This is a genomic window from Marinomonas phycocola (assembly GCF_047525455.1).
In the GTDB taxonomy this organism is placed as follows: Bacteria; Pseudomonadota; Gammaproteobacteria; order Pseudomonadales; family Marinomonadaceae; genus Marinomonas.
Genome location: NZ_JBLIXL010000027.1, coordinates 1 through 41,662, shown reverse-complemented (window position 1 = coordinate 41,662; position 41,662 = coordinate 1). Strand labels below are relative to the sequence as shown.

Sequence of the window (41,662 nt, the reverse complement as noted above, 5' to 3'; positions counted from 1 at the left end):
AAGTCGCCATTATTGCCTGTATAAGAAAGCTCGTAGTGATCATAAATTCGATGGTGAGAGATGGTGTCATGTGGAACCCTAAAATGGTTTAACATTAGGAATTGACACCATAGTCACTTGTTAAATGGCAAGAACCACAAAACCAATAAAAAGCACTACGCCATATGCTACGTGTATACGAACTGTTGTTTTTTTAAGGTCTTCGACACTACTAATTAGTGTTTCAATTTTTTGAGTTTTATCTACTACTATTTCTTCAACTACCAGTTTCTCTTCTTTTTTATACTGTTCTTCAGAGTGACTAGCAATGATACTTCCACCAGCTCCAGAACAAGCAAAAACAGCTAAATTTTTAAATATTTCCATGTTTTGTTCAAAGCTTTCGGGAATATATTGTTCAAATACTTTAGGTATTCCGATTCCCCAAAATATGCCATATAGAATTACAAACAAACCTTTCAAAACCCTCTCAGTTTTATATTCTAGAAGCATTAGGAAAGGAAAGAAAAAACCAATAAACAATGTTGGAAAAATAAAAAAATCGAATCTAAAAATGAGACTGGCAGGAAAACCAACAAGCCCAATTAATATAGAAAGAGATAAAGCTAATTTGATTTTTAGAGATTTATTCACGCATATCCTTGCAGTTGCCATTTAACGCCTCAATTTGCATCGAGCGTTAGCGAGTCCGACAACATTGACTTGTTAGCCGTGACTAGCTCGATGTCTGGTAAATTATCAGCGACATCTTGATAGGTTTTACTATTGATAAGAACCTCAGTAACAACTGGCAATGGCTCTGCCCAAATTTCAGGCAAGTCGGCTTCACCGTGCGTTACTATAGGAAAAGCCAATTTCTCTACTGGCGGACAGAATTCAGCCGAGACCCCTTGTTTGTTACCCCGTGCATCTATGCGATACCAGCCATAGCTTTTTAAATTTACGGCGTTTAGACCGTGAAGACAAAACGGCGGAACGTCCGTAATAGTTAAACGCTGGTAGCATAAACCTGCTGGAATTTCATTTGCGCGCAACAGTGCGGCCAACAAATGACTTTTGGCATAGCAATAACCCGTACGATGTTTGAGGACATCTGATGCCTTGCAAGTTACGGGGTTTTGTTCGTAATCCCAACTATGCCTTATCTCGTCACGCACAAACTCAAAACATCTACGAGTAATTTCTTCAGCCTCAGAAGCCCCACTTGCAAGATCTTTTGCCTGTGCGAATACCTCTGGTTTTTCCCAGTCTATGTATTCTGAAGATGCTAAATATTTGTTCATATCCTCAAACTCGAACGGCTAACGCCCAGCTCAATCGCAATTCACGCGATGGCTAAATTGACATACAATGTGAGCTTGCGAACATGGCAATTTTGACAGCGCGTGAATTGTCGATTTGCAGCTGCTTGTTATGAGTTTTTCGTCCATGCAAACTCCATCTGTTTAGCTGTTTTTTCTGCAAGTTCTTTATCTAGCAGCTTTTCCACAATATAGAGGCTCATATCAATGCCAGCTGATATTCCTCCCGACGTTAAGAGGTTACCCTCGTCTACCCACCTAACGCCCTCGACGACGTCTAGGCTTGGAAAAGACTTCCTGAGATCATTGACATCTTCCCAGTGAGTTGTAACTTTATTAGTCTTTATTACCCCAGCCTCAGCGAGTAGAAAAGCACCAGTACAAACAGAAGCAACAGTAGATGCGGTGTTGGCTTGCTTAGAAATCCATTCCATAACATTAGATTTTTTCATCTCGTAAATATGCACGCCCCCAACGATGATCAGCACATCTATAGGTGGGTGATTGGAAAATCCATAGTTTGGTAGAACCAAATAGCCGCCCCTCGCTTTGATGGCGGCATCCGATTCTCCCACGAGGAAAACATTCAATGGATCTCCTACCTCGCTTAGCCTAGATGCGGTAGCGAATACCTCATAAGGCCCAGAAAAATCGAGCACCTCTGCTTCTTCGTATATATAAATTCCAATATTCATCCGATACTCCTTTTACTCATAACATTTTAATAGTCCGCATGCGTGTTTACACATTTTCTAAAACCTTCAAATATCTCTATAAGAATTTGAAGGATAAGAAAATTATAAACTTTCCCACAAAGCCAAGAGCAGGAAAGACAAGCATGCGGGTTATATCCTTTATCCACAGCGTGTTATTTATGAAAAAGAACGGTCCATTAATGCTTATTCATTGATACTAAAACACTTTTCTGCTAATACAATTCGAGCACAGGCACGGTTATTTTATAGGCAAGACGTGCAGGGTATTGGCAACATCAAAAATAGACTGTGTTTTTATTCACAAGGCGTGTGTGTTTTAAAAGGGCTTCATTGTAGTTGTTTATCTGGCCTACGGCCTAGTGAGTTTTACCCCTCCCTAACCCTTGGAAGATATAAGGGAGGGAACATTACAGTAATTCAATTAAACAAAGAGGCTGATTTGTCGGCCTGAAGCCGCGGCCTACCCTACACAGCTCATAACCCACAACAAAAACTGTACATACAACCAGCATTTTTAAGTCGTCCGCCAAAATAGCATTAATATCTTTCGTTGGCTGGAAATTACGATCGATTCAATAAAAAGGCAAAAAAAACCCCAGATCAAGCCTAGGATTTTTAGTACTGCATTTCGCTGTCTATATTTACTCTTCTAGCAATATGCGTAACATTCTACGTAGTGGCTCTGCGGCACCCCATAGAAGCTGATCACCAACAGAGAACGCACTGATATATTGAGGACCCATATTCAATTTACGAATACGGCCAACAGGGATATCTAATGTGCCTGTAGCAGCGGCTGGAGTCAGTTGCTGCATAGTCAGTTCCTTATCATTAGGTACAACTTTCACCCAATCATTATGCTCAGCTAGCATGCCTTCGATATCTGTAACAGGAATGTCTTGATTTAACTTAATGGTAAACGCTTGACTGTGTGAGCGCATCGCGCCGATACGGACACATAGCCCATCAACAGGGATTGGCGCACCAAAGTTACCCAGAATTTTGTTTGTTTCAGCTTGCGCTTTCCACTCTTCACGGCTTTGACCATTATCAAGCTGGGAATCAATCCATGGAATTAAACTGCCTGCTAATGGAACACCAAATTGATCAACTGGCATGCTGCTCGAACGCATTGTTTCAGTAACTCGACGATCAATTTCCAGAATCGCACTTGCAGGATTATTCAAATCCGCCGCTACGGATTCTTTCAATACGCCCATTTGGTTAATTAGCTCACGCATGTGGCGAGCACCACCACCCGAAGCCGCTTGATAGGTCATGGATGTCATCCATTCAATGTGACCTTTTTCAAATAGACCACCCAGTGCCAACAACATTAAGCTTACTGTGCAATTACCACCAGCGAATGTTTTAATGCCGTCTTTAATACCTTGTTGAATCACATTCTGGTTCACTGGATCCAAAACAATAATGGCGTCTTTATCCATACGCAGAGAAGAAGCGGCATCAATCCAATAGCCTTTCCAACCTGCTGCACGTAAATCAGGATAAACAGATTTGGTGTAGTCACCACCTTGGCAGGTAATAATAATATCCATCTTCTTTAATGCATCAATGTCTGTTGCATCTTGTAAAAGAGGAATATCCTTGCCAATATTTGGTCCAGCTTGCCCCGTTTGTGATGTGGTGAAAAATACTGGATCAATATGATCAAAATCTTTCTCTTCCAACATACGTTGCATTAATACGGAACCAACCATTCCGCGCCAACCGACTAAACCCACATTCTGTTTTGACATCATTTCTACCTTTTAGTTTGGGCCCACTCATACCAAGAGCAGTTTCCCCAGTGAATGCGACCAAAGATTGTTTTGGTCGCGAATAAAGCATAACTCAATACATTATAAAGCGGCTAAAACAGCATCGCCCATTTCTTTTGTACCCACAATATGGCTTCCTTCAGATGCAATATCACCAGTACGTAACCCTTGATCCAACACATTACTAACAGCGGCTTCAATCGCATCCGCTGCTTCTTTTGCGTCTAATGAATAACGCAACATCATAGCAACAGATAAAATAGTTGCAAGCGGATTAGCAACACCTTGACCAGCAATATCTGGTGCAGAACCATGGCAAGGCTCGTACATGCCAAAACCATCCGCATTTAATGATGCAGAAGGTAGCATTCCGATAGAACCTGTTAGCATAGCCGCTGCATCGGACAAGATATCACCGAACATATTCCCCGTTACCATAACATCAAACTGTTTAGGTGCACGTACCAATTGCATTGCCGCATTATCGACCAACATATGGCTTAATTCGACGTCTGGATATTCTTTGGCCACTTCTTCCATGACTTCTTTCCAAAGTACCGTCACTTCTAGTACGTTGGACTTATCAATAGAACACACACGCTTGCCACGTTGGCGAGCCGCTAAAAATGCGGAATGAGCAATACGACGAATTTCCGACTCGTTGTATACGTACGTATTAAAACCTTCACGCTCACCATTTTCTAACGTTCGAATACCACGAGGTTGGCCAAAATAAATCCCACCCGTCAATTCGCGTACAATCAATATATCAAGGCCTGCAACGATTTCAGGCTTTAAGCTTGAGGCATCCGCTAATTGGGGATACAAGATAGCTGGACGTAAGTTAGAAAAAAGATCCAGATTAGAACGAAGTCCTAACAGGCCTTTTTCAGGGCGCACCGCCATATCCAGACCGTCCCATTTAGGGCCACCGACAGCGCCTAACAAAATAGCATCTGCAGCTTTGGCTTTACTCAATGTCGCTTCTGGCAAAGGTGAACCCATTTCATCATACGCCGATCCACCTACTAATGCGGATTCATGCTGAACCCCCAAATCAAATTTAGCACTTACTTTATCAAGTACTCTAACTGCTTGCTCGACGATTTCAGGGCCAATGCCATCACCCGGCAGAATCAATACATTTCTAGACGTCATTTTTACATTCCTTATTTTTTATCGGCAAATAACCAAGGTGATTTTTGTTTACGCGTGGCTTCATAGGCATGAATTGTATCAGCATGCTGAAGTGTTAGGCCAATGTCATCAAGACCATTCAGCAAACATTCTTTACGAAATGAATCAACATCGAACGTAAACTGAGCACCAGAAGGCGTTGTGACCGTTTGTGTTTCTAAATCAATGCTTAAAGAGTAACCCTCTGTTTCTTCGCCTTCATTAAATAACTGCTCAACTTGCTCTTCTGTCAAAGCAATTGGTAACAAACCGTTTTTGAAACAGTTATTAAAGAATATATCCGCAAAGCTTGGCGCGATAATCACTCTAAAACCATAATCGTCTAATGCCCAAGGTGCGTGCTCTCGGCTCGAGCCACAACCAAAGTTTTTACGAGCAATCAACACACTCGCGCCTTTATAACGCGCTTGATTCAATACAAAATCTTGCTTTAAAGGACGAGCCGAACAATCTTGATCAGGTTGACCTTCATCTTGGTAACGAAGTTCATCAAATAAGTTTTTACCAAAGCCAGTACGCTTAATGGATTTTAAAAACTGCTTTGGAATAATCATATCTGTATCAACATTGGCCAAATCTAAAGGCGCGACTAATCCAGTATGTAATGTAAACGGACGCATATCGTCTCCTAGTGTTTAACCAATTCATTAACATCAATAAAATGACCGGCTACGGCTGCGGCTGCGGCCATTGCTGGGCTTACCAAGTGAGTACGTCCACCAAAGCCTTGACGACCTTCAAAGTTACGGTTTGACGTAGAAGCACAGTGTTCACCATTCCCTAACTTATCCGCATTCATCGCCAAGCACATAGAACAGCCCGGTTCACGCCACTCTAAACCGGCATCTGTAAAGATTTTATCCAAACCTTCTGCTTCTGCCTGTGCTTTAACCAAACCCGATCCAGGAACGACAATGGCTTCTTTTAATGTCGAAGCCACCTTACGCCCTTTCACTACATCAGCGGCAACACGTAAATCTTCAATACGTGAGTTCGTACATGAACCAATGAAAACACGATCTAGGGTAATATCATTTAAGGTGTTTTTACCTTCTAACCCCATGTATTTCCAAGCTCTTGTATAGCTTTCTTGAAGACCTAAATCAGTTTGATCTTCTGGACGAGGAATCGGCTGATCAATGGCAATTACCATTTCAGGCGACGTTCCCCAAGTGACTTGAGGCTTAATGTCTTCTGCTTTTAATACCACAACATTGTCAAAATACGCATCATCGTCCGAGTGCAGTTCGTTCCAAGCGGTTACCGCCTGATCCCATTGCTCACCTTTGGGAGCGTAAGGACGTCCTTTTACATAATCGATCGTGGTCTGATCCACTGCGATCAAACCAACGCGCGCACCCGCTTCAATGGCCATATTACAGACCGTCATACGGCCTTCCATGGATAACGATTGTATTGCTTCACCACCAAATTCAATCGCATAGCCCGTACCACCAGCCGTACCAATTTCACCGATAATGGCCAATACTACGTCTTTTGCTGAAACCCATGGAGACAAAGTACCGTCTACACGAACCAACATATTTTTACTTTTCTTTTGTACCAAACATTGAGTCGCTAAAACATGTTCAACTTCAGATGTTCCAATACCATGAGCCAACGCCCCAAAAGCACCATGAGTGGAGGTATGTGAATCACCACATACAACCGTTGTTCCCGGTAAAGTCGCGCCTTGCTCAGGGCCAACTACATGCACAATACCTTGACGAACGTCTTGCATTTTAAATTCAGTAATCCCAAATTCATCACAGTTGTCATCCAACGTTACTACTTGAATTTTTGAAACAGGGTCTGAGATGCCTTCAATGCCGCTTTTACGCTCTACATTGGTTGTAGGTACGTTGTGATCTGGCGTCGCTAAATTAGCACTGATTCTCCAAGGCTTACGTCCCGCAATACGTAACCCTTCAAAAGCTTGTGGTGAAGTCACTTCATGCAATAGTTGCAAATCAATATAAATCAACGCACTACCATCATCTCGTTCTTGTACTAAGTGGTCATCCCACAATTTATCGTAAAGTGTTTTTGCCGACATTTGTTCTCTCCTAAGTCACTATTTGATTATCCTAATGCTTTGCTTTAAATTACTCAAATTCATATTTTTCATGTTTTGGATAATTTTTTGGAATGATGGATATATCTGAACTGCTTACCTTTATTAAAGTTGCTGAAACTGGCTCATTTTCTGATGCCGCAGAAAAGCTTTTTGTGACCCAACCAGCGGTCAGCAAACGCATCGCAAGTTTGGAGCAAGGCTTAAACACACGCTTATTTGATCGAATTGGTCGTAAAGTTCAATTAACGGAATCAGGCGTGCGTTTATTACCGAGAGCCAAAAACATTGCGCTTGAGTTGCAGGATATAAAACGCAGCATGTCTCTCAAAGAAGGAGAAATCAGTGGTGAACTACGCATTGCTACAAGCCATCACGTCGGATTAAGACGATTACCTACAACACTAAAACGTTTTCAGCGCGAGTTCTCGAACGTCATACTAAAGGCCGATTTTACCCAATCAGAAGACGCTTATCAGCAAGTAATGAAAGGGGACGTTGAATTAGCCGTCATTACACTCTCAAATCAATCCAATAGTGCCATTGAATCCATACCTATTTGGTCCGACCCTCTGGTCTGCGTCGCAAGTAAAGATCATGAATTAAGCCAGATGAGCTCGGTAGATTTAATTCAACTGGCGAGTCACTCTTGCGTACTACCAAAACAAAATACCTTCACAAGACAAATGGTAGACTCAGTCCTATCACAAAATGATTTAAAACCCAATGTGCGCATGAGCACTAATAATTTTGAAACACTAACCATGTTAACCAGCATCGGCTGGGGTTGGTCTTTGCTCCCCTCTACACTGATTAATGATGAACTTTGTATTTTGCATTTAGATGAATTAAACACTGCGAGAAAACTCGGCGTTATTTACCACAAACAACGCACTCTTAGTCGAGCTGCTCACATGTTTATTGAAATTATGAAAGAAGAAGCAAAGTAGCTAATCTCTTTGATTCACAAGAAGAGTCACCAACGCTAAGGCACTCACTATCGCAGCAAACGTGAAGACACCTTTGCCTCCGGACAATTCCCAAATATAACCGGAGAGAATCATGCCACTCCCGCCACCAAGACCAATAGCAAACGCACTGTACATCGTCTGACCTTGCGCCGCGTATTTTTCAGGGAAAAGTCGATGAACCTGTTCAATCGACACCATATGAAACAGAGCAAAGGTAATGCAATGCATTAACTGGGCTATTAAAACAACCACCAAACTGTCCGCATACCATCCAACAAAAAACCAACGACAGATGCCAAGAGTAAAACAAAGGGCTACGATATGAACAGCAGAGAAGCGTTTAACGATGTTTCCAAAAAACAAAAACAGCACAATCTCCATTATCACACCAGATGAAATCAGTAAGCCTATTTGTTCACCTGAATACCCTGCATTGGATAGATGTAGCGCAATAAAAACATTGTACGGCGCATGTGCCATATAAGATAAAAACGCGATCAACAGAAAAAAGCGGACTTCTTTTAATCGGAAAAGTGACCAAAAAGAGCCTACTTGCTTCCCTTTATCTAACGGAATAGGCTTTTCTTTTAATAAAAATGTTATGGAAAACGCGATGGCAATACCAACCATCATAAGCGGAATAATAACTCCCACACCAATCCTTGAAACCAGAAACCCACACAAGGTGACAGCGCAAATATAACCCAAAGAGCCGCCTGCTCTGACTCTTGTATAAGGCACACCTAACCCACTTATACTTCTTAACGCAAAAGAATCCGCCAACGGCATTAAAGCACTGTAAAAGAGCGCCAATATAAAAGTAAGAATCCAAAAAGAGCCATAATCTTGAGCAAAATAGAAAGGAATAACAGCAATAAACGTCCCTCCTGTCGCAATTTGGAGAGACAATTTAGGCAAACCTAGGCGAGCTGTCAGCCACCCCCAAAAATGAGGTACTAAAATAGTAGAAAGTGTCAATATAGACATAATCCGACCGATTTCAGAACCAGAAAGGTCAATAGATCGATAATACATCGAAATATATGGCACCATTACACCATTTAAGCTACAGAAAAAGAAAAAATAACCAAATAACGGCCAAGCAACCGAACTAGCACGAGCAGAAAACATGAGTAACCTAATAAATTTTAGAAATATGTAAAGGGAGCATCACAATAAAGCAGTATAGCTAAGGATAAGAGATATCTTTTTATTATTAGGCATATATGACTAGCTTAACGCCTATATTGTAGCCACAAATGCAAAACATTGGCACTATAATAGCTTATTTTTTCATTATGTTTTTAAGCACAATTTATAAAAAACCTCTAGGAGCACATCTTTAATGATAGTAGACAATCCAAACTGGTGGCGCGGTGGCGTTATTTATCAAATTTACCCTCGTAGTTTTTTTGATTCCAACAACGATGGAATTGGTGATTTACCAGGCATTACCAGTAAACTAGAGTACGTAGCGTCTTTAGGGGTAGACGCAATTTGGCTCTCTCCGTTTTTCACATCACCAATGAAAGACTTTGGCTATGATGTGTCAGACTATTGTGATGTCGATCCTATTTTTGGCGTGTTATCTGATTTTGATAATTTAATTAACAAAGCCCACTCTCTTGGCCTAAAGGTTATTATCGATCAAGTATTAAACCACACCTCAGACCAACATTTATGGTTTGATGAATCACGTAAAAGCCACGACAACCCAAAACACGATTGGTACGTCTGGGCCGACGCAAAACCAGACGGCACAGCACCAAACAACTGGATGTCTGTTTTTGGCGGGCCAGCTTGGCACTGGGACAGTCGTCGCTGCCAGTACTATTTACATAATTTCCTTGATAGCCAGCCTGACTTAAATTTTCATAACCCAGATGTCGTCAATGCACTAATGGATGTATTGGAATTTTGGTTGAAACGTGGCGTTGATGGCTTTCGTTTAGACACAGCCAATTTTTTCTATCACGATACCGAATTAAAAGACAATCCACCTAGAGAAGAAATTTTAGAAGGAGGCATTGGCGTTCGCCCAGACAACCCTTATGCATTCCAATTGCATTTATATGACAAATCTCAACCCGAAAACATTCCATTTTTAAAACGTATTCGAGCCTTAATGGATCGTTACCCAAATACCACCACAGTGGGTGAAGTCGGTTGTGATTTCTCTCTAAAAACCATGGCACAATACACCCAAGGGAACGATAAATTACACATGTGTTATTCCTTTGACCTTTTAACACAAGACTCATCAATGAATCATGTTAGAACAACCATGGAAACTATTGAAAATGCACTTGGAGATGGATGGCCTTGTTGGACAATAGGCAACCATGACGTTAATCGAGTAGCGTCTCGATGGTCAGAAAACAAACCCAATGACGAACAAGCCAAAGTTTATATGGCAATGCTGTTAACATTACGTGGTAGTGTGTGTTTGTATCAAGGAGAAGAACTGGGCCTTGCCGAAGCAGAGCTTGAATTTGAGGATTTGGTTGATCCATACGGCATTACATTCTGGCCTGAGTTCAAAGGGCGCGACGGTTGCCGTACACCATTACCATGGACCGACGAAACAAATGGTGGATTTAGCCAAGCCAAACCTTGGCTGCCTGTTGCTGAAAGCCATCTACCACAATCTATTCAAATACAGAAAAGCGATCCATCTTCAGTGATGAACGCTTATTCTGACTTCTTATCTCTGCGCAAAAACCACCCAGAGTTTATTGAAGGTGAGATCGAATTTCTTTATAACGACGATAAAGTCCTTGTCTATCTAAGAACTTTAGAGAAAGTGAAAACATTAGTGGGTGTCAATACCGGTGAGACACCTGTAAGTATCCAACTAAATGACTATTTGGACAAGCCAGCAAAAATTGAACTGCTTCCTTTACCGCTAAACCTACCATCAGGAACGCTTAATGGCAGTCAGTTATCATTAGGTAAATTCAGTATTGCATTAGCGTCTGTTCGCTAATCGTTTTTCATCCCCCCCCCTAAATAAGAGCATCAAAAAAGGAGCGATTACACAACATTGTGATCGCTTCTTAATGTAAAACCACATCCAAAAATAAGCCTAGCAATTCAACACCACTCGCCTTGCTTTCATTTAAATTAATGCAATTTCATCTTAGGTTTTACCGCTTTACTGATTCTCTTAACAGCCATAATCAGCAATGCTTTAATCCAACCATGAATCGCAATTTGATGCATCCGATAAAGAGAAAGATACACAAATCGAGCAATTCGACCTTCCACAAACATAGATTTACTTGAAAGGTTCCCCATTAAACTACCAACCGTACTGTAGCGGCTCAAATTCACAAGTGAGCCATGATCATGATAAACAAAATCTTTCAACGGTTTGTCTGTAAAAGTCGCCACAATATTATCACTGACTAATGAAGCCATTTGATGTGCTGATTGCGCTCTAGGCGGGACGAAACGCCCTTCTTCTAATTCACAAGCACAACAATCCCCAATCACATAAATAGAATCAAACTCATTTGTTTGCAGGTTTTGCTTAACAACAATTTGATTGGCTCGGTTGGTTTCTAACCCATCAATACTTTTTATAAAATCTGGTGCTTTTACACCAGCAGCCCACACCATCAAATCTGCATCAAGCGTATTTTCCGCTGCGGTTAAAAAACCTTCTTCAGTGGCTTTTACAATCCGAGTATTTTCACTCACTTTAACGCCTAAACGCGACAACTCTTTGCGAGCCTGCAATGCAATTCTCTCAGGCAACGCAGGTAAAATACGATCACCCGCCTCAATGAGCGTTATTTCCATTTTCTTCGAGGACATGTTGGTCATACCATACGCTTTAAGTAAATCCGCCACATGGTTCAATTCAGCCGCCAACTCTACGCCCGTTGCACCGCCACCAACAATGGCTAATTTAAGCATATCATCATTGTTTCCACCTTGATGCACCCGCAGAAACTGATTAAGTAGTGCTTGCTGAAAGCGCTCGGCTTGCTTATGAGAGTCTAAGAAGTAACAGTTTTCTTTAACACCAGGTGTTGAAAAATCATTGCTGACACTACCAACGGCAATAACAAGTGTGTCATAAGAAAGAGTACGAACAGGAAGAATTTCATGCCCTTCGTCATCGACTAAGGCATCGATCTCTATGGATTTTTCTTTAGCGTTTAGGCCAACCATTGTACCTAGTTGGTATTGGTAGTAATGTCTTGCAGAATGAGCACGGTAATTAATGCCATCTGTGTTGATGTCTAGTGACCCTGTTGCCACTTCGTGTAGTAAAGGTTTCCAGATATGGGTACGACTTCTATCAATAAGAATGACCTCAGCCTCCCCACGTTTGCCTAATTTGTGCCCGAGCTTGGTAACCAATTCAAGCCCACCTGCACCACCGCCAACGACGACTATTCTTTTCATGAGTTTTACCTTTTAATTTATAAATCATCTGAAAAAATGTCTTAAAAAAACACCTTTTCAGAGTACTTATAAAGTAAGACTCAACGCTTTTGAGGCACGCACTCAAAAGCACGAACAATTTAACTTTGACGCATCTTAATCAGAAGTTTGTCGAGCGAATTAGCAAATGCCGCTTTGTCTTGATTATTGAAAGTATCTGAGCCGCCGATATTTTCACCACTGCTGCGCATCTGTTCCATAAAATCGCGCATAGCCAATCTCTGTTTAATGTTTTCTCTTGTATAGATCTCACCACGAGGATTAATAGCCAACGCATTTTTATCAACCACCTCGGAAGCTAGCGGAATGTCAGCCGTGATGACTAAATCATTTACCTCAACGTGGTCCACAATGTAATTGTCCGCTTCATCAAATCCTTGAGACACTTGATGCCTATCAATCCAAGGAGAAGGAGGAATGGCAATCATTTGATTAGCAACCAAAGTACATTGTATTTCCACTCGCTCTGCCGCACGGAACAAAATGTTTTTGATGACATTTGGACACGCGTCAGCGTCAACCCATATTCTCATTAGAAAGCCCTTGTAAAATGAATGGTTTATATTATTCCCTTTCAAGCCGACTTTATCCAGTATCGAATCAATTAAGTATAAAATTTCATAATATCGAGACGTTTAAACAAAAAAAGCCAGCTTATTCTCATAAGCTGGCCATTTATTAAACGACAGTAATATAAAAAATCATACATTACATATTTGGATAATTAGGACCACCTGAACCTTCCGGAGTCACCCACGTAATATTTTGTGCAGGATCTTTAATATCACACGTTTTGCAATGTATGCAGTTTTGACTATTTACTTGAAATATTGATTCATTGTCTTTTTCAACGACTTCATAAACCCCAGCAGGGCAATACCGTTGGGCAGGTTCTGCGTACTTAGGTAAATTTTGCTGTATTGGCACATTGGCATCTTTCAACTGCAAATGGCTTGGCTGATCTTCCTCGTGATTGGTATTTGATAAGAAAACCGAAGACAATTTATCAAAACTTAAGAGACCATCTGGTTTTGGGTAATCAATTTTTTGATGCTTTTCTGCCGCCTCAAGAGTAGCGTAGTCTGGAATAACATCCGTAAAATTGAAGGGCAATGCACCCGAACATAAGTTTTGATCCACCCAATTATAAGCACCGCCAAAGAAAGTACCTAACTTATGCATGACAGGGACAAAGTTACGTGTTTTCTGTAGCTCTTCACCTACCCAAGACGCGTCAAACGCCTCTTTGAAGTCAGTCAGTTTCTTCTCTGCGTTCTCAGTTGATAAAGCAGAAACGATTGATTCTGCTGCAAGAATGCCTGTTTTCATTGCCGTGTGAGTGCCTTTAATTTTGCCAGGGTTCAACGTCCCCGCATCACAACCAATTAATACTCCTCCTTCAAACACCATCTCAGGAAGAGAACGTAATCCACCTTTCGCGATAGCTCTTGCACCATAAGAAACCCGCTTACCACCTTTTAAATGTGTGGAAATTAACGGATGGTGCTTATAACGCTGAAACTCGTCGTATGGGCTCAAAAAAGGGTTCTTATAGTTTAGGTCGGTAATCAGTCCAACCACTACTTGGTTATTTTCTAAATGATATAAAAAACCACCGCCGCCAGCTTCACTGCCTAGTGGCCAACCCGCGGTATGAATGACCGTACCCGGCTTACTTTGCTCTGCTGGCACGTCCCACAATTCTTTAATACCCAATCCATAATGTTGTGGATCAGAATGTTTATCTAATGAAAAATGCTGAATCAATTGCTTACCAAGATGCCCTCGGCACCCTTCAGCAAAGACGGTGTATTTTGCTTTCAGCAACATACCTTGCATGTAACCGTCTTTTTCAGCCCCATCCGCCGCAACACCCATGTCTCCTGTAATGATTCCTTCCACATGGCCATTCTCATCATACGCAACAGAAGCTGCACTAAACCCTGGAAAAATCTCCACGCCAAGTTCTTCAGCTCGCTCAGCTAACCAACGACACAAATTACCAAGGCTAATAACGTAATTGCCTTCATTATGCATTGTTTGAGGGATCATCCAATTAGAAAACTGACGACTGACTTGATCATCATGCAACCAATGCAATTCATCAACATTCACTTGCGTATTTAGTGGTGCCCCCATTTCTTTCCAATTGGGGAACAGTTCATTTAAGGCAATCGGATCAACTACGGCGCCGGATAAAATATGAGCGCCAACTTCCGAGCCTTTTTCAACCAAACACACACTGACCTCTTTTTCTTGCTCTTGAGCTAATTGCATTATACGGCAAGCAGAAGACAGGCCTGCTGGGCCACCGCCAACAATAACCACATCAAATTCCATCACTTCACGCTCTAACATATCCCCTCCAACACAGGCAAAGTCCACTAAATCATGGGATCAATTATTTTTATAAGGTACATAACACTGTACTTTCATATCGATTTCTATCGAAAAAAACTGGATGTCGATAAAGATGATATGGATTCGTTACCTGACATAATAGCCTGATAATAACCCGTTGTGCGAGGCAAAATATGCTGGCAATAAAAATCAACCGATTGATTCCAAGAGGCTTTTTGCACATCAGACAATACATCTGAAGTCAGAGCCTTTGCTTGAGCCTTCACTTGCAGCCATCCACCCAGCGCATACCCCATCAGCATCATGAGCGAATAAGCCGATCCAGTAGCAGTAACCGAGTCCTTATTCATTCGTTCAAGACAGACACCTTGTGCACGATCAACGTCCTGTAAAACACGTTTAACACAACTTATATTTACCAACAAACTGTCGACTTCAGAACTTTTTTCCAGCATAGAAAGTTCGCTTGTTATATCCTTTAACAAACTTCTAACACCCTCTCCCTGATCACCTTGAAGCTTTCTGCCAATAAGATCCAGAGCCTGAATGCCATTGGTACCTTCATAAATAGGCAATATTCGCGCATCGCGTGCATGCTGTGCCACACCAGTTTCTTCAATAAAGCCAACACCACCGTGAACCTGAATCGCCAGCGAGGTGACTTCTTGAGCTTGCTCAGTAATCCAACCTTTTACAATTGGAGTGAAAATACTACAGCGTTCTGCGTGCTTTGCCTGCTGCTCTTCTTCTGTCAAATTCGCTAAATCAATTTCAACCGCAGCGGTATAAACCAAAGAGCGCATGGCATCAATCTGGCTTTTCATCATCATAAGCATTCGCAGTACGTCTGGATGCTCTATTATTTCGACTTTACGACTGCGATCGGCACTTATTCCTTGTTTACGTTCTCTCGCATAATCAAGTGCCTGCTGGTAGGCCCTTTCAGAAATAGCTAACCCCTGTAACCCCACACCTTGACGGGCGTTATTCATCATGGTGAACATCGCCATTAACCCACGGTTTTCTTGTCCAACAAGATAACCAATTGCGCCATCATTATCCCCAAAACTCATTATGCAGGTTGGCGAGGCGTGAATCCCCAATTTTTTCTCAACGGAAACAGGGACAACATCGTTTCTGGTAGCGAGGTTCCCTTCTTGATCTAATAAAAACTTAGGCACAATAAACAGAGAAATACCTTTCACACCCTCAGGTGCATCCGGCAGCCGGGCTAACACCAAATGGACAATGTTCTCTGTCATTTGATGATCTCCCCATGTGATGAATATTTTTTGTCCAAATATGCGGTACTGATCACCATCAGGAATCGCTTTCGTTTGGATAGCTGCAAGGTCAGAACCCGCAGCTGGCTCGGTTAAATTCATCGAACCCACCCATTCACCACTGATCATTTTTGGTAAATACAGTGATTTTAAGGATTCATTTGCATGAGTTTCAATGGCTTCAATGGCTCCTTGATTAAGCAAAGGGCAAAGAGAAAAAGCCAAGTTCGCTGACTGAACACCTTCACTGACGGCCGCAGACAAACTAAAGGGCAAACCTTGACCACCGTATTCTTCAGATCCGGACAAGCCTCCCCAGCCACCCTCAACATAAGCATCAAATGCCTCTCTGAAGCCTTTTGCTTCATGCACCTCACCATCAACAATCACGGATCCTTCTTGATCGCCAGAATGATTAATCGGTGCAATAACTTGCTCACAAAGCTTACCTGCTTCATTTAAAATGGCGTCGATTAGATCCTCAGAAATGTCATCTTCTAATAATGTATTTAATCGAGAAAAGCCTGCAACGTGAAGTAAACTAAACGTAATATCATTAAGTGGGTAGCGGTAATCACTCATACCTTTTATTCTCCGACTCTATAGCGATAGAAAAATGTGTATTCCGTATAGTGACTTGCGCAACCCATTCACTCAATAACACTTTTCCTCTAAATTAATGACAAAATCATCCAAACCTGATTATTTTTTACAACACTCACCCTGTACTGACTTCTTTAAATCCTTTTTCAAATTTTAAATATTCTTCATTTTTTCTGTATTCACCTGGCGTTACTCCCGTCCACTTTTTAAAAGACCGAAAGAAGGCAGACGGCTCTTCAAACCCCATCAAGGAAGCTATATCACTGATACTCAACTGCGGCGCATTCATGTATGTGATTGCGGCCTCTTTCCGACACTCATCTTTGATTTGCTGATAGGAGGTATTTTCATCATTTAGTCTTCTACGCAGAGTCGATACACTCATGCTCAGAGCAGACGCAACTTCATCCGCACTCAAAACATCTCGTGAGAAATCTTTACCAAGCATAGACATTACTTGTGATTTCAAACTGTTGTCATTATCGACCATCACCAACAATTGATACGGTGCTGTTTTCAAAAAACCACGCAGGCTTTCTTCCGTTTGAACTACTGGCAAGTCAAGATAGCTAGCAGGAAAGACCAATGCATTAGCATGTTGGCCAAATTTAACTTCTGATTGGAAAAGCGTTTTGTAATATTCCAAATCATCAGGACGATCACAGGTAAAATACGCCGCCTTTAAAGATAAGCGACGCCCAATCAACCAACTGATAAAATGATGCCACATAGAAAGCGTTGTTCTGAAACGCTCTTTTGACTCGGTCTTCATTAAATTTTCTACATCTTCTACAGAAGCAGAGTCCAAAGGGGCAAATGTGACCATGGCATAACGGCCCTTTTTAATTAATACTGGCTTAATAATCGGGCCTCGACATATCTCGTAAAAATCACTACACCGATACAGAGAATGCGCAAGAGAACGCGCATGAATGATACACAAACACATCATTCTAAACGTCCCATTTGGCACCTTTCCACCACTTAACATACCAAATGATTCATCTTGCACAAGAAACATTATATGTTGGTACAGCAGACCATATTTATGCGCCGGAAATGAATTTCCAAATTCAACATCTTTCTTAGAAATATCCAACGAGGACAACAACTCTGCGCTATCCACACCTTGATCCTCGAGAGCCTTTAATAAAAAATGGACACTGGACATAGGAACAAAGGCTTTTACATTCATAATAACTCTCTTTGATAACAATTAAATTATTTAAAAAGCGCACAATAAAAAAGGCTGCGAAGGCAGCCTTTTTTGAAAACGAACGTATAATCGCATTTCTTAGATACCTTAAAAGGTTTCAGAAAACGCATTCATTAAATCATTCGTGGTTAACTCTTCGGTATTACTTTCTTCCTGAGACTCAATATTTTCAGATTCTTTTTCCATCACTGGCGGTACATAAGTAAATCGTCTGGGTCGTTGTGCTGGCGCCTTGTCCTCTACTTCAGGTAACAATCCCAGTCTAGCAAGCTTTTTTTGTGCCTGCTCTTTACGTAATTGCGATTTTTTAACATGAAAACGGCGAAGCTCTTTTGATTTCTGAGCTTTACGCTGCTCTTTCATCATCTCTTTAGTACCCGTTTTACCTAATTTTCCACGCATTGTGCGCGTTTTTTTTGATCGTGCCATGATTTCCTCACTCTTATACAGGTGAATTGTAGCAGCCTTAAACCGCTCCGTCACTGTACTTTGACCGCTCAAAAAAATCTCTTCAAATTAAGAGGACATTAGCACTCATATTGAAAAGTACGATGTCCCACTTTACGCAATTTACCCACTTTTTTAATTAAACTTTTTATTTTCGCTTGATCGCCATCCGTAATCGCCACTTTCAATTCTGCAAACACATCGGATGTTTTATCAATCGCATTTTGATAATCTGCCTTACGCTTTGTTAACTCATCATCTAATAGTTCTTTATGATTAAAAAGATAAGGCATTTCATCTCTAGAAAGCATCAAATAATTCTGGATTGAATCAATTCTAGTTAGAGCGTTTTCCGTATTGCCCGTACGGATTTCAAACGATAGAGACTTTAAGTCGGTTTTCATATCTTCCATGTAATCATGTAGTTTCGTCGCATCGCAATCAGTATGAGCAAACACAGGAACACTAAGGGAGGCAGTCAGTATAGACATTACTAGAACAGTTCTGCAATTCAACATTACGTATAGTCTCTTTGTAGGGTATCGGCAAAATGTAAGCCATTACTTTAAATAAGTTAACGGTCTTTACATCACTTTTTCAAGAATGAAAGTATTTTAATAATTTATTTTTCTCAGGTACAAAATATGGATGACAATAAGGCTTACAGCGTCTATCTTTGACTTATGAAATTACATTCAATACCAACAAAATGCACACTTCTTATTATCCTCTGTTGCTTAGCAAACCTCTCTTATGCTGAATGCCGAGACTTAGACAGTATAAAAGCGGCAAACGAAAAATCATTGACTCTCCTTCCCGGAGAAGTGTTCTTACCCGCTAGAGTACTTAAAAAACATCACCCTAGTGGAGTTAAAGAAGTCGCGAGCTACATCAAGTCGGAGGATTTATATTATACCGTCTTTTCAAACGTCGACGCACAGTGTAATGCTACTCTTATTAAACGCACCAATGGCAAATATTAAAAAACTCACAATATATTAAGGAAGGTGCATTAATTTATTATGAGCTTAATGTCTTACTTTACGTTTCTTCAATTCAAGAATAAAATCGATCACTTCTTAGATACAGAGTCTGACTTGTCTTTTTTGACTTCTTTCTCTTCTGAGTCGTCTTCTTCCTCTTCTTCACCTAATTTAGAAATTTCTTCAAGTTTTTGAATCACTCGGGCGTTGATACTGCCTTCAGGGTACTCTCCCTCCGCATCAATACTGCCTGCTTCAATTCCAGTTAATAAGTTAAGCGCTTCATCAGCTGTTGCAATAGCGTAAATAGAGAAATTACCTTTCGATACAGCGTCTAGAACTTCGTCAGACAGCATCAAATTATTCGCATTGGATTTCGGAATGATAACACCCTGGGTGCCAGTCAACCCTCTGGCGTTACATACATTGAAGAATCCCTCAATCTTCTCATTCACTCCACCAATTGCTTGCACTTCACCGTATTGGTTCAATGACCCCGTAATCGCCAAATCTTGACGCAAAGGCACCTGTATCAAAGCCGATAGTAAACAACACAACTCAGCCGTAGAAGCACTGTCTCCATCTACGTAACCGTAACTTTGCTCCATGGCAATAGAAGCCGAAATCTCTAGTGGGAATCGCTGCGCGTATTTACTTCCCAAATACCCCGACAATATTAACACCCCTTTAGAGTGAATATTTTGCCCAAGGTTAGACTCCCTTTCTATATCAATGATACCCTTACCGCCGGGGTAAACAGTGGTTGAAATTCTTGCTGGCGCACCAAAGCTACTATCGCCAATCTGCATTACAGTCAAACCATTTATTTTACCAACGGCCATACCATCGCTTTCAAGCAACACGGTACCATCGACAATCTCTTCGATGATCTTTTCACTCACACGCCCGGTGCGGTGCTTCTTAGCCTTCAGAGCTCGTTTAATATGAATATCCGTAGTCAGTTCATCTTTGGCTAATTGACGAATAAAATCGGCTTCACCTAACAATTCAAAAACGTCGCCAATACGAGCCGACATCTCTTTTTGATGTTCTGCAAGGCGACTGCTGTACTCAATTAATGTCGCAACACCAGCTTGAGTAACATCGGCATAATTTTCTTTCAGTACTCGGTCATTCAATAAGCGAGAAAATGCCATTTCTGACTCTTTATTGCGCTTAAGAGTGTCATCAAAATCAACCAATACACGAAACATGTCTTGAAAATCCGGATCGGCATCTTGTAACAAGTAATAGATTTCACGTGAGCCAATTAAAACAACTTTTACTTTTAATGGCACATCTTGAGGAGCCAAAGTTGTTGTATTCGTCAACCCTAAATCTGAATAAGGGTGCTCAATTTTAAGTGTTTTACTTTTCAAAGCTCGCTTTAATGCTTCCCATAAATAGTGGTCGGTTAGCAACTTCTCAGCATCTAAAATTAAGTAACCGCCATTAGCCGCATGCAGGCTTCCAGAGCGAATCAAGCGATGATTCGTAATTAACATCCCTTGGTCACTGCTGTACTCCACTTGCCCAAAAAGATTGCGATAAGTGGGATGTGCGTCATAGACAACCGGCATACCACTGTCCATTTCATGCTTTACTGCTACGTTAGGAAGATAAAGTTCTTCATAAATTTGACGTCTTCCAGTATCATCACGGTTCTCTGTCACCTTATCATCGACCATTTGATCAATAATATTCTTATCTAAATCGTCCCGCATTTCTTTTAAATACGCTGAAACCTGCTCATTATCCTGATAAAAATCAAACAAAGGCTGCATGAAGGGGTCAAGCGCCTCCTTCACTGTTTCTAAGTTCAGTAACTTATGCTCTTCATACGTAGCGCGCTTCCATTGCGGTAAAATCAATAACTCATTGTTTAAAAGTTGCTCCAATTGCGAAACACCGTTTTGGAAAGCATCGCGATCTTCGTCTGACAAAGCCGCAAATTCATTATCTTCCAACGCTTTTCCATCACGCATCGGTGCAAAACTAACAGACGATGCATCGCGGTACATAGCAACGCCGATTTTGACAGATTCTTTCTCTACTTTATTAATCGCAGATTCATACAGTTCATTAAAATCACGGTCAATCGCACTTTTCTGCTGTTGATACGTTGGATTCTCAAACGCCGCAGGAAAGATCACCATCAATCCATCAATAACGTCTTTGATGTGCTCTTCAAACACTTTTGCACAACCTGGAGCAAACTCAATTGCTTTAGGGCAACGACTGTCATCAAAATTATTAACATAAACCCACTCATTAGGTGCGTCTTGTCTTTTTGCTTCGCTTTTTAAATAACTCATTACATAAGAAGAACGCCCTGTGCCGGAGTCCCCCATCGCGTAAATGTTGTAACCAGGACGCTGCATTGCAACCCCAAACTGAATCGCCTCGACAGCACGCTCCTGACCCAGAATACCGTTTAATGGCTCCAGCTCGGACAACTTTGTAAATTCAAGGTGAGACTCAGGGACTTTTGCACAGAGTTTATCAAGAGATATTGGGCTTACCGTAAATGTCATTCATCATCTTCCTAAGTCATTTCGTCCACAAATTTAACAAAATTGAGTTGCGGTACGAATAAATATACAACGGATTATTAAATTCAATATAAACCGATTTACACATTAAAACACTGAAAACTGTTTCAATTTGAAAAGTTTCATTACCTTATAAGTGACACTAACCTATTGACGAGAGTAAATTTAATGGCGATGCGCGTTTAAAATGACCATAAAAATTGGCTGCCGTTATTTCTAATAATTCTTCATATCGCACACCTTTAACATCCGCCACAAATTGAGCCACATCAGCGACGTATTTTGGTTCATTCTTTTTCCCTCTATGAGGAATTGGCGCTAGATAGGGTGAATCCGTTTCCACCAACAAACGATCAAGAGGCAGCTTCCTAACAACGTCCCTTAATTCTTCTGCGTTTTTAAAAGTAACAATTCCTGCAATCGAAATTAAATAATTTTCTTCTAACGCCTGTTTTGCCATTTCATAAGTTTCTGTAAAACAATGCAATACACCGCCTGAATGCGTATTACCGTAATCTTTTATCAACTGTATGGTATCTTGCCTTGCTTCACGAGTATGAATAATGACAGGTAAATTCAGCTCGCCAGCACTCGTTAGATGCAAAGCAAAGCTATCCTGTTGTGCTTTATGCATTTTTTTATCGGATTCATAATGATAGTCCAACCCCGTTTCCCCAAGTGCAACAACCTTGGGATGTTTAGCAAGTTCAATCAATCGTTTTTCATCTTTTAACAAACCTTCGGCATGCAACGGATGCACACCCGCAGAGGCATAAACACCGTCTCTTTCGGTAAACTCTAATATTTTAGGCACCCCTTCCAGATCAACTGAAATACTGACAATTTGCTTAACTCCTAGCTCTGCAGCCGCATCCAAAGCACCCTCTAAACTGCCGTTATAGGGAGACAAATCCAATCCATCCAAGTGACAATGAGTATCTATTAACATAAGTCAGCTAAACCATTTATTAATTTCATATTTAAATTGCATCAGGGCATTTAAATTTGTACGCCCTACATTTTCTTTTAGTTGTTGTAACGATGTATAAAGTGTCAACATTTTATGCACACCAAAACGAGAAAGCATTTTTTCATATAAGCTTAAGTGTTCAATAACACCAGTATGAGAAACAGAGAAAAGCACACTTTGGTGACATAATGCTTGAGTGGCTTTGATATAATCCAATACGTTTTTACTATCAAGACCTTTTAAAAAAGAGGTTACATTGGATGATAAGTCAATGCACAATTCCAACCTGTCAGGAAACTCTAGATAAAACACATCTTTTCCAGAATCGGACAATTGCGCCAATTCATAAGGTTGTGTTGTCAACCAAAAAAGTGCATCTAAATTTTTATCCGAATAATTATCAGCAAGCCATTGACGAACGTCATTCTCATTAGGTGTTGGTACATTAATCAACAAACATCGACTTTTAATCGTTGGTAACAAACTAGCTGCTTGAAAAGCCGTCAGTAAAAAATATGTTCCTTGCGGTGGCTCCTCTAAAATCTTAAGTAATGCATTCGATGCATTCATATTCATACTTTGAACATGCATGAGATGCAATACCTTGGTTTTACCAACCTGCGCTTTTTTTGAAACCTGCTTACTCAATGTCCGAATTTGATCTACTTTGATACTGTCCTTACGACCATCAACTAGATAATAGTCAGGGTGTGTATTCGCCTTCATAAGCTCACAAGAGTGACACACACCGCAAGCAGAAGAAGATCGCTCACACATCAGATCCATTGAAAGTAGGTTCGATAATACTTCTTGACCCACCCCTTGAGGGCCAATAATTAGCAAAGCATGAGAAAGCGACTGGCTTTGCTTTAATGCAACAATCTGGCGATATTCGTCTTCCAACCATATAGGCAAAGACATTAATACTTATCCAAATGAAACGCAGCGTTTAGAGCAATATCAATATCCTTTAAAACGGCCTTTATGGATTGGCTTGCATCAACAATGGAAAACCGTCCTTTATCCTTATAAGCCCTCTCCAAAAAACCTTGCCTCACTTTTTCATGGAACTCAACAGACTCTTTATCTAATCGATCAGATTGCTGGCGAGATTGCACTCTCTGTAGACCAATTTCGACGGGGACATCTAATAAAATCGTCCTATCAGGCAGGCACTCTTTAACAACCCAATCCGATAAGGTTTGAATTTTATCCATATCACCACCACGGGCAACACCTTGATAAACAAAAGAGGAATCAATAAAACGATCCGAAACCACACACAGCCCCGAATCCAAGGCGGGTTTAATTTTCTCGTTAATATGTTGAGCTCGAGAAGCGAAAACCAATAACAGTTCGGTTAAATCATGGACTGACTCTTCTCTGTCATTAAGCACTAACTGACGTATGTCCTCTGCTAACGATGTACCACCAGGCTCTCGTGTCGTTAAATAAGGTATGCTTTTATTTTCAAGCCATGATTGAATGTAAGCCAAACAAGTAGACTTTCCACTCCCTTCACCACCTTCCAAAGAAATAAACCGGCCTTTCATACTATTCCTTAAGACTATTGTTGTTTTGGGGAAGAAGTGTAATCAGCACGTCGTTTAAAGCGCTGGTATTCTGCAACGGCGTTGTTATGTTCACGTAAAGTACGTGAAAAAGCATGCGTCCCATCACCTTTGGCAACAAAATAAAGTGCATCCGTTTGACCAGGGGAGACAGCGGCATCAATAGATTCTTGACCGACATTAGCAATCGGGGTGGGCGGCAAACCAAAAATTCGATATGTGTTGTATGGTGTTTTAGCACGGAGGTGTGCTCTCGTTAAGTTGCCATCAAATTGACGACCCAATCCATAGATCACTGTTGGATCGGTTTGCAACCGAATATTTTTCCTCAATCGGTTTACAAAGACTTTAGAGATAAGTGGTCTCTCAAAAGCCGCCCCCGTTTCTTTTTCTATGATAGATGCCAATACTAATGCTTCATAAGAATTCTTAAGCGGTGTCTGTTTGTTTCTTTTTCCCCACGCTTCTTCAAGCTCTTCTAATAATTTTTTATGCGACCTTAGTAAAATGGTAGCATCTGTATCACCTTTATAATACAAGTAGGTATCAGCAAAAAACATGCCTTCCGAATTAGGATAAGGTAAATCTAATTTTTTTGAAATCTCAATACTTGATAACCCAGACAAGGTCATTTCGATATTTTTTTGTCCTGATAATGCCTCAAGATATTCTTGAGTCGTTTTACCCTCCAAGAGAGTCACACGATAATGAACCGCATCACCAGAATCCAGCTTATTTAGAACATCAATTATGTTCATTTGAGGGGTTAACTCATATTCCCCTACTTTCAATACCAATTGAGGATTTAACCTTGAAGCCACTTTCATTAATAAAGAATGGTGAATCCAACCTCTTGCGGCCATTTGTGAGCCGATTCTAGTGGTTGTATAACCTGGTTTTACTTCGTAGATAATAGGCTCATCTATCATGATAGGTTGGGTCACCCCATAATATAAAGTCCCAGCGGACAAACCAATCAACATAATCGCCAACAACAATAAACGCCACAACCAAGTCACTATAAACATCTACAGCCCAAATTCAGTAATTCATTATGTTTTTAATTTTACGGGTATTAATACCGATTGGAAGAGATTGACCGATAAAATTCGTTATCGGTACCACCCCTATCAAACTATTTGTGATAAATATTTCGTCAGCCGACATTAAACTCCCAACAAGATAACTCCCAATCTCAATTGGAAAGTGAGTATTTTCTCTTAATACTCGGCTTCGCATCGTTCCTTGAACACCACTTTGATTAAGTATAGGAGTATGCAATACCTCATTTTTAAACCAAAAAAGATTACTTTGTATGCACTCAGCTAAAAAACCATTACCATCCAACATAACATCTTCAAAACAGCCTTTTGTCAAACGCCCCTTCGCCATCACATTTTCCAATCTGTTTAGATGTTTCATACCTGCTAAGTATCGATTCATACCAGAAGGAATAGATGAAATACCTAGACTCACCCCAAGCAAACTCTGTTGACTGTAGTTAGGAGCAATAGAAGTGGAAATGATGACCGTAGGAGAAGCATCCGAATTTGGCAAATACCCTCTACCACCCGCACCTCTGCTAACAATAACCTTAATAACATGAGGGTCATGAAAAGACGCGGCTAAATTCGTAATAAAGTCAAACAATTCGACTTGCTGCGCAGAGTTAAAAGGGATATTTAGTTTCAAGCAACTTCTAGATAACCTTTGGAGGTGATCAGGAAAATTGTGGACTTGGTTATTTTCAACAAAAAGTGTTTCAAATAATCCATCACCATACGAAATACTGCGATCGTTTAGAGGAAGAGAATCATTGAGAGTGTAATTTAGGTAGGTTGTCATAAGTTTATTATTTCATTTAACTGCAATGCCAAGCATACTAACGCAAATAAATGGCGTCCCATAGGGGGTTCGAACCCCTGTTACCGCCGTGAAAGGGCGGTGTCCTAGACCTCTAGACGAATGGGACGCAACAACCTATTTCTAGGTTTTAATAGTGAAAAACTAATACCCCTCACTATCTTTTAAACTTGGAGCGGGAAACGAGGCTCGAACTCGCGACCCCAACCTTGGCAAGGTTGTGCTCTACCACTGAGCTATTCCCGCATTTTCTTATTAATTACTGATTTATCAGCAATCTTTTAATAATGGCGTCCCATAGGGGGTTCGAACCCCTGTTACCGCCGTGAAAGGGCGGTGTCCTAGACCTCTAGACGAATGGGACGCAACAACCTATTTCTAGGTTTTAACAGTGAAAAACCAATACCCCTCACTATCTTTTAAACTTGGAGCGGGAAACGAGGCTCGAACTCGCGACCCCAACCTTGGCAAGGTTGTGCTCTACCACTGAGCTATTCCCGCATTTTCTTATTAATTGCTGACTTATCAATAATCTTTTAATAATGGCGTCCCATAGGGGGTTCGAACCCCTGTTACCGCCGTGAAAGGGCGGTGTCCTAGACCTCTAGACGAATGGGACATAACAACCTATTTCTAGGCTTTAATAGTGAAAAACTAACACCCTTCACTATCTTTTAAACTTGAAGCGAGGCTCAAACTCGCAACCCCAATCTTGTCAAGGTTGTGTTCTACCACTGAGCTATTCTCGCATTTTATACTTCGATTATTACCTTAAAGCAACAAACGATTTAACTAATGGCGTCCCATAGGGGGTTCGAACCCCTGTTACCGCCGTGAAAGGGCGGTGTCCTAGGCCTCTAGACGAATGGGACATAAAAACCTATTTCTAGGTTGTTATACTGAAAGACCAATGCCCTTCCTTCACTATTCTTTATTTGGAGCGGGAAACGAGGCTCGAACTCGCGACCCCAACCTTGGCAAGGTTGTGCTCTACCACTGAGCTATTCCCGCATATCGCATCACATTTCTTTTGACATTACACTTTTAAAAATACTAACTTAATGGCGTCCCATAGGGGGTTCGAACCCCTGTTACCGCCGTGAAAGGGCGGTGTCCTAGACCTCTAGACGAATGGGACGTAAATGCATATTGCTGTGTGAGCGGGTGCGTATATTACTGTTACTAGCCTGAAAATCAACAGTTTTTTTCAATTTTCTGTTAAAGTAATTAAGTTTTTCTCATTTAACCCAATGAATTAGCTTTATGGAGCCAAAACATGCTTAAAAAAGCCCTTCTCGGTACTGCATTCTCAATAACCCTTCTCTCTTCTATTGGCTGCGCGAACACAACACACCATATAAACCTAGACCCATCAGTGGAATTAAAATCGGCACAACTAAGCAATAGCCATCAAATCAAAGTGAAAGTAACTAATTACTTAGACAAGAATATCGGCTCAATTGATACAGCAATTCATGAACATGCAGATTTACTAATCAGCAATGAAATTGAAGAAAGCATCAAATCCAAAATAAGTGAAGGACTCACTAAACTAGGCTATCAACTGGATAAAGGAGAGCTACCTGCAAACCTTTTGACGGTTGATGTAACTCAGCTAAGCTATACAACCACCACAGAAGCATTAAAAACCATTGCAAAATTACAATTTAACTTAAAAGCGACTTTAAAAAGCGGCAATCAAACTTATTCTGCAAATTACGGCTCCGAAGTAACAGATGAATACGGATCGTTACCCGATCAAAAGAAAGTAGAAAAGTCATTAAACCAATTAGCAGGACAAACCGTTAACCGATTACTCAATGATTCCAACATTCGTATTTTATTAAAATAACACGAAAGAATCACGTATCTTTTAATGAACTTTTTAGCCAACACCTAGGGAAGGTGCGAATAAGTCCTCTTGTCTCTTCATGTGGATAAAAGCCGGCTATTCGAGGCGAGTATCGAATGTGAATAGCTGGCCTATTTTCGAGATACTCAACAAAGAATACTGGCTTTTAGACCATGCCCTGCGAGTCTTAGTAGACTTATTCGCACCTTCCCTAGATAAGTAGGGACACATTCACCACCCACCCTGCTTATCTATTAATTCCCCCATCAACTCGCCACCGATTCAATCACTTTCAAACCGTTACCTATTACAGTAGGGGCCTCACAAGCCAATAACATATTGAATAAAGCAACCATAATCCGACATTGAATCAATCCCATATATTCCCGTCCTTATTCATCTGGCCGCAGATTTATTTTCCTCACCTACCTTGCAATACCTAATCCCTTCAATCAAATCACTCACCCCAAACAAAAGAACCCATATATACAAACTTGAACCACTTTCCTGCCCTATCTATCAAAGACAGTACCTGTTCGAGATAAGATCAAACCATACACCACCTCTTTTATTCAGGACAAAAAAAAACAGTGACACTAAATTAATAACCTCACCGTCTTTATATTTTTACACAATGTATTTACACACAACTTAGTTAAAGGATTTGGCCGCTCACTTATAAATTGTATTTTTGTTTTTCAAGAATGTATGCTGTTAAGATAATAGCCACTTCTTTAGTCATATTTGTAAATCGAACACCATAAACAAAAAAGTACTCTGCTCCCATTTTTGTCAGGAAATCATTATCCACTATACTCGCCTGCACTTGTTCAAGCATTTGAATTTCTTGAGAACGAATTTCACACTCCAATTTAAGAAGGTGAGGATAACCAGCCACTTTGATGTTAACCGCCATTTTCATCTTAGCATTAACCGAACCAATGTCTTCTTTTGATATCAGCTTCATTCCCCCAGCACTTAAATCGATCATAATACCGTTTGATGCAGCCAAAATACTGTGTTCATTTTTAACCGTATCCAACGCACAAATAAGCTTTGTTTCGATACGCATAGCCTGACGAACAACGGAAGTTTCAACAAACTTAGGGTATGCGATATGCAGATGGGGAGTGGGGTCTAAGTAGCTTTTCGCAACTTGACTAGAAAAAGCAGAAACCGATGTATTTAACATCAAACGAACATTTACAACCTGACTATCACGAACAATAATGCTTTTTCCATTTACTTTTGGGCAAGTAAGAATCAGTGAACGACTCGGAATATAGCCGACAATTTTCACCATATGACGGGAAGATGGCGAAATAAACTCTATTTGAGCACTCTCCCCCAAAGCGATATCTAGATCATTCAATTGAGATTCAATTAACTCTGCCATGCAACCTTCTTTAAACAATACGGCCAGAAAAACCTAATTCCGTAAAAAAATTTTTATTATTAACACGACATGTATTAAACTCATCGCGCTCAACATAATTCTTTCTTAAAACATCAAATGATTTTGCATCCTGCTTACGCCCCTTATAAACAGACCGCATATAGCTGTCATCATGCATAACATCATAAATTGAATTAACAACTTTAGAAACAACATCGAGATTTCGCTCGTCTTCGATGCATACTATAGATGAAATAAACCCTTTTGAAATACAATCTTTGAAATTATTCGACACGCTCAAATTAAAATATTTTACAAATGCCTCAAAGATCATTAACGTTCCAATCTCTCTACCTTGCTTACTGTAGCCAGCAATATGAGGCGTCGCAACATCCACTATCGATAATGTCTCACGTGAAATATCAGGTTCCCCCTCCCAAACATCAAAAATCAAATTAAGCTGGGAATCTAATTCATCGTACCGTTTTAACAGGGCCTTTTCATCTATTACACCACCGCGCCCTGCTGAAATAATACTCGCGCCAGACGACAATTGAGACAACATAACATCATTAACCATATGATAAGTAGGATACTCCCCACTCAATGTAAGAGGAGCGTGCAAACAAATAATATCGCACTGCATCACTCTATCTAAAGAAACAAAAGAAACATCACCTTCTTCCCTTTTATATGGATCATAGACAACTAAGTCACATCCAACTCTCTTTAGTCGACTGTGGACGACCTGACCTACATTACCAAAACCAATAACGCCAATTTCACTAGAGAGCCAATCAACCCCCTTGTTAGAATGCAAATAACACAAGGAGCTAATAACATAATCGGCAACAGCATTCGCATTACAACCTGGAGCACTCGCAAAATCAATACCATGATCAATCAAGTAAGACTGGTCAATATGATCCACTCCAATGGTTGCCGTGCCAACAAACTTCACCATTGAGTCCTGCAACAACGCCCTATTAACTTTGGTCACAGACCGAACCAACAACACATCCGCATCCTGCACCTGCTTGTTCGTCAGACTACGTCCATCCACTAAAGTAACATCACCAAAAGTCGAAAAAAGCTCCGCCACTTTGGGCATATTTTCATCCGCAATGATGCGTAATTTTTTCTTTAAGAAGGTCATATAACGCCTTATGAATACCTTGAGTTTCCAATAAATACATACAGAAAGCCTCTACTCTTTGAGGAAAGCCATTATTTACATAACTCAAAAACTGATCATCAACCAAGCCCTCAAAAGGCTCTGTACTATAATCTTGAAGACTTAAATTGTCAGCACTCACCCTAAAAGGAATACCTAACACCAAATGAAACGCTTTTTCGATGGCCTGAGGCTTTACTTCAACTGCTTCAAATTTTTTTTGCAACTCCAAAGTACGATTATCAGGTTCGTACCAATAACCATAATCTTCGAGTTGCAAACGCGCATCACCAGCCACACACCAGTGGCTAATTTCATGCAAAGCACTAGAAACATAATCCAAACGAAAATGAATTTTTGCAGGGACATCACCGCCTGCACCTGGGCTGTACAATGGCTCACTTGCCCCACCAACAAGCCTTACATGATGACTCCGCTCAAAGCATCCATTAAAGCATAAGATTAATTCATCAGCTGAAAACACAACACCTCTCTATCAAAAACACAAGTACAGTTATATCCGACAAACACAAAAAAAACCACACAATAAAGTGTAGAAATTTCAGCGTCATTTTTATGACTAAATGAAAGGATGAATTATATAAAATAGAAGAATAAAAACATTTACCCTCTAAAGTAATTACTCGAAACAAATGGCATTGCCGTTTTAATTAGAGGGATATTTTTACCGCGAACAACAGCACAAAGTGTTGAATCTAACATTTCGGTTTGAATATAAGCCATTACAATCGGTACAGATAGAGAAGGGGAAAAACCACCACTTGTAACCAAACCAACCACTTGACCGTCTTCATTAACAACTTCACAGCCTTCCCTAACAGGCACTTTACCATCAACAATAAAACCAGCACGTTTTTTCATTGGCTTAGTGTCAAACTCTGGCAAAATTTTATTTGCACCTAAGAAACCACCCTCACGCTCACCACCCAAACGACGGACTTTTTGAATAGCCCAATTTAAAGAAGCGCTAACCGGAGTTGTCGTTACATCAATATCGTGACCGTATAAACACAAACCCGCTTCTAAACGCAGAGAATCACGCGCACCCAAACCAATCCATTCAACCTCTGAATAAGAAAGCAATGCATTTGATAAATTTGCCGCATCTTCTGCAGGAACAGAAATTTCATAACCATCTTCGCCCGTATAACCAGAACAACTTACCCAAAGCTCAACGCCATTCCAAACAAACTTCTTACTGTGCATGAACACCATATCAGCCACTTCAGGAACAAGCTCAGACATAACAGAACGAGCAGATGGACCCTGCAACGCCAGCAAAGCTCTATTTTCAACAGGAACAACATTGCATCCTACGAGCGATGCCTTCATATGCTCAATGTCTTGCTCTTTGCAAGAAGCATTCACAACAACAAATACCTCATCTCCCCAGTTCGCAAACATCAAATCGTCTGAAATACCGCCATCCGCAGTGGTAAACAAACCGTACCTTTGCTTGCCTTCCTCCAATCCTAATACATCAACAGGTAAAACTTCCTCTAACTTAATTTTAATATTCTCTCCTGACAACATGACTTGCCCCATATGAGACACATCAAATAAACCGGCATGTTCACGCACCCATAAATGTTCTTTTTTCACACCCAAAGGGTACTGAACGGGCATTTCATATCCCGCAAACTCAACCATTCTAGCGCCAGCTTCTAGGTGTAAATCAAATAACGGTGTTTTTTTCATGACATTGCCCCATAGACATTATTTAGTTTCCAATAAGAAACAGGGTAACTATTTTTAATCTCCAATTACAAGAGAAAAATCTTTATTTTAAGCTCATAAGAGCATCCGCTTACCTGACTAATAAAGCGCTAGCAACCAAGGAAAAAAAGCTAGAAAGCAGAATCAACTCACTCAAAAAAGCAAAAATTTCTTACAGAGAAAAATATTTCAAGAAAAGCTTGTTTCCAATAGGAAACTTTTATTCTATGATTTAGACATTAAGACAGCATCAATAATGACCAGAAGTACTAAAAAGTTGATATTTTTTCATTATTAAAAGTAAAGCTAGTGATATTATATACGCGACAACTTTGCACACCTGTGCGTACTTGTATTAAATATAGAGGAAATTTTACGAATGGCTAATACCGACACATTTTTCAGCCAAGAATTGGCTCAAAGCGATGCAGAACTTTTTTCAACTTTGGCTAAAGAAGGAGAACGTCAAGAAACTGGCATCGAATTAATTGCTTCAGAGAACATCGTTTCCAAAGCAGTTTTACAAGCTCAAGGCTCGGTTTTAACGAACAAGTATGCTGAAGGCTATCCTGAAAAGCGCTACTACGGTGGTTGTGAAGAAGTAGACATTACTGAACAACTAGCTATCGATCGTGCAAAAGCATTGTTTAATTGCGAATTTGTCAACGTTCAACCACACTCTGGCGCACAAGCAAACGGCGCCGTATTTTTAGCACTTTTGCAGCCAGGTGATACCATTCTTGGCATGTCACTTTCGGCAGGCGGTCACTTAACTCACGGTGCGCCACCAGCTCAATCAGGAAAATGGTTTAATGCTGCTCAATATGGCGTATCTGAAGAAACATTAAATATTGATTACGATGCGGTTGAAGCTAAAGCAATTGAATGCAAACCAAAACTGATCATTGCTGGCGGTTCTGCAATCCCACGAACTATTGATTTCAAACGTTTCCGTGAAATCGCAGACAAAGTTGGCGCTTATTTATTAGTTGACATGGCTCATATTGCAGGACTAGTTGCAACGGGTGTTCACCCTTCTCCTCTTGAACATGCTCATGTTGTCACAACAACCACTCATAAAACACTTCGCGGCCCTCGTGGTGGTATGATACTTACTAATGATTTAGCTCTTGGTAAGAAAATCAACTCAGCTGTTTTTCCCGGATACCAAGGTGGTCCATTAATGCACGTTATCGCCGCTAAAGCCGTTGCATTTGGAGAAGCGTTGCGTCCTGAATTTACTGATTACATAAAACAAGTCGTAAAAAATGCTCAAACACTTGCAGCTGTTATGATTGAACGTGGTTGTGATGTTGTAACGGGTGGTACAGATACTCACCTAATGCTAGTTGACCTTCGTCCAAAAGGTTTGAAAGGTAATGTAGCGGACCAAGCGCTAGAGCGTGCTGGCATTACCTGTAATAAAAATGGCATTCCATTTGACACAGAGAAACCAATGGTGACATCTGGTATCCGTTTAGGTACACCAGCAGCAACAAGCCGTGGCTTTGGTGAAGTAGAATTCAGCCAAATTGGTCACCTAATCAGCGATGTTTTAGATGGTCTAGTTGCAATGCCTGAAGGAAACCCAGAAGTAGAAGCTCGTGTACGTAAAGAGGTGTTTGAGCTTTGTAAACGCTTCCCACTTTATCGTTAAGTCACTTTATCCGCGCAGAAATACACAGCCTGAAATTCATTTTTATGATTTCAGGCTCATTTATAGAGGCTAAATTATGAACAACATCCCAGAAAACTTAAAATACGCTGAATCCCATGAGTGGGTTCTAGATAATGGAGATGGAACGGTTACAGTAGGCATTACTGACCATGCTCAAGAATTATTGGGTGACGTTGTGTATGTTGAACTTCCAGAAGTCGGCGCAGAAGTGACGGCAACAAAGCAATTCTCTCTTATTGAATCAGTTAAAGCGGCTTCCGATATCTACGCACCGGTGTCTGGTGAAGTTACAGAAGTAAACGAAGCTCTTTCTGACGAACCAGAAATGATCAATGACGCGCCATTTGAAGGTGCGTGGATCGCTAAAATCAAACTTAGCAACGCCTCTGATTTAGACGACCTTTTAGACGCTGCTGGCTACCAGACTGTTATTGAATAAACCGTTATTGATCACACATTGTTGAATGGCAATTCAAACATTGCTACTTCCCAACAGTGTGGCACAGGTCTTGCTTTTCACTTATTGAGAAGCAAGATGCTTTACCCTCCTCCACAAATTTATAAAGGTGTTAAGTTACCATGACTTCGTGCATTCGTGATTTTCTTGGAAACGATGAGTTTATTGCCCGCCACATAGGGCCTGATACTGCTGAAAAACAGTCCATGCTTGAAACCATTGGCTTAAAGAGTGTAGATGCGCTGATTGAGAAAACCATTCCTCAATCCATTCGTCAAAACGATCTAGACATGAGCCAGCAACCTATCACAGAAAATGACGCTCTTTCTCTTTTAAAAGCCATCGCCTCCAAAAACAAAATCGCGAAGTCTTTCATCGGTCTTGGCTATCATGATACATTAGTGCCTTCTCCTATTTTACGAAACCTATTAGAAAATCCTGGTTGGTATACGGCTTACACACCTTACCAACCTGAAATTTCTCAAGGTCGCTTAGAAGCGCTATTAAACTTCCAGCAGGTCATCATTGACCTAACGGGAATGGAAATTTCTAATGCATCATTACTAGATGAAGCAACCGCAGCGGCGGAAGCCATGACACTCATGGCACGCTCAAACAAAAAGAAGTCCAATCTTTTATTCGTTGCACGTAATTGCCTACCTCAAACCATCGATGTCGTAAAAACTCGCGCAGAGATGCTAGACATTGACATTATTATTGATGACATTGAAAACCTATCATCGCATGATATTTTCGGTGCCATTATTCAATACCCAGGCACAGACGGCTCAGTACGAGACTTAGCACCTATTATTACTAAGTGTCACGAACAAAAAGCCCTTGCCAGTGTTGCAGTAGACCTGCTGTCTCTTGTTTTATTAAAGTCACCGGGCGAAATGGGCGCAGACATTGTATTTGGCTCAAGCCAGCGCTTTGGGGTTCCGATGGGCTTTGGTGGTCCACATGCTGCATTCCTTGCCACTAAAGACGCTTACAAACGCTCAATGCCAGGTCGTATTATCGGCGTTTCCGTTGATCGTCACGGTAACAAAGCTCTGCGCATGGCAATGCAAACCCGTGAACAACACATACGTCGCGAGAAAGCCACATCCAACATCTGTACCGCGCAGGCATTATTAGCAATGATGTCAGGCTTTTATGCTGTCTACCATGGGCCACAAGGCCTAAAACGCATCGCCAATCGCGTCGCAAACCTAACACACTGCTTTTCAGAATCTCTTAATAGCAACGGCTTCACATTAAACAATAGTCATTTTGATACACTGGTCATCCAAACAGGCGATCGCACTGATCAAATAATGCAAGCTGGCGCAGATAAGTTAATGAACTTCTACCGCGCATCCGATTCGACGATATCTATTTCATTCAGTGAAACCACTAAAACAGCGGATTTAGTGGATTTGGCTGAATGCTTTGGCTTCAAATTAACTCAAGATTATGTAGAAAGCTTTAGCGGTGGCGTTGGTTTTGATGACGCACAATTAAGAACTGACGACATACTGTCTCATCCTGTGTTCAATACCCATCACAGCGAAACTGAGCTAATGCGTTACATGCGACAATTAGAAGTGAAAGACATAGCTCTAAATCAAAGTATGATTGCCCTAGGCTCTTGCACGATGAAGCTAAATGCCGTATCAGAAATGCTGCCCGTAACATGGCCTGAATTTGGCAGCATCCACCCATTCGCACCAAACAATCAAGTCACTGGTTATCAAGCTCTATTGGATGATCTTGTTGAAATGCTCTCAAAAGCCACAGGCTATGACACCATGTCCTTACAGCCTAACTCAGGCGCTCAAGGTGAGTACGCAGGTCTAATTGCAATAGACCGTTACCATAAGTCTCGCGGTGATAATGACCGTAATATTTGCCTAATCCCAAGCTCTGCACATGGAACCAATCCAGCATCCGCTGCACTAGCAGGCATGAAGGTTGTGATTGTTAAATGCGATGCTGACGGCAACATTGATGTGGTTGATTTGGCTGAGAAAGCAGAGAAACACTCAGACAAACTCAGCTGTATCATGGCAACTTATCCATCGACACACGGTGTATTCGAAGAAGCCATTCGAGAAGTTTGTGACATCGTGCATAAGTTTGGCGGTCAAGTTTACATTGATGGTGCCAACTTAAACGCGGTCGTCGGTATCGCACCGCCGGGCTTATTTGGTGGTGACGTTTCTCATCTTAATCTTCATAAGACATTCTGCATCCCTCATGGAGGCGGTGGCCCTGGTATGGGCCCGATTGGTGTTAAGTCTCATTTAGCGCCGTTCTTACCGGGACACGCAGTGAAACCAGTTACCGTATTGAACTTGGTAAACAAAGTGCAAAATGGCGCCGTTTCCGCTGCACCTTACGGCAGTGCGAGCATTCTTGTTATCACTTGGATGTACATGAAAATGATGGGAGATGAAGGTCTAAAATCCGCTACATTGCATGCCATTTTGAATGCAAACTACGTAGCTAAGCGCTTAGAACAGCATTACCCCATTCTGTTTACAGGCACCAATGATACTGTTGCACACGAATGCATTGTTGATATCCGCTCTCTGAAAGCCGAATCAGGCATTACAGAAGAAGACATTGCAAAACGCTTAATCGACTTTGGTTTCCACTCACCAACCATGTCATTCCCCGTTGCTGGCACCTTGATGATTGAGCCAACTGAATCGGAAAACCAAGAAGAGATCGATCGCTTCTGTGACGCTATGATTCAAATACGCAAAGAAATCAGCAAGATTCAAAATGACGAGTGGACGTTAGAAGATAACCCAATTGTCCATGCACCTCATACTGCTGATAGCTTACTGTCTGATGAATGGCCACACAGCTACACACGTAAAGAAGCCGCTTACCCTCTTAGCTGGATAAAAAACCGTAAATACTGGCCGCCTGTTGCCCGTGTAGACAATGTTTATGGTGATCGTAATTTAATGTGTGCATGCCCACCCATTGAAAGCTATGAAGATTAAGTAATATGCGTGTTTAACCAACACCCCAAAAGACAAACTTCGGTTTGTCTTTTTTTTGCAATAAATTTCACTTCAATAACAAAAAGCAACATGATATTTGATGATTAAACTCAGCAAAAGCCTTACTTTTTAAGCTAATACACTGTGTATCTCGCTTTAACACAAAAGTTTGCAATTCTTTTTTAGCAGAATGATTTTATCTACAGCACAAATAAGGATGATTAAACGATGCGTCTTTCATCAAAATGTCATTTAGTAAACCTATCTTTATTTTTCACTGTTTTCTTAGGAGTATTACAAGCAGAAGAGATTAAAATATATAACTGGGAGGCTTTTTTATCACCTACCGTTATTACACAATTTACCAAAGAAACAGGCCATACCGTCTCCCAAACTTTTTTTGATAATGACCATCAAATAGGCAGCTTATTCGCCAATGGCAAATCAAAGCTCTTTGATTTACTTATGATTCAAAGCTCTCGATCTGATTCATTCGGTGCACGCGGTTATTTAAAACCCATAGCCCCATTAAAACTCAAAAACTTAGAACTAATAGACAGTATATGGCTAGAAAGTTGCGGGACATTCAGTTTACCTTACAGCTGGGGAACAGCAGGTCTTGCATATCGATCCAGCTTAGTCGACAAACCCATTCAATCATGGAATGATTTTTTCTATCCAAACGATGTATTCAAAAATCGCATTATTGCTCAAACCGATGCCACCACACTCACCGAAACTGCACTCATTCATTTAAGAAAAGATCCGAATAGCGAAAATGTGACTGAGCTTAAAAAAGCATATAATGTATTGCTCGATCAAAAGCCTTATATACTCGAATATAAGTACGGCATCACCTATGCGAACGAACACAAAACAAACAGCCAAATGGCAATGACCTTGGCTTTTTCAGGTGATATCGAAGAGATAATAACTAAGACTCAACAAAATGACTGGGTTTATACTATACCTAAAGAAGGAACAATGCTGTGGGTTGACTGCCTCAGTCTACCTGCCGACAAAGAAATCAAACAGGCCACCATTGATTTTCTTAATTTTATCAATCAACCTGAAATAGCCGCGCTAAATTCTGTGGAGGCTCACATAACAACCGTGAATAAAGACGCGTTAAAACACCTCCCCAGAGACATTTTAGACAACATTGAACTCTACCCCACTCAGGCGATTATTGATATAAGTCACCCATATAGAACATTAAAACCAGCAAGCTACAAAATCAGACAAAAAATGATGAACGCGTTAACGTTAGATCAATAGTGAGGATTGCCTTATAAAACTTGTCACTCGAATGAATTGGGTTCTGCTCCCAATTCTTACATTGGTTTTTTTTGCAGTGTCCTCATTTGCAATATTTTCTCTTGTTGATGAGAAAAAGAATGAACTGACTCTTCAATCCGAGGAGACTTTGGTATTGCTGCATCACAACACAATGTTTAAAAAGAAAATTCTGGAAGGAATCATCAGGCAAATATTGAACAGCCCAGAGATGATTGATGGCGCAACGCAAAGCGACAATTTCCTCAAAAATGTGGTTATTGAAGACATTTTATTTTTGCATTTTAAGCAATCCAAAACCGTATTACCTGATATTAGAGCCATTCAATTTATAGACTACCAAGGCAATTTGCTTTTCAGCTTGGACAATACCTCTCCATTTGATGAAAGTCGCCTTGAACCCATTCCAAAAGACAGCATGCTTTGGCTCAGTATGAATGATGAAAAACGCCATATCCCTACACATTTTTTTAATAAAGACACCGATGGACAACCTATTATCGGTTTTATACAGCCTTTTTCAGCCAGATTATTTACCGACTTAAACTTACTTATTTCAAATGCTAAAGGCATTTCTTACGCCATTATTACCAGCAATATCGCCATTGATCCTAATTTAGAAAACTCATTAGGTTTACATTACCAAACCTTATTAACTAGAAACACAACGAAAAAGCTATCCGAGGATATGTTCGAAACAAATATCCAATTAGAAAAATCCACCCTAACCAACTCACTTTATACCGCCACATTAATATCAGATGGGCCACAATTTGAAAAATCCATTAAGCAAATCTTTTACTCAATTTATCTATTAGCATTCATCATTGCTTTAATTACTTATTATATTCTACGATCTCTTTTCTTTAAAAACTTGATAAAGCCTTTGTTACGTTTATCAAAGAAAATCAAAGCATCCGAGCACGATAAAAACATCCACCTCTCTTACATTGATAACAATGATGAGATTTCTGAACTCAATAACGCCTACCTAAATCTTTTACGCAATGATTCATTGACAGGACTATTAAATAGAAACAGCTTCCTATACTCCTTACAAAATTCAATCGAAATAGCAAAAAAGAACGATTGGGAATTTTCAATTATTTACATCGATTTAGATAACTTCAAAAAAGTAAATGATCAATATGGTCACGCAACAGGAGATGATTTATTAGTAGAATTCAGTAAAAAACTTACTGAAATTACCAATAATGAACGCTCCAATTCAAGCCCTAACACCCATTATAAAAACGCGCTTGCTAGGCTCTCTGGTGACGAATTTATTGCAAGCATTTCAAACAACAACAATTTGCTAGATATAGTAGATGATATAAACTCACTGTTTAACAATGGATTTTTAGTCGAAAAAACCAGACACAATGTCTATGCAAGCATCGGTATCGCACACTTCCCAGCGGATGCTACAGAAGCGAAAGAGCTCATTAGTTGCGCAGATGCAGCCATGTACGCGGCAAAAGAAAACGGTAAAAATCAATACTGCATTTTTTCCACCAACATTGATCAGAAGACAAAACGCAGACAGTTTATTGAACAAACACTCTCAAACGCGCTCAACCAAAATGCATTGAAATTGGTTTTCATGCCAATATACAACACTGCAACTTGCAAAATAGAAGCCTTCGAAGTGCTTCTACGCTGCCCTGAATTAGCAAAAACGTCCATCGGCCCAGATGAGTTTATTCCTATTGCAGAATCTTCTGGCTTGATTCGCAGCATTGACTTATGGGTATTGGAAAATGCCTTCCAAAATTTTGAAACGCTAAAGAAACAACACAATTTTAAAGGTTACCTATCCATTAACATCTCTGGAATGGAATTAGGTAACGACGCGTTCCCTTCTGAATTAAAAAAGCGTATTATTCAATATAAAATTGACCCTCAGAAAATCGAGCTGGAAATCACAGAAACCAGCCTCGTGTCTATCGATGACAAAAGCCTATCCCTGTTTCACAAGATTAAAGCTCTCAATGTTAAAATTTCACTCGACGATTTTGGCACTGGCTATAGCTCATTTAACCAGTTGTCGTCATTTCCAGTAGACACGCTAAAAATTGATAAAACCTTCATTGACACACTAGAAAATATAAACAAGGATGAGCACTCTCTACTGAACATCATACTCTCACTTGCTGAACTCTATAATTTAAAAGTTATTGCCGAAGGCGTTGAAACCAAAAAACAAATGGATCATTTAATGTGGTACGGGTGCCACCTCATGCAAGGATACTATTTAAGCAAACCCATTCCATTCGACGATCTTGTGCTCATATTGCATGAAAAATTTCAAGAACCGCAACACCCTACTAACTTATAATATTCAACGACAATGAAATATCTTTATCGCCTCCAAATAGCCAATTGAATAAAATAAGGCTAAAAATGAACATCGAAGTCGCGCTGGTCAGCTCATTTACAGTAAATGGAACAGATGCCCCCCGCAGGTGTCGTACTTAATGCAGATTAACTGTCAGACGCGTAGAAATTATGCATTGCACAGGCAATAGCTCATTCAGAAACGGGGTTTGTTGTCAGCAATGACGAGGCCGATTATGAAGTATCTTTTTTACCACAACAGGAGAAGTGTAAGCGTACGGCAAACCACACCTTGTTTCTATCTTAGAGCTTAATATTCCAAGGCAGCAGGTCTTCTAGGCTGTCCTCTGTATTGCGCTTCGGAAGTTCTTCAAATAATTTCACTAGATATT

Annotated in this window: 33 protein-coding genes and 9 tRNA genes; 8 read left to right on the top strand and 34 right to left on the bottom strand. The window is 40.5% G+C overall.

From position 1 onward, the window contains the following. Positions 1–120: 120 nt before the first annotated feature. From ACMUMJ_RS15140 to leuC, 7 genes are all read right to left on the bottom strand, one after another. Entirely contained in the window at positions 121–633 is a 513-nt protein-coding gene (locus ACMUMJ_RS15140) for a hypothetical protein (protein ID WP_414679687.1), read from the bottom strand. A 29-nt stretch (positions 634–662) separates the two neighbouring features. After that, the gene (locus tag ACMUMJ_RS15135; protein ID WP_414679686.1) at positions 663–1,283 is read right to left on the bottom strand and encodes a transglutaminase-like domain-containing protein; all 621 of its coding nucleotides are present in this window, start codon (positions 1,281–1,283) and stop codon (positions 663–665) included. A 128-nt stretch (positions 1,284–1,411) separates the two neighbouring features. Next, positions 1,412–1,996 carry a DJ-1/PfpI family protein gene (locus ACMUMJ_RS15130; RefSeq protein WP_414679685.1) on the bottom strand — a complete coding sequence of 195 codons (585 nt, stop codon included), beginning with the start codon at positions 1,994–1,996 and terminating at the stop codon, positions 1,412–1,414. A 662-nt stretch (positions 1,997–2,658) separates the two neighbouring features. Beyond that, on the bottom strand, positions 2,659–3,777 hold the full coding sequence (gene asd / locus ACMUMJ_RS15125) for an aspartate-semialdehyde dehydrogenase (RefSeq protein ID WP_414679684.1): 1,119 nt from the start codon (positions 3,775–3,777) through the stop codon (positions 2,659–2,661). A gap of 102 nt (positions 3,778–3,879) precedes the next feature. Further along, positions 3,880–4,956: a 3-isopropylmalate dehydrogenase gene (gene leuB, locus ACMUMJ_RS15120; RefSeq protein ID WP_414679683.1), complete on the bottom strand. Its 1,077-nt coding sequence runs from the start codon at positions 4,954–4,956 to the stop codon at positions 3,880–3,882. Positions 4,957–4,967: 11 nt separating this feature from the next. After that, complete coding sequence (leuD, locus tag ACMUMJ_RS15115; protein WP_414679682.1) at positions 4,968–5,615, bottom strand: 3-isopropylmalate dehydratase small subunit; 648 nt, start codon at positions 5,613–5,615, stop codon at positions 4,968–4,970. A gap of 8 nt (positions 5,616–5,623) precedes the next feature. After that, positions 5,624–7,051 carry a 3-isopropylmalate dehydratase large subunit gene (leuC, locus tag ACMUMJ_RS15110; protein WP_414679681.1) on the bottom strand — a complete coding sequence of 476 codons (1,428 nt, stop codon included), beginning with the start codon at positions 7,049–7,051 and terminating at the stop codon, positions 5,624–5,626. Positions 7,052–7,143: 92 nt separating this feature from the next. Here leuC and ACMUMJ_RS15105 point away from each other — a divergent pair, with 92 nt between their 5' ends. Further along, on the top strand, positions 7,144–8,019 hold the full coding sequence (locus tag ACMUMJ_RS15105) for a LysR family transcriptional regulator (protein ID WP_414679680.1): 876 nt from the start codon (positions 7,144–7,146) through the stop codon (positions 8,017–8,019). Here ACMUMJ_RS15105 and ACMUMJ_RS15100 read toward each other — a convergent pair whose 3' ends face one another. Beyond that, entirely contained in the window at positions 8,020–9,171 is a 1,152-nt protein-coding gene (locus tag ACMUMJ_RS15100) for an MFS transporter (RefSeq protein WP_414679679.1), read from the bottom strand. 214 nt (positions 9,172–9,385) lie between these two features. On the opposite strand from ACMUMJ_RS15100, the gene ACMUMJ_RS15095 reads away from it, so the two are divergent. Continuing rightward, the gene (locus ACMUMJ_RS15095; RefSeq protein WP_414679678.1) at positions 9,386–11,026 is read left to right on the top strand and encodes an alpha-glucosidase; all 1,641 of its coding nucleotides are present in this window, start codon (positions 9,386–9,388) and stop codon (positions 11,024–11,026) included. A 137-nt stretch (positions 11,027–11,163) separates the two neighbouring features. On the opposite strand, the gene ACMUMJ_RS15090 is transcribed toward ACMUMJ_RS15095, so the two are convergent. The 22 genes from ACMUMJ_RS15090 to ACMUMJ_RS14985 all read right to left on the bottom strand — a co-directional run bounded on the left by ACMUMJ_RS15090 (position 11,164) and on the right by ACMUMJ_RS14985 (position 27,482). Beyond that, complete coding sequence (locus ACMUMJ_RS15090; RefSeq protein WP_414679677.1) at positions 11,164–12,456, bottom strand: NAD(P)/FAD-dependent oxidoreductase; 1,293 nt, start codon at positions 12,454–12,456, stop codon at positions 11,164–11,166. Positions 12,457–12,575: 119 nt separating this feature from the next. Then, positions 12,576–13,028, bottom strand: a complete 453-nt coding sequence (locus ACMUMJ_RS15085) for a YaiI/YqxD family protein (RefSeq protein WP_414679676.1) — start codon at positions 13,026–13,028, stop codon at positions 12,576–12,578. Positions 13,029–13,203: 175 nt separating this feature from the next. Further along, positions 13,204–14,853 carry an electron transfer flavoprotein-ubiquinone oxidoreductase gene (locus tag ACMUMJ_RS15080; protein ID WP_414679675.1) on the bottom strand — a complete coding sequence of 550 codons (1,650 nt, stop codon included), beginning with the start codon at positions 14,851–14,853 and terminating at the stop codon, positions 13,204–13,206. Positions 14,854–14,939: 86 nt separating this feature from the next. Next, positions 14,940–16,721 carry an acyl-CoA dehydrogenase family protein gene (locus ACMUMJ_RS15075; RefSeq protein WP_414679674.1) on the bottom strand — a complete coding sequence of 594 codons (1,782 nt, stop codon included), beginning with the start codon at positions 16,719–16,721 and terminating at the stop codon, positions 14,940–14,942. Between the two features lie 136 nt (positions 16,722–16,857). After that, positions 16,858–17,937, bottom strand: coding sequence for an AraC family transcriptional regulator (locus ACMUMJ_RS15070; RefSeq protein WP_414679673.1), 1,080 nt, complete (start codon positions 17,935–17,937; stop codon positions 16,858–16,860). A gap of 108 nt (positions 17,938–18,045) precedes the next feature. Then, on the bottom strand, positions 18,046–18,387 hold the full coding sequence (locus ACMUMJ_RS15065; protein ID WP_414679672.1) for a hypothetical protein: 342 nt from the start codon (positions 18,385–18,387) through the stop codon (positions 18,046–18,048). A gap of 98 nt (positions 18,388–18,485) precedes the next feature. Beyond that, on the bottom strand, positions 18,486–18,896 hold the full coding sequence (locus ACMUMJ_RS15060) for a cytochrome b562 (protein WP_414679671.1): 411 nt from the start codon (positions 18,894–18,896) through the stop codon (positions 18,486–18,488). A 581-nt stretch (positions 18,897–19,477) separates the two neighbouring features. After that, positions 19,478–21,922, bottom strand: a complete 2,445-nt coding sequence (locus ACMUMJ_RS15055) for a Lon protease family protein (protein WP_414679670.1) — start codon at positions 21,920–21,922, stop codon at positions 19,478–19,480. A gap of 160 nt (positions 21,923–22,082) precedes the next feature. Beyond that, positions 22,083–22,889: a TatD family hydrolase gene (locus tag ACMUMJ_RS15050; RefSeq protein ID WP_414679669.1), complete on the bottom strand. Its 807-nt coding sequence runs from the start codon at positions 22,887–22,889 to the stop codon at positions 22,083–22,085. A gap of 3 nt (positions 22,890–22,892) precedes the next feature. After that, a complete protein-coding gene (holB, locus tag ACMUMJ_RS15045) occupies positions 22,893–23,831 on the bottom strand; it encodes a DNA polymerase III subunit delta' (RefSeq protein WP_414679668.1) in 939 nt (312 codons plus the stop codon). Beyond that, positions 23,831–24,463 (bottom strand): dTMP kinase, encoded by a 633-nt coding sequence (gene tmk / locus ACMUMJ_RS15040; protein ID WP_414679667.1) that lies wholly within the window; start codon positions 24,461–24,463, stop codon positions 23,831–23,833. Before tmk ends, holB begins: the two co-directional genes overlap by 1 nt. 14 nt (positions 24,464–24,477) lie before the next feature. Further along, the gene (gene mltG / locus ACMUMJ_RS15035) at positions 24,478–25,509 is read right to left on the bottom strand and encodes an endolytic transglycosylase MltG (RefSeq protein ID WP_414679666.1); all 1,032 of its coding nucleotides are present in this window, start codon (positions 25,507–25,509) and stop codon (positions 24,478–24,480) included. Positions 25,510–25,522: 13 nt separating this feature from the next. Then, positions 25,523–26,326, bottom strand: a complete 804-nt coding sequence (pabC, locus tag ACMUMJ_RS15030; protein WP_414679665.1) for an aminodeoxychorismate lyase — start codon at positions 26,324–26,326, stop codon at positions 25,523–25,525. A 51-nt stretch (positions 26,327–26,377) separates the two neighbouring features. After that, positions 26,378–26,453 (bottom strand) — tRNA-Glu (locus tag ACMUMJ_RS15025). 62 nt (positions 26,454–26,515) lie between these two features. Further along, positions 26,516–26,590 (bottom strand) — tRNA-Gly (locus ACMUMJ_RS15020). Positions 26,591–26,632: 42 nt separating this feature from the next. Beyond that, positions 26,633–26,708, bottom strand: a tRNA-Glu gene (locus ACMUMJ_RS15015). A 62-nt stretch (positions 26,709–26,770) separates the two neighbouring features. Then, positions 26,771–26,845, bottom strand: a tRNA-Gly gene (locus tag ACMUMJ_RS15010). Between the two features lie 42 nt (positions 26,846–26,887). Beyond that, positions 26,888–26,963: transfer RNA gene (locus ACMUMJ_RS15005), tRNA-Glu, on the bottom strand. Positions 26,964–27,024: 61 nt separating this feature from the next. Further along, positions 27,025–27,089, bottom strand: a tRNA-Val gene (locus ACMUMJ_RS15000). 51 nt (positions 27,090–27,140) lie between these two features. Then, positions 27,141–27,216, bottom strand: a tRNA-Glu gene (locus ACMUMJ_RS14995). Between the two features lie 64 nt (positions 27,217–27,280). Beyond that, positions 27,281–27,355 (bottom strand) — tRNA-Gly (locus ACMUMJ_RS14990). A 51-nt stretch (positions 27,356–27,406) separates the two neighbouring features. Continuing rightward, positions 27,407–27,482: transfer RNA gene (locus tag ACMUMJ_RS14985), tRNA-Glu, on the bottom strand. A 138-nt stretch (positions 27,483–27,620) separates the two neighbouring features. On the opposite strand from ACMUMJ_RS14985, the gene ACMUMJ_RS14980 reads away from it, so the two are divergent. Next, complete coding sequence (locus tag ACMUMJ_RS14980) at positions 27,621–28,196, top strand: YajG family lipoprotein (protein WP_414679664.1); 576 nt, start codon at positions 27,621–27,623, stop codon at positions 28,194–28,196. Between the two features lie 676 nt (positions 28,197–28,872). On the opposite strand, the gene ACMUMJ_RS14975 is transcribed toward ACMUMJ_RS14980, so the two are convergent. From ACMUMJ_RS14975 to gcvT, 4 genes are all read right to left on the bottom strand, one after another. Continuing rightward, positions 28,873–29,592, bottom strand: a complete 720-nt coding sequence (locus tag ACMUMJ_RS14975) for a flagellar brake protein (RefSeq protein WP_414679663.1) — start codon at positions 29,590–29,592, stop codon at positions 28,873–28,875. A gap of 10 nt (positions 29,593–29,602) precedes the next feature. Further along, a complete protein-coding gene (locus ACMUMJ_RS14970) occupies positions 29,603–30,748 on the bottom strand; it encodes a 4-phosphoerythronate dehydrogenase (protein WP_414679662.1) in 1,146 nt (381 codons plus the stop codon). Then, entirely contained in the window at positions 30,708–31,250 is a 543-nt protein-coding gene (locus tag ACMUMJ_RS14965) for an elongation factor P hydroxylase (RefSeq protein WP_414679661.1), read from the bottom strand. The genes ACMUMJ_RS14970 and ACMUMJ_RS14965 overlap by 41 nt, the downstream gene beginning before the upstream one ends. Before the next feature lie 140 nt (positions 31,251–31,390). After that, on the bottom strand, positions 31,391–32,485 hold the full coding sequence (gene gcvT, locus ACMUMJ_RS14960) for a glycine cleavage system aminomethyltransferase GcvT (protein WP_414679660.1): 1,095 nt from the start codon (positions 32,483–32,485) through the stop codon (positions 31,391–31,393). Positions 32,486–32,882: 397 nt separating this feature from the next. On the opposite strand from gcvT, the gene glyA reads away from it, so the two are divergent. The 5 genes from glyA (at position 32,883) to ACMUMJ_RS14935 (ending at position 41,271) form a co-directional block, all read left to right on the top strand. After that, positions 32,883–34,160, top strand: coding sequence for a serine hydroxymethyltransferase (gene glyA / locus ACMUMJ_RS14955; protein ID WP_414679659.1), 1,278 nt, complete (start codon positions 32,883–32,885; stop codon positions 34,158–34,160). A gap of 76 nt (positions 34,161–34,236) precedes the next feature. Next, positions 34,237–34,620 carry a glycine cleavage system protein GcvH gene (gcvH, locus tag ACMUMJ_RS14950; protein WP_414679658.1) on the top strand — a complete coding sequence of 128 codons (384 nt, stop codon included), beginning with the start codon at positions 34,237–34,239 and terminating at the stop codon, positions 34,618–34,620. A 140-nt stretch (positions 34,621–34,760) separates the two neighbouring features. Beyond that, the gene (gcvP, locus tag ACMUMJ_RS14945) at positions 34,761–37,637 is read left to right on the top strand and encodes an aminomethyl-transferring glycine dehydrogenase (protein ID WP_414679657.1); all 2,877 of its coding nucleotides are present in this window, start codon (positions 34,761–34,763) and stop codon (positions 37,635–37,637) included. 228 nt (positions 37,638–37,865) lie between these two features. Continuing rightward, positions 37,866–38,915 carry an ABC transporter substrate-binding protein gene (locus ACMUMJ_RS14940; RefSeq protein ID WP_414679656.1) on the top strand — a complete coding sequence of 350 codons (1,050 nt, stop codon included), beginning with the start codon at positions 37,866–37,868 and terminating at the stop codon, positions 38,913–38,915. Positions 38,916–38,991: 76 nt separating this feature from the next. Next, positions 38,992–41,271, top strand: coding sequence for a putative bifunctional diguanylate cyclase/phosphodiesterase (locus tag ACMUMJ_RS14935; RefSeq protein WP_414679655.1), 2,280 nt, complete (start codon positions 38,992–38,994; stop codon positions 41,269–41,271). Positions 41,272–41,662: the final 391 nt, after the last annotated feature.

Excerpts from the sequence above, each read along its gene's own strand:
- ACMUMJ_RS15135 (WP_414679686.1), bottom strand. The coding sequence starts at position 1,283 with ATGAACAAATATTTAGCATCTTCAGAATACATAGACTGGGAAAAACCA.
- ACMUMJ_RS15130 (WP_414679685.1), bottom strand. The coding sequence starts at position 1,996 with ATGAATATTGGAATTTATATATACGAAGAAGCAGAGGTGCTCGATTTT.
- asd (WP_414679684.1), bottom strand. The coding sequence starts at position 3,777 with ATGTCAAAACAGAATGTGGGTTTAGTCGGTTGGCGCGGAATGGTTGGT.
- leuB (WP_414679683.1), bottom strand. The coding sequence starts at position 4,956 with ATGACGTCTAGAAATGTATTGATTCTGCCGGGTGATGGCATTGGCCCT.
- leuD (WP_414679682.1), bottom strand. The coding sequence starts at position 5,615 with ATGCGTCCGTTTACATTACATACTGGATTAGTCGCGCCTTTAGATTTG.
- leuC (WP_414679681.1), bottom strand. The coding sequence starts at position 7,051 with ATGTCGGCAAAAACACTTTACGATAAATTGTGGGATGACCACTTAGTA.
- ACMUMJ_RS15105 (WP_414679680.1), top strand. The coding sequence starts at position 7,144 with ATGATGGATATATCTGAACTGCTTACCTTTATTAAAGTTGCTGAAACT.
- ACMUMJ_RS15100 (WP_414679679.1), bottom strand. The coding sequence starts at position 9,171 with ATGTTTTCTGCTCGTGCTAGTTCGGTTGCTTGGCCGTTATTTGGTTAT.
- ACMUMJ_RS15095 (WP_414679678.1), top strand. The coding sequence starts at position 9,386 with ATGATAGTAGACAATCCAAACTGGTGGCGCGGTGGCGTTATTTATCAA.
- ACMUMJ_RS15090 (WP_414679677.1), bottom strand. The coding sequence starts at position 12,456 with ATGAAAAGAATAGTCGTCGTTGGCGGTGGTGCAGGTGGGCTTGAATTG.
- ACMUMJ_RS15085 (WP_414679676.1), bottom strand. The coding sequence starts at position 13,028 with ATGAGAATATGGGTTGACGCTGACGCGTGTCCAAATGTCATCAAAAAC.
- ACMUMJ_RS15080 (WP_414679675.1), bottom strand. The coding sequence starts at position 14,853 with ATGTTAGAGCGTGAAGTGATGGAATTTGATGTGGTTATTGTTGGCGGT.
- ACMUMJ_RS15075 (WP_414679674.1), bottom strand. The coding sequence starts at position 16,721 with ATGAGTGATTACCGCTACCCACTTAATGATATTACGTTTAGTTTACTT.
- ACMUMJ_RS15070 (WP_414679673.1), bottom strand. The coding sequence starts at position 17,937 with ATGAATGTAAAAGCCTTTGTTCCTATGTCCAGTGTCCATTTTTTATTA.
- ACMUMJ_RS15065 (WP_414679672.1), bottom strand. The coding sequence starts at position 18,387 with ATGGCACGATCAAAAAAAACGCGCACAATGCGTGGAAAATTAGGTAAA.
- ACMUMJ_RS15060 (WP_414679671.1), bottom strand. The coding sequence starts at position 18,896 with ATGTCTATACTGACTGCCTCCCTTAGTGTTCCTGTGTTTGCTCATACT.
- ACMUMJ_RS15055 (WP_414679670.1), bottom strand. The coding sequence starts at position 21,922 with ATGACATTTACGGTAAGCCCAATATCTCTTGATAAACTCTGTGCAAAA.
- ACMUMJ_RS15050 (WP_414679669.1), bottom strand. The coding sequence starts at position 22,889 with ATGTTAATAGATACTCATTGTCACTTGGATGGATTGGATTTGTCTCCC.
- holB (WP_414679668.1), bottom strand. The coding sequence starts at position 23,831 with ATGTCTTTGCCTATATGGTTGGAAGACGAATATCGCCAGATTGTTGCA.
- tmk (WP_414679667.1), bottom strand. The coding sequence starts at position 24,463 with ATGAAAGGCCGGTTTATTTCTTTGGAAGGTGGTGAAGGGAGTGGAAAG.
- mltG (WP_414679666.1), bottom strand. The coding sequence starts at position 25,509 with ATGTTTATAGTGACTTGGTTGTGGCGTTTATTGTTGTTGGCGATTATG.
- pabC (WP_414679665.1), bottom strand. The coding sequence starts at position 26,326 with ATGACAACCTACCTAAATTACACTCTCAATGATTCTCTTCCTCTAAAC.
- ACMUMJ_RS14980 (WP_414679664.1), top strand. The coding sequence starts at position 27,621 with ATGCTTAAAAAAGCCCTTCTCGGTACTGCATTCTCAATAACCCTTCTC.
- ACMUMJ_RS14975 (WP_414679663.1), bottom strand. The coding sequence starts at position 29,592 with ATGGCAGAGTTAATTGAATCTCAATTGAATGATCTAGATATCGCTTTG.
- ACMUMJ_RS14970 (WP_414679662.1), bottom strand. The coding sequence starts at position 30,748 with ATGACCTTCTTAAAGAAAAAATTACGCATCATTGCGGATGAAAATATG.
- gcvT (WP_414679660.1), bottom strand. The coding sequence starts at position 32,485 with ATGAAAAAAACACCGTTATTTGATTTACACCTAGAAGCTGGCGCTAGA.
- glyA (WP_414679659.1), top strand. The coding sequence starts at position 32,883 with ATGGCTAATACCGACACATTTTTCAGCCAAGAATTGGCTCAAAGCGAT.
- gcvH (WP_414679658.1), top strand. The coding sequence starts at position 34,237 with ATGAACAACATCCCAGAAAACTTAAAATACGCTGAATCCCATGAGTGG.
- gcvP (WP_414679657.1), top strand. The coding sequence starts at position 34,761 with ATGACTTCGTGCATTCGTGATTTTCTTGGAAACGATGAGTTTATTGCC.
- ACMUMJ_RS14940 (WP_414679656.1), top strand. The coding sequence starts at position 37,866 with ATGCGTCTTTCATCAAAATGTCATTTAGTAAACCTATCTTTATTTTTC.